This window comes from Nocardia sp. NPDC056000 (assembly GCF_042269265.1).
GTDB lineage: Bacteria > Actinomycetota > Actinomycetes > Mycobacteriales > Mycobacteriaceae > Nocardia.
On sequence record NZ_JBHJXS010000012.1, the window covers coordinates 57,506 to 112,877 of the forward strand.

The 55,372-nt window shown below is 65.6% G+C and carries 56 protein-coding genes and 6 tRNA genes (2 of these 62 cut by a window edge); 27 read left to right on the forward strand and 35 right to left on the reverse strand.

The features are described 5' to 3' along the window. The 4 genes in view from ACFC4D_RS31970 to ACFC4D_RS31985 are tightly spaced (at most 22 nt apart) and all read right to left on the reverse strand, a layout consistent with a single transcriptional unit that may run on beyond the window. Positions 1-465: the 5' portion of a hypothetical protein gene (locus ACFC4D_RS31970; protein ID WP_376068752.1), read on the reverse strand. Its footprint begins 165 nt before the window's first position; the window shows 465 of its 630 coding nt (coding positions 1-465); it begins with the start codon at positions 463-465; the stop codon falls past the left edge of the window. Further along, complete coding sequence (locus ACFC4D_RS31975) at positions 462-1,319, reverse strand: hypothetical protein (RefSeq protein WP_364631805.1); 858 nt, start codon at positions 1,317-1,319, stop codon at positions 462-464. The genes ACFC4D_RS31970 and ACFC4D_RS31975 overlap by 4 nt, the downstream gene beginning before the upstream one ends. A 4-nt stretch (positions 1,320-1,323) precedes the next feature. Next, positions 1,324-2,109 (reverse strand): hypothetical protein, encoded by a 786-nt coding sequence (locus tag ACFC4D_RS31980; protein ID WP_376068754.1) that lies wholly within the window; start codon positions 2,107-2,109, stop codon positions 1,324-1,326. A gap of 22 nt (positions 2,110-2,131) precedes the next feature. After that, positions 2,132-3,256: a hypothetical protein gene (locus ACFC4D_RS31985; RefSeq protein WP_376068755.1), complete on the reverse strand. Its 1,125-nt coding sequence runs from the start codon at positions 3,254-3,256 to the stop codon at positions 2,132-2,134. 310 nt (positions 3,257-3,566) lie between these two features. Here ACFC4D_RS31985 and ACFC4D_RS31990 point away from each other — a divergent pair, with 310 nt between their 5' ends. Beyond that, a complete protein-coding gene (locus ACFC4D_RS31990; protein WP_376068757.1) occupies positions 3,567-4,196 on the forward strand; it encodes a hypothetical protein in 630 nt (209 codons plus the stop codon). A gap of 23 nt (positions 4,197-4,219) precedes the next feature. Here the strand turns inward: ACFC4D_RS31990 and ACFC4D_RS31995 are convergent, their stop codons facing one another. Together ACFC4D_RS31995 and ACFC4D_RS32000 are read right to left on the reverse strand one after the other, a co-directional pair. Further along, a complete protein-coding gene (locus ACFC4D_RS31995) occupies positions 4,220-4,414 on the reverse strand; it encodes a DUF397 domain-containing protein (RefSeq protein ID WP_376068759.1) in 195 nt (64 codons plus the stop codon). After that, on the reverse strand, positions 4,411-5,310 hold the full coding sequence (locus ACFC4D_RS32000) for a helix-turn-helix domain-containing protein (protein ID WP_376068760.1): 900 nt from the start codon (positions 5,308-5,310) through the stop codon (positions 4,411-4,413). Before ACFC4D_RS32000 ends, ACFC4D_RS31995 begins: the two co-directional genes overlap by 4 nt. Positions 5,311-5,471: 161 nt before the next feature. On the opposite strand from ACFC4D_RS32000, the gene ACFC4D_RS32005 reads away from it, so the two are divergent. The 5 genes from ACFC4D_RS32005 (at position 5,472) to ACFC4D_RS32025 (ending at position 10,079) form a co-directional block, all read left to right on the forward strand. Continuing rightward, positions 5,472-5,675 carry a hypothetical protein gene (locus tag ACFC4D_RS32005; protein ID WP_375953947.1) on the forward strand — a complete coding sequence of 68 codons (204 nt, stop codon included), beginning with the start codon at positions 5,472-5,474 and terminating at the stop codon, positions 5,673-5,675. Positions 5,676-6,146: 471 nt separating this feature from the next. Continuing rightward, positions 6,147-7,547 carry a DUF222 domain-containing protein gene (locus tag ACFC4D_RS32010; RefSeq protein ID WP_376069116.1) on the forward strand — a complete coding sequence of 467 codons (1,401 nt, stop codon included), beginning with the start codon at positions 6,147-6,149 and terminating at the stop codon, positions 7,545-7,547. Between the two features lie 286 nt (positions 7,548-7,833). Next, a complete protein-coding gene (locus tag ACFC4D_RS32015; protein WP_376068762.1) occupies positions 7,834-8,715 on the forward strand; it encodes an RNA polymerase sigma-70 factor in 882 nt (293 codons plus the stop codon). A 40-nt stretch (positions 8,716-8,755) separates the two neighbouring features. Continuing rightward, complete coding sequence (locus ACFC4D_RS32020; protein ID WP_375953941.1) at positions 8,756-9,235, forward strand: SRPBCC family protein; 480 nt, start codon at positions 8,756-8,758, stop codon at positions 9,233-9,235. After that, positions 9,228-10,079: an alpha/beta fold hydrolase gene (locus ACFC4D_RS32025; protein WP_376068763.1), complete on the forward strand. Its 852-nt coding sequence runs from the start codon at positions 9,228-9,230 to the stop codon at positions 10,077-10,079. The genes ACFC4D_RS32020 and ACFC4D_RS32025 overlap by 8 nt, the downstream gene beginning before the upstream one ends. A gap of 4 nt (positions 10,080-10,083) precedes the next feature. Here ACFC4D_RS32025 and ACFC4D_RS32030 read toward each other — a convergent pair whose 3' ends face one another. Then, the gene (locus ACFC4D_RS32030) at positions 10,084-10,524 is read right to left on the reverse strand and encodes an SRPBCC domain-containing protein (protein WP_364631834.1); all 441 of its coding nucleotides are present in this window, start codon (positions 10,522-10,524) and stop codon (positions 10,084-10,086) included. A 230-nt stretch (positions 10,525-10,754) separates the two neighbouring features. Between ACFC4D_RS32030 and ACFC4D_RS32035 the strand changes: the two genes are divergently transcribed. After that, complete coding sequence (locus ACFC4D_RS32035) at positions 10,755-12,119, forward strand: alpha/beta hydrolase domain-containing protein (protein ID WP_376068765.1); 1,365 nt, start codon at positions 10,755-10,757, stop codon at positions 12,117-12,119. A gap of 119 nt (positions 12,120-12,238) precedes the next feature. Here the strand turns inward: ACFC4D_RS32035 and ACFC4D_RS32040 are convergent. From ACFC4D_RS32040 to ACFC4D_RS32050, 3 genes are all read right to left on the reverse strand, one after another. After that, positions 12,239-12,313, reverse strand: a tRNA-Val gene (locus ACFC4D_RS32040). 14 nt (positions 12,314-12,327) lie between these two features. After that, positions 12,328-12,400, reverse strand: a tRNA-Gly gene (locus ACFC4D_RS32045). Positions 12,401-12,527: 127 nt separating this feature from the next. After that, a complete protein-coding gene (locus ACFC4D_RS32050) occupies positions 12,528-12,887 on the reverse strand; it encodes a hypothetical protein (protein ID WP_376068767.1) in 360 nt (119 codons plus the stop codon). A gap of 131 nt (positions 12,888-13,018) precedes the next feature. On the opposite strand from ACFC4D_RS32050, the gene ACFC4D_RS32055 reads away from it, so the two are divergent. Continuing rightward, positions 13,019-14,233: a sensor histidine kinase gene (locus ACFC4D_RS32055; protein WP_376068769.1), complete on the forward strand. Its 1,215-nt coding sequence runs from the start codon at positions 13,019-13,021 to the stop codon at positions 14,231-14,233. Between the two features lie 59 nt (positions 14,234-14,292). Here the strand turns inward: ACFC4D_RS32055 and ACFC4D_RS32060 are convergent, their stop codons facing one another. The 4 genes from ACFC4D_RS32060 to ACFC4D_RS32075 are packed head-to-tail and all read right to left on the reverse strand — an operon-like array spanning position 14,293 to position 17,901. After that, a complete protein-coding gene (locus tag ACFC4D_RS32060; RefSeq protein ID WP_364631845.1) occupies positions 14,293-14,703 on the reverse strand; it encodes a VOC family protein in 411 nt (136 codons plus the stop codon). 10 nt (positions 14,704-14,713) lie between these two features. Then, positions 14,714-17,131: an ATP-binding cassette domain-containing protein gene (locus tag ACFC4D_RS32065; protein WP_376068770.1), complete on the reverse strand. Its 2,418-nt coding sequence runs from the start codon at positions 17,129-17,131 to the stop codon at positions 14,714-14,716. A 28-nt stretch (positions 17,132-17,159) separates the two neighbouring features. Continuing rightward, on the reverse strand, positions 17,160-17,585 hold the full coding sequence (locus ACFC4D_RS32070; protein WP_364631850.1) for an AraC family transcriptional regulator: 426 nt from the start codon (positions 17,583-17,585) through the stop codon (positions 17,160-17,162). Between the two features lie 22 nt (positions 17,586-17,607). Further along, on the reverse strand, positions 17,608-17,901 hold the full coding sequence (locus ACFC4D_RS32075) for a hypothetical protein (RefSeq protein ID WP_375953925.1): 294 nt from the start codon (positions 17,899-17,901) through the stop codon (positions 17,608-17,610). A gap of 164 nt (positions 17,902-18,065) precedes the next feature. On the opposite strand from ACFC4D_RS32075, the gene ACFC4D_RS32080 reads away from it, so the two are divergent. Further along, a complete protein-coding gene (locus ACFC4D_RS32080) occupies positions 18,066-18,311 on the forward strand; it encodes a hypothetical protein (protein ID WP_364631856.1) in 246 nt (81 codons plus the stop codon). 49 nt (positions 18,312-18,360) lie between these two features. Here ACFC4D_RS32080 and ACFC4D_RS32085 read toward each other — a convergent pair. From ACFC4D_RS32085 to ACFC4D_RS32095, 3 genes are all read right to left on the reverse strand, one after another. After that, positions 18,361-18,435, reverse strand: a tRNA-Val gene (locus ACFC4D_RS32085). Between the two features lie 27 nt (positions 18,436-18,462). Continuing rightward, positions 18,463-18,533: transfer RNA gene (locus ACFC4D_RS32090), tRNA-Cys, on the reverse strand. Between the two features lie 23 nt (positions 18,534-18,556). Continuing rightward, positions 18,557-18,629 (reverse strand) — tRNA-Gly (locus ACFC4D_RS32095). A gap of 349 nt (positions 18,630-18,978) precedes the next feature. Between ACFC4D_RS32095 and ACFC4D_RS32100 the strand changes: the two genes are divergently transcribed. Then, positions 18,979-19,050, forward strand: a tRNA-Val gene (locus ACFC4D_RS32100). Positions 19,051-19,090: 40 nt separating this feature from the next. On the opposite strand, the gene ACFC4D_RS32105 is transcribed toward ACFC4D_RS32100, so the two are convergent. Beyond that, positions 19,091-19,519: a MarR family transcriptional regulator gene (locus ACFC4D_RS32105; protein WP_376068772.1), complete on the reverse strand. Its 429-nt coding sequence runs from the start codon at positions 19,517-19,519 to the stop codon at positions 19,091-19,093. Positions 19,520-19,621: 102 nt separating this feature from the next. Between ACFC4D_RS32105 and ACFC4D_RS32110 the strand changes: the two genes are divergently transcribed. From ACFC4D_RS32110 to ACFC4D_RS32135, 6 genes are all read left to right on the forward strand, one after another. Further along, positions 19,622-20,458, forward strand: coding sequence for an SDR family oxidoreductase (locus tag ACFC4D_RS32110; protein ID WP_376068774.1), 837 nt, complete (start codon positions 19,622-19,624; stop codon positions 20,456-20,458). A 65-nt stretch (positions 20,459-20,523) separates the two neighbouring features. Then, positions 20,524-20,976: an anthrone oxygenase family protein gene (locus ACFC4D_RS32115; RefSeq protein ID WP_376069119.1), complete on the forward strand. Its 453-nt coding sequence runs from the start codon at positions 20,524-20,526 to the stop codon at positions 20,974-20,976. After that, complete coding sequence (locus tag ACFC4D_RS32120) at positions 20,915-21,307, forward strand: nitroreductase/quinone reductase family protein (protein ID WP_376068775.1); 393 nt, start codon at positions 20,915-20,917, stop codon at positions 21,305-21,307. The genes ACFC4D_RS32115 and ACFC4D_RS32120 overlap by 62 nt, the downstream gene beginning before the upstream one ends. 153 nt (positions 21,308-21,460) lie before the next feature. Further along, positions 21,461-22,210 (forward strand): ferritin-like domain-containing protein, encoded by a 750-nt coding sequence (locus tag ACFC4D_RS32125; RefSeq protein WP_376068777.1) that lies wholly within the window; start codon positions 21,461-21,463, stop codon positions 22,208-22,210. Positions 22,211-23,038: 828 nt separating this feature from the next. Then, positions 23,039-23,320, forward strand: coding sequence for a hypothetical protein (locus tag ACFC4D_RS32130; protein WP_376068778.1), 282 nt, complete (start codon positions 23,039-23,041; stop codon positions 23,318-23,320). Continuing rightward, positions 23,317-24,096, forward strand: coding sequence for a hypothetical protein (locus ACFC4D_RS32135; RefSeq protein WP_376068780.1), 780 nt, complete (start codon positions 23,317-23,319; stop codon positions 24,094-24,096). The genes ACFC4D_RS32130 and ACFC4D_RS32135 overlap by 4 nt, the downstream gene beginning before the upstream one ends. 611 nt (positions 24,097-24,707) lie before the next feature. Here the strand turns inward: ACFC4D_RS32135 and ACFC4D_RS32140 are convergent. Further along, positions 24,708-25,547, reverse strand: a complete 840-nt coding sequence (locus ACFC4D_RS32140; protein WP_376068782.1) for an Eco29kI family restriction endonuclease — start codon at positions 25,545-25,547, stop codon at positions 24,708-24,710. A 1,405-nt stretch (positions 25,548-26,952) separates the two neighbouring features. Between ACFC4D_RS32140 and ACFC4D_RS32145 the strand changes: the two genes are divergently transcribed. After that, positions 26,953-27,501 (forward strand): hypothetical protein, encoded by a 549-nt coding sequence (locus ACFC4D_RS32145; protein WP_376068784.1) that lies wholly within the window; start codon positions 26,953-26,955, stop codon positions 27,499-27,501. A 168-nt stretch (positions 27,502-27,669) separates the two neighbouring features. On the opposite strand, the gene ACFC4D_RS32150 is transcribed toward ACFC4D_RS32145, so the two are convergent. Further along, complete coding sequence (locus tag ACFC4D_RS32150) at positions 27,670-28,113, reverse strand: hypothetical protein (RefSeq protein ID WP_376068786.1); 444 nt, start codon at positions 28,111-28,113, stop codon at positions 27,670-27,672. Between the two features lie 321 nt (positions 28,114-28,434). On the opposite strand from ACFC4D_RS32150, the gene ACFC4D_RS32155 reads away from it, so the two are divergent. Continuing rightward, positions 28,435-29,721, forward strand: a complete 1,287-nt coding sequence (locus ACFC4D_RS32155; RefSeq protein WP_376068788.1) for a VWA domain-containing protein — start codon at positions 28,435-28,437, stop codon at positions 29,719-29,721. A 27-nt stretch (positions 29,722-29,748) separates the two neighbouring features. On the opposite strand, the gene ACFC4D_RS32160 is transcribed toward ACFC4D_RS32155, so the two are convergent. The 6 genes from ACFC4D_RS32160 to lanKC form a co-directional block, all read right to left on the reverse strand. After that, on the reverse strand, positions 29,749-30,192 hold the full coding sequence (locus ACFC4D_RS32160) for a hypothetical protein (RefSeq protein ID WP_375953906.1): 444 nt from the start codon (positions 30,190-30,192) through the stop codon (positions 29,749-29,751). A gap of 37 nt (positions 30,193-30,229) precedes the next feature. Further along, positions 30,230-33,385 carry an MMPL family transporter gene (locus ACFC4D_RS32165; protein ID WP_376068790.1) on the reverse strand — a complete coding sequence of 1,052 codons (3,156 nt, stop codon included), beginning with the start codon at positions 33,383-33,385 and terminating at the stop codon, positions 30,230-30,232. Positions 33,386-33,622: 237 nt separating this feature from the next. Continuing rightward, positions 33,623-34,453 (reverse strand): hypothetical protein, encoded by an 831-nt coding sequence (locus ACFC4D_RS32170; RefSeq protein ID WP_376068791.1) that lies wholly within the window; start codon positions 34,451-34,453, stop codon positions 33,623-33,625. Between the two features lie 56 nt (positions 34,454-34,509). After that, positions 34,510-36,606 carry a prolyl oligopeptidase family serine peptidase gene (locus ACFC4D_RS32175; RefSeq protein ID WP_376068793.1) on the reverse strand — a complete coding sequence of 699 codons (2,097 nt, stop codon included), beginning with the start codon at positions 36,604-36,606 and terminating at the stop codon, positions 34,510-34,512. Further along, positions 36,603-37,859, reverse strand: coding sequence for an MFS transporter (locus tag ACFC4D_RS32180; protein WP_376068795.1), 1,257 nt, complete (start codon positions 37,857-37,859; stop codon positions 36,603-36,605). Before ACFC4D_RS32180 ends, ACFC4D_RS32175 begins: the two co-directional genes overlap by 4 nt. 346 nt (positions 37,860-38,205) lie before the next feature. Continuing rightward, entirely contained in the window at positions 38,206-40,833 is a 2,628-nt protein-coding gene (gene lanKC / locus ACFC4D_RS32185) for a class III lanthionine synthetase LanKC (protein ID WP_376068797.1), read from the reverse strand. A gap of 169 nt (positions 40,834-41,002) precedes the next feature. Here lanKC and ACFC4D_RS32190 point away from each other — a divergent pair, with 169 nt between their 5' ends. From ACFC4D_RS32190 to ACFC4D_RS32200, 3 genes are all read left to right on the forward strand, one after another. Next, positions 41,003-41,470, forward strand: coding sequence for a hypothetical protein (locus ACFC4D_RS32190; protein WP_376068799.1), 468 nt, complete (start codon positions 41,003-41,005; stop codon positions 41,468-41,470). 108 nt (positions 41,471-41,578) lie between these two features. Continuing rightward, positions 41,579-42,751, forward strand: a complete 1,173-nt coding sequence (locus ACFC4D_RS32195; protein ID WP_376068801.1) for a sensor histidine kinase — start codon at positions 41,579-41,581, stop codon at positions 42,749-42,751. Next, complete coding sequence (locus ACFC4D_RS32200; RefSeq protein ID WP_375953894.1) at positions 42,748-43,398, forward strand: response regulator; 651 nt, start codon at positions 42,748-42,750, stop codon at positions 43,396-43,398. Before ACFC4D_RS32195 ends, ACFC4D_RS32200 begins: the two co-directional genes overlap by 4 nt. Here the strand turns inward: ACFC4D_RS32200 and ACFC4D_RS32205 are convergent. Further along, positions 43,388-43,603 (reverse strand): hypothetical protein, encoded by a 216-nt coding sequence (locus ACFC4D_RS32205; RefSeq protein ID WP_376068803.1) that lies wholly within the window; start codon positions 43,601-43,603, stop codon positions 43,388-43,390. The two genes, ACFC4D_RS32200 and ACFC4D_RS32205, sit on opposite strands and share 11 nt — an antisense overlap. 68 nt (positions 43,604-43,671) lie before the next feature. Here ACFC4D_RS32205 and ACFC4D_RS32210 point away from each other — a divergent pair, with 68 nt between their 5' ends. Continuing rightward, a complete protein-coding gene (locus ACFC4D_RS32210; RefSeq protein WP_364631908.1) occupies positions 43,672-44,100 on the forward strand; it encodes a pyridoxamine 5'-phosphate oxidase family protein in 429 nt (142 codons plus the stop codon). 36 nt (positions 44,101-44,136) lie between these two features. Here the strand turns inward: ACFC4D_RS32210 and ACFC4D_RS32215 are convergent, their stop codons facing one another. After that, positions 44,137-44,727 carry a dihydrofolate reductase family protein gene (locus ACFC4D_RS32215; RefSeq protein ID WP_376068806.1) on the reverse strand — a complete coding sequence of 197 codons (591 nt, stop codon included), beginning with the start codon at positions 44,725-44,727 and terminating at the stop codon, positions 44,137-44,139. Positions 44,728-44,888: 161 nt separating this feature from the next. Here ACFC4D_RS32215 and ACFC4D_RS32220 point away from each other — a divergent pair, with 161 nt between their 5' ends. Next, entirely contained in the window at positions 44,889-45,872 is a 984-nt protein-coding gene (locus ACFC4D_RS32220) for a sigma-70 family RNA polymerase sigma factor (RefSeq protein WP_376069121.1), read from the forward strand. 45 nt (positions 45,873-45,917) lie between these two features. Beyond that, positions 45,918-46,298, forward strand: a complete 381-nt coding sequence (locus ACFC4D_RS32225) for a hypothetical protein (RefSeq protein WP_364631916.1) — start codon at positions 45,918-45,920, stop codon at positions 46,296-46,298. Positions 46,299-46,307: 9 nt separating this feature from the next. Here the strand turns inward: ACFC4D_RS32225 and ACFC4D_RS32230 are convergent, their stop codons facing one another. Together ACFC4D_RS32230 and ACFC4D_RS32235 are read right to left on the reverse strand one after the other, a co-directional pair. Continuing rightward, complete coding sequence (locus ACFC4D_RS32230; protein WP_376068808.1) at positions 46,308-47,111, reverse strand: HEAT repeat domain-containing protein; 804 nt, start codon at positions 47,109-47,111, stop codon at positions 46,308-46,310. A gap of 30 nt (positions 47,112-47,141) precedes the next feature. Beyond that, positions 47,142-47,432, reverse strand: coding sequence for a hypothetical protein (locus ACFC4D_RS32235; RefSeq protein ID WP_376068810.1), 291 nt, complete (start codon positions 47,430-47,432; stop codon positions 47,142-47,144). A gap of 165 nt (positions 47,433-47,597) precedes the next feature. Between ACFC4D_RS32235 and ACFC4D_RS32240 the strand changes: the two genes are divergently transcribed. From ACFC4D_RS32240 to ACFC4D_RS32250, 3 genes are all read left to right on the forward strand, one after another. After that, entirely contained in the window at positions 47,598-49,493 is a 1,896-nt protein-coding gene (locus ACFC4D_RS32240) for a serine/threonine-protein kinase (RefSeq protein ID WP_376068812.1), read from the forward strand. A gap of 120 nt (positions 49,494-49,613) precedes the next feature. Beyond that, positions 49,614-49,985, forward strand: a complete 372-nt coding sequence (locus ACFC4D_RS32245) for a hypothetical protein (protein WP_375953873.1) — start codon at positions 49,614-49,616, stop codon at positions 49,983-49,985. A gap of 28 nt (positions 49,986-50,013) precedes the next feature. Then, entirely contained in the window at positions 50,014-50,334 is a 321-nt protein-coding gene (locus tag ACFC4D_RS32250) for a metalloregulator ArsR/SmtB family transcription factor (RefSeq protein ID WP_364631925.1), read from the forward strand. Between the two features lie 25 nt (positions 50,335-50,359). Here the strand turns inward: ACFC4D_RS32250 and ACFC4D_RS32255 are convergent, their stop codons facing one another. From ACFC4D_RS32255 to ACFC4D_RS32275, 5 genes are all read right to left on the reverse strand, one after another. Beyond that, positions 50,360-51,727, reverse strand: coding sequence for an NtaA/DmoA family FMN-dependent monooxygenase (locus tag ACFC4D_RS32255; RefSeq protein WP_376068814.1), 1,368 nt, complete (start codon positions 51,725-51,727; stop codon positions 50,360-50,362). Between the two features lie 12 nt (positions 51,728-51,739). Continuing rightward, positions 51,740-52,936, reverse strand: coding sequence for an LLM class flavin-dependent oxidoreductase (locus ACFC4D_RS32260; protein WP_376068816.1), 1,197 nt, complete (start codon positions 52,934-52,936; stop codon positions 51,740-51,742). A gap of 122 nt (positions 52,937-53,058) precedes the next feature. Further along, positions 53,059-53,904, reverse strand: coding sequence for an ABC transporter permease (locus tag ACFC4D_RS32265; protein ID WP_376068818.1), 846 nt, complete (start codon positions 53,902-53,904; stop codon positions 53,059-53,061). Continuing rightward, on the reverse strand, positions 53,891-54,628 hold the full coding sequence (locus ACFC4D_RS32270) for an ABC transporter ATP-binding protein (RefSeq protein WP_376069123.1): 738 nt from the start codon (positions 54,626-54,628) through the stop codon (positions 53,891-53,893). The genes ACFC4D_RS32265 and ACFC4D_RS32270 overlap by 14 nt, the downstream gene beginning before the upstream one ends. A gap of 29 nt (positions 54,629-54,657) precedes the next feature. Next, on the reverse strand, positions 54,658-55,372 hold the final stretch of the coding sequence (locus ACFC4D_RS32275) for a hypothetical protein (protein WP_376068820.1). It continues 1,583 nt past the right edge of the window; only the last 715 of its 2,298 coding nucleotides appear in the window; the start codon falls outside the window, past its right edge; its stop codon occupies positions 54,658-54,660.

A 55,372-nucleotide genomic window follows, 5' to 3' on the forward strand; every position in this document is an offset into this window, starting at 1 on the left:
CGCCGCCATCTCATGGGGTTCCAGGGCGCGCCACTGTTCCAGCCAGCCCAGTCGCCAGACCTGCGCGCCGAGCTCATAGGCCAGGTCCTCGACGTCGCGGCGGCGTTCCTCGACCGGATTGGGCAGTGGGCGTGCGGAATCGGCGACGGTGATCATGCCGACGACTTCGCTGCCCGCCGGGGTGGCGTGCTGTTCATGCGCGACCAGCGCGCGATGCAGCATGTTCATCCCGCGCATATGGGTGCGCGCGACCAGCACCACCAGCGGTGAATCCATATCCGCGGCAAGGCCGATGCGCGCGGGCCAGCGCTGGCCGGCGTCCCCGGCCCAGCTCATGCTGGCGGCCAGGCTGCTCACGCCCGCGCCGCCGTGCACGCCGACCAGCCACAGCAGCGGCGGCCGGGCGGGCCGATTCGGGACCGCGCGCTGCCACATGGGCACCGGGGGCATGCTGAGCGCGGTCATCGCAGCGCTCCCAGCAGTGCCAGGTACGCGTCGCGGGTTTCGGCGGCCATCCGATGCCAGGAGATGAGGCTGCCGCTGGCGAGGTGAATATCGAAGGGCACCAACTGCACCGCGCGCACCCATTCGCCCAGGTGTGCGCGCACATGCGCGAGAATGCCTACCCCGGTGCCGGGTGTCTGTTCGGTCAGCACGATCACCGCGTCGCCGACGACGAATTCGCTGAAGTTCTCGTCCAGCCAGCTCAGTGCGGGCTGTAGCCGGTTGATGGCATCGGGCCGCGCGGCCACGGTGATGACCAGCCCGACCCGGGGATCGGCGAGCAGGGGAGCGGCCAGGCGACTGGTCACCGGTGCGCCCGCGTCGAAAACGGCCAGCAGTCCGGCGGTTTCGAGATGCCGGGCCACCGAGACGAGCGATTCCCGGCGCGGCAGCGCGTCCGGACTGCGGGTGAGCACCCGTACCCCGGTGCTGGTCTGTCCCGCGCACGCGCCGACGCTGGACGGCAATTCGGGATGCGCGGACACCAGCCAGGTCTGCAACGTGCTCACCGGCTGTGCGGTATCGCAGCCGCGCAGGCCGATATCGCCGCCGCCGAGCGTGGCATCCACGGCCACCGGCCAGATCTCGCCCTCGGAGTCGACGGCGGCCGCGGCGGCCAATCCCAGTGCGGTGGTCGATGATCCGGACGATCCGGAGCCGCCCAGCACCAGCACCGAGGGCACGGCGGCCCGCATCAGGCGGCCCTGTCCGCCGCGCAGCGGCACCGGGTCGGTGGGGGAACCGACCGGGGTGCGCGGCGCGGGCTCGTCCTCGGCTTCGGTGGCGCGGCGGATCAGATCGTGGACATCGACCATATCGTCACCCGCCGGAGGACCGGATCGAGCTGATCAGTACGTGGCCCTCCCGGTTGACGGTGGTGAAGACCTGCTGCCAGGACGATTGCGTGCCGTCCGGGCGGAGTTCGTTGACGGTGACATCCCAGTTGTCGGCGGTGAGCCGGGCGATGGCGACGCAGTGCTGGGTTCCGGCCGGGACGGCCGAAATGGCATCGCGGGTGGCCTGTTCCGGTGCGGCCATCGCGTCCGGGGTGAGCATGCTGCGCACCACGGCGGCATCGCGCAGCACGTACCAGGCGTATTCCAGGTGCAGGATGACGCCCGGGCCGGTATCGAGATCGCCTGTGCTGGAACCGCTCACCCGATCGGCGGTACTGCTGGTCTGGCACCACGGAGCCGGGGTGGGCGGATTGGCCGGGGCGGCGGCGGGTTTCGAGGTGGGTGCGGCGGTGGGGGTGCCGCTCGGGGTGAGCGTCACCCACGCGCCCACCGCGACCAGCAGCAGCACGACGGCTCCGGCTCCCGCCGCGATCAGCCGATTGCGCAACTGACGGCGGCGGCGGGTCTGGAGCGCGCGTTCGCGCGCGGCCTCCATGAGCGGGGCCATCGGATCGTCGTCGTACAGCTCACCGTCTTCGGCGAGCGGTACGCGCACATGGGTATTCGAATCGCCGGGCGCGGTGGCGGAGTCATCGAGCCACTGCGCCCAGGCGGGAGCCCCCGACTGCGCGGAGCGCGGAGTCGGGGCCGTCGGCGGTAACGCGGGTATCGGTGGTCGCGGCGCCGTGCGGTCGTCCTGTTCGATCACGGCGTCACCCAGGCTTTCTCGTTCAGGCACCCGGCGCGGGCGCTAGTCCCGCCAGGAAGGATTCGGGAGTCAGCGGCGGCATCTGGGCGACGGCGGAACGCAGGGAATCGACCGTGGTTTCCACGGTTTGGGTCACCTGGTCGACGGTTTGCGCGACCTGGGTGCCGACCTGATTCACCACGGTCTCGACCTGCTGTGCCACGGGGGCCACGGCGTCGTAGACGGGCTGAGCCGCGGGGATCGGGGCCACGGCGGGGACGATCGGCGCGACCGGTGCCACAGGGGCGGAAACCGGTGCTACGAAAGGCTGATCGATCAGGGCTGGGGGATCAGCGGGCTTTGTGTCGGGCGTGCCACCGGTGAGCCCTCCGAGGACTCCACCGCCCACCGCACCAAGCACAGCTCCGACAACCATCCCCGGAAGGCCAGCGCCCAGCGCTCCGACCAAACACCCGACCGAACCACCGATTCCGGCACCGATAGGAGCGCCGACACCTCCGGTGGGAACGCCACCGATTACAGCACCCGCGATGCCACCGATCACGCCACCGACACCGCACCCGCCGACAACGAAGAGGCCGGTGCTGACCATCCCGATGCCGGCACCAACAACGCTTCCGGAGATGCTGCCTGCGGCCATTCGGTCCGACTGATCGCGAGGGAAACCCAAGCCGTCATACACTGCGGCGACTTGCCACTCGGCCATGTCCAGGTACGCCTGAGCTTTGTCACGCGACTTGGTATCGATGTAGTCCGGCAGTTGGACCGTGCTTGTCCCAACCCGCAGCTTGTGCGGATCGGTCGGCATGACTTCCTGATTCGGAGTCTGCGGCTGCACCGCCTCCGGCTCCACCGTATCCGGCTGTGTGGCCTGGGGTTTCGGATTGACCAGCGTATTCACATCCGGCTGCGTCTGCTGTTGTGGCCGTGGCCGGTTGGGCGGCGCGATGGGCGGATCCGGAATCCAGTCCGCGGGACTGGGTGCGGTGGCCGCGGGCGGTGACTGGGGCGTGGTGCTCAGCCCCGGCTGTCCTTCACCCGGTACCGCGAGCCCCGGTTGTCCCGGCGCGGCCGCGGCGACCCCCTGCCCGGCGACCAGCATTATCGGCAAAACCGATAATGCGAGTGAAGTTCGTTTGGAATTCATTACCCATTCCCCTTACCCGAACGGCCGACGGCGGTTGAACCCGCCTGAAACCCCCTGCCGACCAGCACTATTCGCGCCTCCGGCTCAATCCACCGCAGTTGACCCATGACTGAACCCCACCGGTGTGCGATGATCATGTTTCCGGGTCGATCTTACCCGTAACCGTTCCCCTCACAACCTGATACGGATTAGTCGGAACGAATACTTCTGCCCCATCCGATTCCACATCGTAAGATCACTCGCGTTCATCGCAAGAACCGTGCGCCACAATATTTCTCATCGCGCCCGCCGGTTCCCGGAAGGAATTTCCATGCGCGCACGCCCAGCACACTTCGCGCTACCCCTCGCCGCAGCGTGTGTCCTCACCGCCTGCGGCGGCCTCGGCGGCGGCGGTGTGACGACCACCAATATCGCCCCGCCCGATCCGGCCCGCGCCCCCGCCGACGTCCACTGGGAAGCCTTCCAGGGCATCCAACTCCCCATCGGCGCGCACGACGGCCCCACCAAACTCTCCACCACCGCCGCGGGCTATTCGCACACCCCCCAGGGCGCGGCCCTTGCCGCGGTCAACCTGTCGGTCCGCCTATCCCTGGCCCCCGACGCCGCCTGGCCCGAAATCGCCTCCCAATCCCTGATGCCCGGCCCCGCCAAAGACTCCTGGGTCCTCTCCCGAGCCCAGATCTCCATCACCGCCCCCGCCAACCCGGCCGTGGCCCCCCGCATCTCCGGCTACAAGATCCCCGCCTACGACCCCCTCCGCACCGAGGTAACCATCTACACCACCTATCCGGACGCCAGCATCGCCGCCACCCGCCAGACGGTCCAGTGGTCAGCCGAGGACTGGCGCTTGACCCTCCCCGACCCCACCTCCAAAACCCCTACGGTGCAATCGATCCCGTCGATCCCGACGGACGCGGTGAAACTGGAGCCAGCCAAGTAGCACCGCGCCAATCGCCTCGCGCGTCAGCCCCGCCACACCCCACTGCTCAAGAACCGATCCCACTGCTCACCCGGGAACACCAATGCCGCACCGCCCGGATCCTTCGAATCACGCACGCCCACATAGTCGTTGACGAACGCGACCTCGACGCACTCATTCGCATCGGGGGATAGGGAGGATTTGAACCAATGAGCGTTGTGAAATAGTTCGTTGATCACGCCTCGTACTCCTTCGCGATGGACGACACCAAGTCCAGGGTGTCCGTCTCACTCAACGCTACCCGCTCAATGTCGGTGACGGCCTGTCTGATTCGCTGGACAGTGTCGTAATGCTCCAAGTACAGCGCTCCCTCGTAGCCGTCCACATAGACCACCGGTGGTTCCGTCAATCGAACTGCAAGGGGCGGAAATTCGAGAAGGGTGAACGACTGCACGACCAGGCCTATGTAGGCTCCTACGCTGACCGGCACGACGCGAATGGACACATTTTCTTGTCTGCCGACCACTCCTAGGTGCGTCAATTGCTCATGCATGACCCGGGGTCCGCCAGGTTGATGTCGGAGCACTGCCTCCGACAGCAGCGCATTGACACGGAAGTCACTGTTGGCGAGTCGTTCCTGGCGGCGTGCAGCCAGTTCCAGCCTCCGCTCCACATTGACTGCGGACAAATCGGGGCGACTCGTACGCGTCAGCGCACGGCGGTACTCGGGTGTCTGTAGCAGCCCGGGAACCAGAACAAGTTGGTGTGTGGTCATCCGATCAGCGCCTGCTTCGAGTCGCAGGTAGTGATCGAAATGTGGTGCGAACTGGCCCGCATACGCTTGCCACCAACCTCGGTAAGTTCCCTGAATCTTGGCGACCTTGTCCTGTTGCCTGACAGCACCCCACAACTCGAGTGCCTCCGCCCGGATCTCGGGTGCGACCTTGTAGAGGTCGAGTAGCGACTTCAGTTGCGGTGTAGACACTTTCGTCGGCTGACCGTCTTCCATCCGAAGAACGGTTTGCTTGGAAGTATCTATATTCAATCCGGCAGTTAGCAGTGTGACGCCTGCCTGTTCTCGGAGGCCGCGAAGAAACCGACCGAGTGCTCTGCGCGGGATAGTTGTTCCGGCCATTTCGTTAGCCTCGCTATCTGGGGAAACGCGCTGCGGACCAGTCCGTGCTGGAACTCCAGAATATTGCGCGGAATCACTCGCGGGGGCGTTTTCGTGGAGTCATTGTGATGTCAGCGGCGAATTAACCCGAGTCGCAATCAAACCCAACGATGGAGGTCGTAATGTCTTGGGACGCATGGGCTCTCCTGTCGATCCTCGCCCTGTGCGGCACCGTCATCGCCTGGTCCTGCTGGGGCTTCCACCGTGATCGCGACCCACAGGAGCCCCACTCATACCGCCTGGCGCTGTCCGGCGGCGGTCACCTCTACATCCCCCGCCCCATCGATCACCCGATAGCCCGCCACCGAATGGCGCGGAGTGTCTGAAGAAAGGCGCAGCCGCCATGGAACTCGGCCATAAACCCCCGGACTACCCGATCATGAACCTGGAGGTCGCCCAACGCGGTCAACAGGCTCACCAATCCTGCGATATCGAAACATGTGCCGCCAGAGCCTATTTCGATAAGGTCGCACTGCGTCTCGCTCGTCGGTCCGAGGCCCCTGAAGGCTCCGGGTCGCCGAACCGTTGGTTGGACATGTGATCACCCGCGGTCCCACTCAGTGCATCGGTGATTGGAGATTCAAAAGACACGCGAATGTGAATACGGGATGGTCTGAATAGCGTTGTATCACAACCGAATTAGACTCTCCATCTCTGTTTCGGGGGAGTAGAATAGAAGCATGAACTCAGGGGAGGAAGTCGCAATCACGGAGAGTGCAACCGCACTCTCCGCTGCGATCGACACCCTCGTTTCCCAGCCGCTTATTCCGGTGTCGGACAACGACATTGTCGAATTGATGCAGCAGGTCGAGACCGCTACCCGCAAACTCGACGCGCTCAAGCTCGACCTGGTGGTGCAGACCTGCTCCCGGTCGCTGCCCAAGCGCGCCGGAGCAGGCTCGGTGGCGCTGTTCCTGCAAGACACCCTGCGGATTTCGCACGGGGACGCGTTGAACCGCTGGCATTGCGCCGAGCAGGCTGCGATCTGGCCGCGTGTAGGAGACAACGCCGAAGTATCGACCCCTGCGCCGGTGCTGCCCAATACTGCTCTGGCGCAAGAGGAAGGCGCGATCGGACTTGACCATGTGCGCGTGATTCGGCAGGTCATGGACCGGCTGCCCAACCAAGTCACCGCCGAAGACCGCGCCCTGGCCGAAGAACACCTGGCCCGGCACGCACGCGCGTTGAACCCGAACCAGCTCCCCAAGATCGGTGACCGGATCCTGGGGCACCTCGATCCCGATGGCACCCTCACCGACGACGCGGACCGTGCCCGTATGCGCAGCATGCGGTTGAGCCCACAGGGTTTCGATCTTATGTCCACCATGACCGTGGTGTTGACCCCCGAAGCACGCGCCGCGATGGACGCGGTTTTGGCGAAGCTCGCCCGGCCTGGCCTGTGCAACCCGGCTGATCCCGAAAGCCTGTTCGTGGTCGATGAGAACCTCGACCCGGAGGTCGTGAAGGCGGCAGCCGCACGCGATACCCGCACCACGGTGCAGCGTCAGCATGATGCGTTGTTCGCGCTCCTGCACCCGGACTTCAACCCCGCGCATCTGGGCTCTCACCGTGGGCTGCCGGTGACCACGATCGTGACGATGTCCATCGCCGATGTGGAGCGCGCCGCCGGTGTGGCCACCACCGCCACCGGCGGTACTGTGCCGGTCGCGTTCGCGTTGGAAATGGCTGCGCGCAAGAGCAAGACGTTTTCGGTCGTGACTGACGCCAACTCCATGCCTCTCCACATCGGTGAGGCACGGTTGGCGAACCCGGCTCAACGGATGGCGTTGATCGCTACCGAACGGGGTTGCACTCGCCCGGGCTGCACCGCACCCGCGAGCATGGCCGCCGTGCACCACGTGACTGACTACGTCAAGGGCGGCCCGACCGACATCGAGAACCTCACGCTGGCTTGCGATCACTGCCACGCCCTGGTCAACGACACCCCGACCGGGTGGACCACGATCAAGCTCGGCAAGGATTCAGCCTTCGCAGGCCGCACCGCATGGATCGCACCCGCCCACATCGACCCAACTCGCACACCGAAGGTGAACCACCTTCACCACCCAGACGAGTTGATGGCCACCGCCCCGGCGGCACCGCCGTTGCCCGCTCGCCCCTCTCGGGCGTGTGTGCCGACGCGGATGCGTCAGCGACCCTGGGTATTGCCTCGCCCGGCTTGCCCAGCCCGGCAATAGCTTCCAGCACCTGTATCCAACCGTCGGGAACCCTCCCGCCGGTGCTACAGGCATGTCCTCACCCACCCGACGGGGTGACACAGGCGGCGGTCACCTCCCAGACCCAAGAACCAAGCCGCCCAAGTGTTTTGGTTCTTGTTGTTGGTCTTTGTCTGTGGCTCTGTTCTTGATCTTTGTTCTTGTTCTCTTCTTGTCCAGGCGTCTTTGTCTCTTGTTCTTCGGTCTCTTGTCCTCCAGAGCCATGTCTCACGTCGCTGTCCGCCGTAACTGGCGTTAGGTTGGAGCGGTGGGCGAATTGGGGGTATTCGACGAATTGCGGCCGCTGCTGTTCACGATCGCGTACGAGATCCTGGGCAGTGCGGCCGATGCCGAGGATGTGGTGCAGGACAGCTACATTCGCTGGCGCGACGCCGATGCGGTGGAGCATCCGCGCGCGTATCTCACGCAGGTGGTGACGCGGCAGGCGCTGAATCGATTGCGTTCGCTGCGGCGGCGGCGCGAGGAGTACGTGGGCAATTGGCTGCCCGAGCCGATTCGCACCGAGCAGGACGCCAGCCACGACATCCTCCTCGCGGAATCGGTGTCGATGGCCATGCTGCTGGTGCTGGAAACCCTCGGCCCCACCGAGCGCGCGGTCTTCGTACTGTCCGAGGTGTTCGGGCATTCCCTGGTCGAAATCGCGGGCATGATAGGCAAATCCGATGCCACCGTCCGCCAGATCGCGCATCGCGCCCGCGCGCATGTGCGGGCGCGGCGTAAGCGCTTCGAACCCGATTCGGATACCAGCCGCGCGGTGATCGCCCGTTTCGCGCTGGCCGCGCGCACCGGTGAAGTGCAGACGCTGATGGATGTACTCGCCCCGGATGTGGTGTCGATTTCCGACGGCGGCGGCAAGGTCACCGTGGCGGGCCGCCCGATCCTGGGTCCCGAACCGGTCGCCAAGTACCTCATCGCTTTGGCGCGAGGTCCCATGGCGGACATGACTTTCGAGCTCGGCCGGTTCAATGCGCTGCCCGCACTGCTGTGCCGCGCCGCCGATGGATCGCTCGATTCCATCCTCATGATCGAGGTGTCCGGTGACCTGATCACCGGCCTGTACGCCGTGCGCAATCCCGACAAACTGCGCGAGGTCGAGGTGGTTCGCCCACTGCTGCGAAAAATTTCGTGATCACATGTCACGGTCTCGGACCCGGAGGTGTCCCAGAGGTATGGAAACCATCACCGTAGAACGCACCATCCCCGCGCCCATCGATCAGGTATTCGATTGGTGCGCAACCACGACCAACTACGAGCGCACCCGCTGGGTGCTGCGCTGCAAGCTCACCGAACCCGGTCGCGACGCCCCCTACGGCGTCGGCGCGATCCGCGTGCACACCTGGCTGATCGGCTATTTCGTCGAACGCGTCACCCGCTACGACGCCCCGCGCTCCTTCGACTACGTGGTCGACCGCAGCATCCCGCCCTCGCGTCACGAGGGCGGCACCATGACCTTCACCGAGGTCCCCGGCGGCACCCATGTGGTGTGGTCGACCACCACCGAAATGGCCGTCCCCTTCGCCGCGGCCGCCGCCACCCGCCGCATCGCGCGGCCCATCGTGACCCATGTCTTCGGCCGCATCCTGCGCGCCTGCGCCGACGACCTCTCCTCCCGAACCCCTCCGAATCCCGTGGAAGCTCCGCATGACTGACACCACCCCGGCCCTGGCGGTCACCGAACACATCGTGGATGGCGTCCGCTGCGCCGTCCACGACAGCGATCCGGCGGGCGCGGGGGAGGCCGTGGTCTTCGTCCACGGCAACCCCGGCCCCATGGACGACTGGACGGACCTGGTCCCGCCCATCGCGGGCTTCGCTCGCGTAATCGCCATGGACATGCCGGGTTTCGGGCGATCCGAGCGCCCGAAGTCCTTCGACCACAGCGTCACCGGCCACGCCCGCTTCCTCGGCCTGCTCCTGGATCAACTCGGCATCACCCGGGTTCACCTGGTGCTGCACGACTTCGGCGGAGCCTGGGGCCTGCGCTGGGCCCTGGACCATCAGGACGCCCTGGCCAGCCTCACCCTGATCAACACCGGCGCACTCCAGGGCTACCGCTGGCATCGCTACGCCCGAATCTGGCAAACCCCACTCCTGGGCGAGCTCTTCCAACTGGCAAGCAACCCCCGAGCCATGCACATCGCCCTCAACCGCGACAATCCAAAACCCTTGCCGCGCAACTACGTCGACCGCGTCGCCAGCTTCGCCGACTGGCCGCACAAACGCGCCGTTCTCACCCTCTACCGCAACACCCGCGACCCCGCCAGCGCCTTCCCCGAACAAAACCTCGGCCTATCCGCCGATTCCCTTCCGGTATGCGTGATCTGGGGCGCGGGCGACAGCTACATCCCGGTCCGCTTCGCCGACCAACAACGAAAGTTCTTCCCCGCCGCCGAGATTCACATCATCGAAGACGCGGGCCACTGGCCTTTCATCGACGACCCCCAAGCGGTCCTGACACCCCTGGAAGCATTCCTTCGCCGACAAATTCACTGACTTCTCAGCGGGCGAGTACGGCCTCGAGTTTGGGCATCAGATTCCGCCATCCGCGCTCCATGGCATTGCGCGCCATCTTCTGCCGTCGATCCTCGATATCGAATCCGGTCTGCGTCAGTAGCAGCCGCGTTCCCCGCCCCTGCTGTTCAATCGTCCAATCCACCACCCACTTCGGCGGATTCTCACCCTTCGTGTAAACCCAGGTATACGTCAACTGCTCTCCGGGCCGCGCCACCAGCACCTCGGACACGATTTCCGAGGGCGGCTCGGTGGGCATGACGAACATGAAATGCGTCCCCACCTCGGGCGTGAACCCCACGGACCGCAACAGCCACTGCTCCAGCAGGTCCGGATCCGTCAACGCCCGCCACACCTCCTCCGGCGGCTGCGGAAAGAACCTCCCCACCTCCACCGCCGCCGGATTCAATTCAGCATCCTCCGCCATCCCCCCACCATGCCACGCCACCCGTGCTCATGTGAGGTAGCGACCCGCACCCGAAACCTCACGGCGGTCCCGGCCTGTGATCGGTCCCGGCTGGTCGTGCCGAGATTCTGTGAAGCGTCGGTAGCCTCGAATGCGCTCTGCTGCACGAGGGTTCATGATCGCCGCGGTCGCGGTCCATGTGGAGCCGCAACCTGATTGTCCAAAAACCAAGCGGTTGTTAGGGTTTCGGGATGAAGCTCTCCGGTCCGGTATCGGGTCCGATCAATCTGATCTCGACCTTCTTCTCGCTGTCCGATATCGGCTATATCGCCGAAGAGTACTTCCTGTCCGGCACAGCCCGTTCCTACCGCCTGACCGGTCCGGCCGGTGACGACGGGGAGTGGGCGACGGAGCCCGACGGTCTCGCGCCGTTCACGACCAGACTCGTGATCTACCGGCCGGTGGAGGGCTATTCGGGAACCGCTGTCGTGGAGTGGCTCAACGCTTCCTCGGGTGCGGACGCGCCGCCGATCTGGCTGCTGGCGCACCGGCATCTCATTCGGGCTCGGATGGCCTGGGTCGGGGTTACGGCGCAGTACGCGCCCATTCACGGCGGCAGCGTCATGGCCGCCGCAGCCGAGGGGGATGACACCTGGAACACCATCCTGCTGCCGCCGCTGAAACAGACGGATCCCGTGCGGTACGCGGAGCTGTCGCATCCGGGGGACGCCTACTGCTACGACATCTATCGGCAGGCGGGAGAACTGGTCCGAACTCTCGTGCCGGAGACCCGGCAGCTGCTCGCGGCCGGGCAGTCCCAGTCCGCGGCCACGCTCGTCACCTACGTGAATGCCATTGCGCCGCACGGCTCGCCGTACGACGCGTACCTCATCGACGGCCGCCCGGGCCGCCCCGCCACGCTGACCGGCTGGGGCGAACCCGAGACGCTCGACGGTGGTACGCGAGTGCGCGCGGATTCGCACGCGCCGGTGCTGGTACTCCAAACCGAAACCGACGTGGTCGGTCTCATGCGCTCGATCGGCTCCCGCCAACCCGACTCCGATCGATTCCGCCTCTGGGAGCTGGCCGGCGCCGCACACGCGGACTCCTACGTCGTCGGCGCGGCCTTCACCGATTCGGGCTCCCTGACCGCAGCGGAGCTGGCCGAACGAATGGCAGCGCGCCGCAATCCCCTCGGTGTCGATTTCCCCGAACCGATCAATTCCGGACCGCAACATCACTACGTCGTCCAGCAAGCCATTGCGGCGCTGTCCGTTTGGGCCGAGGGCGGACCCTCTCCGGCGCAGGCCGATCGGCTCGAGATATCCGCCGCCGGGCAACTCGTACTGGACGCCCACGGCAACGCGCAGGGCGGCCTTCGCACCCCGTGGCTGGACGTCCCGCTGGCGGTCCTCTCCGGCCTCGGCCAAGAGGGCGGCGGCCCCGCGGTCATCTTCGGCTGCACCCGCCCCCTCCCGGGCCCGCCTCCGCAGGACTACCTCCCGGCATTCCAGGCGGCAACCGACAAGACGGTCACCGCGGGTTTCCTTCTGGCCGAAGACGTTCCGGAGATTCTCGCCCTGGCAGCGGTGAATCAACCGGACACCCAGCGATAGAACGCTTACACGGAGCGCGGTACGAGCAGATTCGGCGTCACACAACCGGAATCCGTTCCATGGCCTGTCCGGGCGATAGACAGTGAAAAGGCCCGGAGAACCCGGGCCCTATCGAAATATGGTGCGCGATACTGGGATTGAACCAGTGACCTCTTCCGTGTCAGGGAAGCGCTCTCCCGCTGAGCTAATCGCGCGAGATCGTACTTTGAGCGGATGACGAGATTCGAACTCGCGACCCTCACCTTGGCAAGGTGATGCGCTACCAGCTGCGCTACATCCGCTTGCTTGCCGGGGCCCTGGAGCCGATCGGCTTGCGGGACAGAACTTTAGGGACAAACCGGGGTGGAAAGCAAATCGGCACCATATCGGGTGTTTCGCGGCGTAGCGGGAAGCATGTCGGGGGTCCGCTCAGCCGCCGTATGAGTACCGCAGATCCGCGAAGAGCAACACGTTGAGTCGCCGTCGCAGATGCCCGGCCTTGCTCGCATCGGGAGCCGCGCCGGGCGTCAGCAGTGTGAATCGCACCAACGTCTCCCGGCTCGGCGTCGCCGACAATTCGAACAGGATCTCGTCATCCGGCCGACTCGGCCACAGCGATGACCACACCACCGTCCGTGGTTCCTCGGCTCGCAGGATCCGCGGCTCGACCTCATCGCCCAGCAGATTCAGCCACGGCCGCGCCCCGGCCCGCCGCGGCTGGGTGAGCGATTCCCACACCGCTGTCGGCGACGCCGGTAGTTTCCTTGCCCGCGAACCGAACTCGATCACGGTCCCAGCGTAGTAGCGGCGGCCCCCGATGACGCAGGTCACCGGGCCGGGAAAAGGTCATCCTTCAGTCGCTTCGATTCCAGACCACAGGCTGATGCGCTCCACCGGGATCCGAAGGGAATCTTGGTGGGGTGACCGAGATCAGCATGCCCCTACGCCCGGGCCCCGCGCCGCTGCGCTGGTGGCAGCAGGGCTGGCGACTGCTGGTCGTGGTGCTCTTCGCCGCGCTGTCCTGGATCATCGCCAAGCAGAGCCTGCCTGACGATGTTTCCCGGATGCTGGTGATGTGGCTGTGTGTGGCCGATCCGATCATCGGTGTCGCAATGCTGGCGCTGCTGGGTTTCCGTCGCCGCTGGCCGGTCGCTGTCGCCGCGATCACCACGGCCGCCTCGGCGGTGTCGACGACCGCCAGCGGTCCCTCCCTACTCGCCCTGTGTTCGGTGGCGACCCGGCGGCGGTCGCGGGAGATCGTCCCCATCGCGGTCGGCGGTGTCATCTCGGGCATGGCCATGACGGTCCTCTACCCGGACCTGAACGTCGACAACGGCCTGCCCGGCGCATTCTGGTACACCGTGGCATTCCTGGCCCTGGCCATCAGCGCCGTGGTCGCGATCGGCGTCGCCGTCGGCTCCCGTCGCGAGGTGATCTGGTCCCTGCAACAGCGCACCGAGATCGCCGAACGAGCCCAGGTCGCCCGCGCCGCCGAGGCCCGCATCCTGGAACGCCACCGCATCGCCCGCGAAATGCATGACGTTCTCGCACACCGGATCTCACTGGTCGCCATGCAGGCGGGCGTACTCACCTACCGCCCCGATCTGGACTCCGAACAGGTCGGCGCGATCGCCAAAACCATCGCCGACAATTCCCGTCAGGCGCTGGAGGAACTCCGCGATGTGCTCGGCGTGCTGCGCGCCGACGAATTGCACACCAGCGATCCGGAACCCCCGCAACCGTCACTGGCCGCCCTGCCCACCCTGGTGGCCGATGCCCGCGATTCCGGCCTCGCCGTGACACTCACCGACCGCACGGTCGGCGAACCGCCCGTGACGAGCGCCCGCACCGCGTACCGCATCGTCCAGGAGGGCCTGACCAATGTCGGCAAACACGCCCCGGGCGCGCGCGTCTGGATCGGCGTGGAGGGCACGGCGGGGGAGGGCCTGGCGGTCACCGTCCGCGACTCCGGCGGAGACGATGCGACCCGACCCGCCCCACTGTCCGGTTACGGCCTGCTCGGCCTCACCGAACGCGCCGAATTGGTGGGCGGCACACTCGCTTTCGGCCCCCGCCCGTTCGGCGGTTTCCAACTCCGCGCCACCCTGCCCTGGCCGGTGGCGGTCGAGGACTGACGGCCGCGCCGACTCGGGCACTGCGGCAGCGTGCCCGGTCGCGCGGTATGCGTCGAACCTCAGAGCGCCTGATTGATCCGCACGTGATTGCCCGCCGGATCCCGGAACGCGCAATCCCGCACCCCGTACGGCTGATCCATCGGCTCCTGCACGACCTCCGCGCCGGTGGCCTGGATCTTGTCGAACACCCCGTTGATATCGGAGGTGGTCAGCACGATGGTCGCGTACGTCCCCTTCGCCATCATCTCGGTGATCACGCGCCGCTCATCCTCGGTGATGCCCGGATCCGCGCCCGGCGGATGCAGCACGATGGACACCCCGGGCTGTCCGGCCGGACCGACGGTGATCCACCGCATCGGCCCGTATTCGACGTCATTGCGCACCTCGAATCCGAGCGCGTCACGGTAGAACGCCAGCGATTCCTCCGGATCGGTGTGCGGGAGGAAAGTGTTGAGAATCGATAGGTCCATGTCCTAGACGCTATCCGCGCGCCCGCGCCGCGCGCTTCTTGATTCCTGACCGACCCACGTATTCGGCGAGATGTTCGCCGGTCAGCGTGGCGCGAGATGCGACCAGATTCTCGGGCGTGCCCTCGAACACGATCTGCCCGCCGTCATGCCCGGCCCCCGGCCCGAGGTCGATGATCCAGTCGGCGTGCGCCATCACGGCCTGATGATGCTCGACCACGATCACCGACTTGCCGGAGTCCACCAGCCGGTCCAGCAATCCGAGCAACTGCTCCACATCGGCCAGATGCAGACCGGCGGTCGGCTCGTCGAGCACGTACACCCCGCCCTTCTCGCCCATATGCGTGGCCAGCTTCAGCCGCTGTCGCTCACCGCCGGACAGCGTGGTCAGCGGCTGCCCGATGGTCAGATACCCCAGCCCGACATCCGCCAGCTGCTGCAGAATCTTGTGCGCCGCAGGCAGTTTCGCCTCACCGTCGGCGAAGAATTCGACAGCCTCGGACACCGGCATGGCCAGCACCTGACTGATATCGCGTCCACCCAGGTGGTAGTCCAGCACGGCGGCCTGGAACCGCTTACCCCCGCACTCCTCGCAGACGGTGGCGACCCCGGCCATCACGGCCAGATCGGTGTAGATGACCCCGTTGCCGTTGCACGCCGGGCACGCACCCTCGGAATTGGCGCTGAACAGCGCGGGTTTGACCCCGTTGGCCTTGGCGAACGCCTTGCGAATCGGCTCCAGCAGCCCGGTGTAGGTCGCCGGATTGCTGCGCCGCGACCCCTTGATCGGAGCCTGATCGATCGACACCACATCCTCCCCGGCGGGGATGGACCCGTGCACCAGGGAACTCTTGCCCGACCCCGCGACACCGGTGACCACCACCAGCACCCCGAGCGGCACATCGACATTCACATTCCGCAGGTTGTGCAGCTTCGCCCCGCGAATCTTCAACGCGCCCTTGGATTTCCGCACCGCGTCCTTGACCGCGGCGCGATCGTCGAAATGCCGTCCGGTAATGGTGTCGCTCTTGCGCAATCCGTCGACGGTGCCCTCGAAACACACCGTGCCGCCGCCCGCGCCCGCACCCGGTCCGAGATCCACGATGTGATCCGCGATCGAGATGGTCTCCGGCTTGTGCTCGACCACGAGCACCGTATTCCCCTTGTCCCGCAGGCGAATCAGCAGCTCGTTCATGCGCTGGATGTCATGCGGGTGCAGCCCGACCGTCGGCTCGTCGAACACATAGGTGACATCGGTCAACGCCGATCCGAGATGCCGAATCATCTTGACGCGCTGCGCTTCTCCGCCCGACAGCGTGCCCGAGGCGCGATCCAGGCTCAAATATCCGAGCCCGATCTCCACGAATGAATCCAGGGTCTGGCCGAGCGATTCCAGCAGCGGCCCCACCGAAGGCTCATCGAGCCCCTTCACCCATTCGGCGAGATCGCTGATCTGCATGGCGCAGGCGTCCGCGATGCTGATCTTCTTGATCTTCGACGACCGCGCCTGCTCGCTGAGCCGGGTGCCGTGGCATTCCGGGCAGACGGTGAACGTCACCGCGCGCTCCACGAACGCCCGGATATGCGACTGCAACGCATCGACATCCTTGGACAGCATCGACTTCTGAATGCGCGGGATCAAACCCTCGTACGTCAGATTGATGCCGTCGACCTTGATCTTGGTCGGCTCCTTGTACAGCAGATCGTTCAATTCGCGCTTGTTGTACTTCTTGATCGGCTTATCCGGATCGAAATACCCACAGCCGGTGAAGATTCGGCCGAACCAGCCGTCCATGCTGTACCCGGGAATGGTCAGCGCGCCCTCGTTCAGCGATTTGTTCTCGTCGTACAGCTGCGTCAGATCGATGTCATTCACCGATCCCCGGCCCTCACACCGCGGGCACATACCGCCGGTAATGCTGAACGTGCGCTTCTCGCGAATCTGCCGCCCGGCCTTCTCCACCGTCACCGCACCCGCGCCGCTGATCGAGGCCACATTGAACGAATACGCCTTCGGCGATCCGATATGCGGTTTCCCCAAGCGGCTGAACAGGATTCGCAGCATGGCATTGGCATCGGTGGCCGTGCCGACAGTCGACCGCGGATCCGATCCCATCCGCTGCTGATCGACCAGGATCGCCGTGGTGAGCCCCTCCAGCACATCCACCTCGGGCCGCGCCTGACTCGGCATGAACCCCTGCACGAAACTGCTGTAGGTCTCATTGATCAATCGCTGCGATTCCGCGGCGATCGTCCCGAACACCAGCGAACTCTTCCCCGACCCGGAAACCCCCGTGAACACCGTCAGCCGCCGCTTGGGAATCGCGATGCTGACATCCTTGAGATTGTTCACCCGCGCGCCGTACACGCGGATCACCTCGTGACTGTCCGCCGCGTGCGCCGCGGGCTGCTTCTTCGTCGGTGTGGTCATGGGATCAGCCTATTTGCTGATCCGATGCCTAGGCTTCTCGATTCCTGATCGGTCTGGTGACCTGCTTGGCCACGCACGCCGGAATCCCGACGGTGGCGTCGGCCTCCTGCTTGCGATAGGTGCTCGGCGGTACGCCGACCAACTCGGTGAACCGCGTGCTGAACGTCCCCAGCGAGGAGCACCCCACCGCGAAACACACCTCGGTGACGCTCATATCCGCACGTCGCAGCAATGTCATGGCCCGCTCGATACGCCGCGTCATGAGATAGCTGTACGGCGATTCGCCGTAGGCGAGCTTGAACTGCCTGCTCAAATGCCCGGCCGACATATGCGCGTCCTGCGCCAGCGCCACCACGTCCAGCGGCTGCGCGTACTCGCGATCGATGCGATCGCGGACCTTGCGCAGGCGCGCCAGGTCACGCAGATGCTGTTCGGCGGAGGGTGTACCGGTCATGGGTATGAGCCTAAGCGCCGACTCACCGAGGCGTGCAGTCCAATTGGAAGGGATAGCAGGTCTGCGCGCTCGTGATGGGCGCGGGGGCGGTGACCGCGACCCCGTTCGAGGGCGCGGCGGGCGCGACCGGTTCGTGCCGGGGCTGCAGGAAGATCAGCGCGGCGAGCAGTATCAGCGGAAAGAAGATCAGCACCACGAGGAAGACGAGCAGCGGAACGATCCCGAACCGGGTGAGCTTTCCCCACAGCGACCGTTTCGCCCGTGGCGGCTGTACATATCGGCCATTCTGCTGTTGCCCGGGGTTGCGAACCGTCATACCGCCAGTCTGGCAGGTGCGTCCGGCGGTCGTCGCGATCTGGCTTGCGGCACTGCGTGATCCGCCTGAAACCCTCATCTGAATTGGAAATGTTTCATATGCTCTGCCCCGGCGGAGCGGGATAGCACCGCGCCCGCCAGAGATCCGGATTAGGGGACAACTTCATGAAACGCACCATTCTCGTCGGCGCGACCGCTCTCGCCTTCCTCGGCGGTGTCGCCGGCACGGCCGCCGCGGAAGGCCTTCCGCTCAACGCCCAGGAGGTGGACATCACCCCCGGCTCGGCTTCGGACCTGGGCAATGTGATCGGCGCCGGCTCCGTGAACACCGGCAGCACCGCCGCCAACCTCGGCAGCGCCTTCAGCGGCGGCTACCTGGACGGGGTACTCAGCAGCCTGTCGGCCCACTGACCTGGATAAACACGAAAGGCCCGGCCGAAGCCGGGCCTTTCGTGAACTCTGGTGCGCGATACTGGGATTGAACCAGTGACCTCTTCCGTGTCAGGGAAGCGCTCTCCCGCTGAGCTAATCGCGCGGGTCTTTATGTCTCTTCATAAAGAAGAGGCGGCGACGGGAATCGAACCCGTGTGCACGGCTTTGCAGGCCGTTGCCTCACCACTCGGCCACACCGCCAAGCAGGCCGTGTTGGCCCCTCGAGCGGATGACGGGATTCGAACCCGCGACCCTCACCTTGGCAAGGTGATGCGCTACCAGCTGCGCTACATCCGCATTTCTGTCTCCCGGGGACCTTGCGGCCGTCCGGCTGACGAGGTAGAACACTAGCCGACCCGCGGCGCAGGTAACAAATCGCCTGGTAAACAGGGGTAAATATGAACTACACCCGTGTAGTCCCGCCGCTCCGGGACCGAAACCGCGCCCGTCCACCCAACCTCGTCGACACGACACCCCCGTATCGCCCCGGCAACACCCAGATGAAACCTCACCCGTCACACCTCCCCGTAGAACCCCGTTTTTACGCCGTTGTGCACGCGATTTGGCGTCCTGCCACCCCTATGTGTAATCTTCATTCTCGTTCGAGCAGCACAGAAACAGCCGCCCGAACACCGCAACATCTCCCGGTTCTATAGCTCAGTGGGAGAGCACTCGCCTCACACGCGAGGGGTCGCTGGTTCGAACCCAGCTAGAACCACAGCAAAGCCGCAGATCATCGATCTGCGGCTTTTTCGTATTCAGGTCAGGTTCTCGGTCGCGTCGCGCCCCGCGGCGACGGCGCGGCGCAGGAACCCGGTGATGAGTTCGAGTTCGGCCGCGCTGTGGTCGGCGCAGATCTCGTCCAGGGACGAGTTCATCCCGGAAAACAGGCTCAGCAGTTCGGCATTGCGTTCCCGCAGCCCTTGGATCAGCGTGGCCCGGCGGTCGGACGGGTCGCGTTCGCGGGCGATCCAGCCACCCTTCTCGAGCCGATCGAGGATTCCGGTGAGGGTCGCCGGATGCAGCCCGGCCTCATGGGCCAGCGCTTTCGGGCTGAGTGGACCCATCCGATTGATCAGGTCGAGGCAGTCGAGGTCGACATCCTTCATCTCGACCTTGCTCCCGACCCGCCGGTTGAGCAGGGACAGCTGATTGCTCAGCTCTCGCAGCGACCCCTTGAGTGCCACGGTCGCTTTCCGATGAGCAGATGATACGGAACTCATATAGTACGACTCCCAAAGTAATATGCTACGGTTCTCGTACTATACGACAACCGAATGGATCACCTCATGTACCTCGTGACCGGAGCGACCGGCATCATCGGACGCCCACTCATCGAAGCCCTGCTTTCCCAAGGTGCCGAGGTCCGCGCCGTAACCCGCGACCCGGCGACGGCCGCTTTCCCCGCAGGAGTGGAAGCTGTTGCGCCAGAGTCGATCCGCTCCGCACTGCGGGGCGTTCACGGGCTCTTCGTCCACCCCCGCGCGGCCAAGGACGACACCGACAAGCTCGTGCGGCTCGCCGCCGAAGCAGGCGTCCGGAAACTGGTCGTCATGTCGGCGATCAATGTGGACGACCCCCTCGACCATCAGCCGTCCCGCCGCAACGGCGACCGCAATGCCGAGGTGGAGCGCGCCGTCATCGACAGCGGTCTGCCATGGATTGCGGTGCGCCCCAGCTCATTCGCGATGAACACCCTCGCAATGTGGCGCGGCCAACTCGCATTCGGCGATACCGTCCGAGGCCCGTACGGCGGCTTCACCGAGGCGGTGATCCACGAGCGCGACGTCGCCGACATGATCGCCCGTGCGCTCCTGGACGATTCGCTGCTCGGCAGAAAGATCGCCATCACCGGCCCCGAGGCGCTCAGCCTCGAAGCGATGGTCCCGATCATCGGCGAAGCGATCGGCAGGCCACTGCGTTTCCAAGAGGTCCCCGCGGAGCTGGCAGCCCAGGGCATGATCCGCAACGGTCTCGACGAAGGTTTCGTCCAAGCGCTGATGGCGCGCTACCGCCGCGAACTGGATCAACCCGCGACGGTCACCACCGAGATCGAAACGATCCTGGGCCGCCCCGCCCGCCCCTTCGCAACCTGGGCCGCCGACCACGCGGGAGCATGGGCATGACGAGATACACGCGCGTCGCCAGCCTCGTATTCACCGGCCTGTTCGCCGGATTCCTCACCGGCGTAATGGTTTTGGAGCTCTCCCTACGCCACTTCAACGGTGCGGTCTACACCCAGGTCAGACAGGTCGAACTCGACTCCCTGGACAAACTAGCCGTCGCCACCCTGCTGCCCGCACTACTCACCACGGCATTCCTCGCCTACCGCACGTTCCAAACGAATACCCGCTGGTTGCCCCTGACCGCCCTAGCGCTACTCCTATTCGTCTTCGGCCTCACGCTCGTGGTCAACCTCCCAATCAACGCCGACCAACTCGATTGGACCATCCAATCCCCACCCGACGACTGGTCGAACATCCGCAACCGCTGGCAGCTAGCCCATTTCGCCCGAACAACAGCCGCCGTCCTAGCTTTCGGCCTCCTATCCCTGGCATCTTCCCTTCCCGTACGTTGGGTTCGTGACCAAGCTGCGAGACCTGCAACACCGAGTGGTGACAACCGGCCAGCGATACATCGGTAACCCGATCCTGGCCCGACTGCCGATCCAAACCCTGCTCGAAACAACAGGCCGCAAGACCGGTCAGCCCCGAACCACCCCCATCGGCGGCCGCCGCCAAGGCAACTCCTTCTGGCTCGTCTCCGAGTTCGGTGAGAAGCCGCAATACATCCGAAACATCCAGTCGGACAACCGGGTTCGACTCCGCATCCGTGGCCGTTGGTACTCCGGCACCGCGCACCTGGTGCCAGAGGACGATGTACGAGCCCGACTCCGCAGGCTGCCGCGCGCCAACAGCACCGTGGTACGCGCGGTCGGCACCGACTTGTTGACAGTTCGCATCGACTTGGCCTGACCCTGCTGCTCGGTGGTGTGTCGCGATCACCTCTCCGCCCCTCTGCGTAATGCCGCATACAGAATCTCCACAAACAGCTCGCCCGATCCACACATCTGGTTTCTAGGCTCGATGATCGATCCCCTATCGCTGGGGCAGAGCGGAAGAGGTGTCATGGGGCATGCTGACGATTTCACCCGTTGGACAATCGAATTCGAGGCAAAGGCGGTAGCACGCTCGACTGCTGGAGATCCGGAATGGTGCGGAGGGGCACGACTTGATCCGGTCATCGCACGCAGCGTGCAACGATTTCAAGTCGGCGAGAGCGGCGACGGCGCCAACCTCATCCGCAAAGCCGAAGCAGCCGGCGATCCGGAATACGCGGCAGCGACCCGACTGTTCGTCGCCGAGGAAATCAACCACGCCCGGCTGCTACGCGAACTGCTGAATTCCGCAGGCTACGAGACGATCTCGGCCCACTGGACCGATGCGATCTTCGTCCGCCTCCGCCGTGCCCTGGGTCTGCGTCTGGAACTGATGGTCCTGTCCATCGCCGAAGTCGTTGCACTCCGCTACTACCGCGCATTGCGCGACGGCACCACCGACCCACTCACCACCACGGTGGCCAGCCTGATTCTCGAGGACGAACGCCGCCACGTACCCTTCCACTGTCAACGGCTGCGCGCCGCTTTCGCTCCGAATCAACGCCCAGTCCGGTCCCTATTCCTGCTGACTTGGTGGTTCGTCCTTATCGGCGCAACCCTCGTCGTAGTCCTCGATCACGGTGCCGCCCTGAGTCGATTGGGTGTCACCCGAACAGCTTTCATCCGAGACGTCATAGCCCTCTTCAGGGGCGTGGCAGCCGCCACCGTCAGTGCTGCGGTCGAACCCGCAGCCGCGGTCCTCGACTCCGACGTCGGGTAACGCCGCCGACCCTGCCAGCGGTGGCGCAGGAGGAAGCCGCGCTGGTTCAATCCCAGCTGGGACCACAACGAAAGAGCAGGTCAGAGCCCTAAAAGGTTCTGGTCTGCTCTTTTCGTGCCAGATAGCCGCCCTGAAAGCGGGGTCGCTCCGTGGGCTGCTGGTGCCGCTTAGGGGAGCAAATCTCAGCGGATTGGTCGCATCGTGGCTTGGAAGCTTCGATGGCGATCCAGATCTGACCGTGGAAGCGGTATGCCTTGAGCTGTTCGCTTGAGATAGTGCGCAGCATGATGTCGGCGCTGACACCTGCTCACTCCGAAACCGGCGGTGGTAGTTGCCGGGCGACGGTTAGTGCCGAGAACCGGGGACTTGGAGGTAGCCCGCGCACTGCCACGGAACACGCGCAGGGCCGAGTATGGTTGCCGCCCATGGTGATCAAGGATGCGGCCGAGACAGTCCGGGTCGGGCGGGCATTGGATTCCGCGATATGGGGCGCCACCTTGTCGGGGTGGAGCGTGATACAGGAAACGTTGGACGCGATCGAGAGGGCGGTTGTGGCTGGGGGCAGTTTTCGCCCTGTGCCACACGCCGGGGCAAACCCAGCATCGTCGAATTGACTCCCACACCCCCTGAACAAGCGAATCGGAGATCACTCAGCGCCCAGTACGGCACCGGATCATTCCCCTTGCACACCGATGGTGCTTCGATGCGGTGCACGCCGGAGTTCGTTCTCCTGGAACTCGGCGGTGGCTCCGGGTCAATCGTGGCCACACCTGTTGCCCAGTTGGACCAGCTCCGGACGGTGGCCAGCAACCGGATCTGACCCTGGGTATGTTCAGATTGCTCGATCCTCGCGCAGGAATCGACTACACCGCCGCGGTCAGTGAAAAGCGCCTTCGATACGACCCGGGGTGTATGGCCCCCGTTGATCCCCGATCCAAACGCGTCGCCGCTGCGGTCGCCAATCTGCAACCTGCCTACCAGCACGACTGGTCAAATCCGGGCACCCTTGTCATTCACAATCACGCATGCCTACATGGCCGTGGTGCCGCCGACGGCGAACCGAAGCGAATCCTGCGGCGGCTCATGCTCGATCGTGTGGTGAACGAGTGACGATCCCCTTCGAATACTCGGCGCTCTGGGCCAAAGCCGTCGTCTTCGTCAACCGCGCACTCGATGACACCGACGACTTCGAAGAACGCGCCTTCTGGGCCGCAGCAGCTCTTGAGCTTCTGGGCAAAGCCGCGCTCGTGAAGGTACATCCGGTGTTGATCGCCGATACCCCGGCCAGCGGCACGGTCAACGCCAAATCATTGATGCTGGCCGCAGGTGTGGGGGAGGACTACGACAAGTTTGTCTCCATTGCGGCCAAGACCGTGTTCATGCGTTGCAAAGTGATTGCCCCAAACTTCAACGAAGTCACCGCGATCCAGATCGCGGGAAACCGCAATGCTTACTTGCATGCCGGCGGGCCGTTCTGCCCGAGAGTCGCTCCGGAGTCTTGGTGGCAACGCTACTGGCCACTGGCCAGCATTCTCCTTGCCGCCCAAGACAAGTCACTCGAAGAGCTGGTTGGCAGCGACAATATCGTGAGTGTGCAAGCAACCATAGTCAGGTTCGACGAGCACATCGCTGAAATGGTCACTGCACGAATTGATCGTGCCCGCTACGTTGCCACCCGGTTGGCGCAGGGAAACCTGCCACCGGCGGAAATGGCTCTACTTACCCGCAGAATCAACACGATCCAGCCCCCGTACATGGAACACTGCCTTTGCTTGGCATGCGGGACAACCGGGGAGCTCGGGGGTGAAACCGAGATCGACGAGGAGCGCACTGAGGCGGCTGGGATGACGAGATTAACGGGTACATCGACGCAGAAATCATATTGACGATCCGCAGCGAATCCTTCGCCTGCGCGCACTGTGGTCTCATTCTGAGCGGACCCGAGCAGATCAGCGCCGCTCACCTGCCCGAATCATTTGAGGTTGTGATGCACGAGCCCGACGACTTCGAACCCGAATACGGCAACGACTAGTCAACCACAGGCTTTCGCGCCGTTGGACGGACCTCATGCTCCGCGGTGCGAAAGCCCAACCGGGGTTCTGGCCATGGGCCCTGGTCCGGACGGAGCTCTCTTGCAACCAACTGCACACCGAAGTCCGCTTCCCGAATTGGGGTCCTGCGGGGTCGGTCTTGCCGCACGCGCATTCTCATCCCGCATGAAATCCAGACCCGCGCCGGTCGGGTTCCGTCGACCTCGCCTCAATTTACGGTTCGCCGAGCGTATTTGGCGACCCGGGTTCGAGCGGGTGAGCTCGTCTACGAGCGGCTGGCAATTCTGGACGCGCGTCTTTGTACATTCTGCCGAGAGCACTAATGATGGCGGGCCGGTCTTTGGGGTGTGTTCCACGTAATGCATAGAAGAACATGCCACCGCGTACCATGGCCGCGAGTGTGGCCGGTATTCCGACTACGCCGACTACGCTCACCCAGTCAACCATCACGGTTCTATCCCCGATTCGAACTCACGCGCAAAGTGCTCCTTTACGCGAGCTTCAAGAATGTCGATTGTGTGCCCGGACTCTTGCGCAACGGACCTCGCGCGGCCAGGATGCAACTCGTCCCAAGGAGCTCTTCTGGCGGATCGGCCACGGGGGCCAGGATCGTGGCTCCCCAGGCCGGGAACAACAGAATTCCAGATCGGAGCCGAGCGCTTCAGGATCCATTCCTCAGCCGGTCGGGCCCACATCTCGTCCACAATGAGGCATCTGAACGAGAAGTCGTGCAGGAAGAGTCGGTGCCTATTGTCGACTGCATCGTGTAGCTGCACAGTTTCGATGCTCTTTGCGTGAACGCTAAGGCGCCGGGTCAATGCCTGCGAGCTGGACGCCGATACCATTCCGCTGCCAGCACGTGCATGTGCAAGTGCAGTACCAACATAAATTGGCCGGGAGGAGTCACCCGCAGCGATCGGTGCGTACAGCTCATCGTCCCCTGAGTAGTACAAACAGTAGACACCAGATCCGTTGAACGGCTCGAACTGCGCGAGCGGTAACGCGGGTCCAGCGAACAATGTGCTGACGACACTGCCAATCAGATTGACCTTGTCGAGCGGGTCGAACTCTGTTGGGGTGTAGCGCTCACTTGAATATGACGTGACTGCGGTCGGAGGGATCGGTGCGAAACCTGGTTCGAAGTAGGATCTAATCTCACTTTCCAGGAAGACAGGGCCGCTTTTCAATTCTGCCGCAGGAGCAGGAAAGGAGTCGTCGCGACTTCGCATGTTGGAAATGCCCTGCCGACTCATGCCCGCGTACTCGGCGATCTCGGCGATGCCCATCAGCTGGGGCGCGCGCGACTTGTCACTGGTAACGATTCAGCACCCCTTCGGTCTGTGTACGCGTGCCTATATTTGCGTGTACAGGTGACAATACGGGGGTTGTGAACGTTCGTCAACTATGTTGGGTCCTTCGTACACGGTCTGCCCTTGTGTCCCTAGTTCGATCTTCGGCGGATCAGGCGTATTTGCCCGGTGTTGAGCTCGAACTGGCCGCCGCGGGCGGGTTGCCGGGCGCGCGGCTCGTATGCGAGCCGACGGGCATCGCTAGCAAGTAGAGACGATGTTTCTGAGACTGCATCCAGCTGGTTCAATCCCAGCTGGGACCATGTCTTGCTGAACTTCGCGTAGATCTTGATCTCGACCGAGTTAGGGGCGGTACTCGAGCGGGCGGTCGCATTTTGGGCACCGACCCCCGATCTTCAAGAGCTCTTCATCGTGCTCCGTGCCGGGAATGATTGCTACCAACGATTCTCGGTAGATCGCACCGTGCTGGCTGGCCCGGCGCTCGGGCGGTTGTTGGCGCGTCCATCCGACGTAATGCATTACCGCACTGTGAGTGTCGGCATCACGGAGCATTGTGGGTTCGTCGAAGCACGCGATGTAAACGTGTTCGGCGTGGTCTCGGCATTCGGTCCGGCATCGGATGCGGGTGAGCGGTGGGTTGGCGCCGAAACTGGGCGCGATCGGTGCACTCTTCCGCATCGGAGGCTGCGGGAGCTCGGAAAGTGGGGAACCGCTCCAGATCCGTTGTGGATCAGTGCCTTTGGCTCGCAGATCGCTGATCAGGAATTCGACCCATTGCTGGTTCGCAGGGTAGGACTCTATTGCTGCTGTCCGAGAGAGATAGTGTGCCGTGGCTGCGGTGATTCGCGGGCCCCATTCAAGGGTGTCCGCCACGCGACATCTGCATAGTGAATAGAAGCGCTCATGTTCGCTGTATGCTCCTTCGAAGACTGCTACTCGTGTTTTGCAGAATCGGCAAAGTAGGCCGCGCGGTCTGCGCTGTGCCGCCCGGGTAGTCGTATCGACAACCATTGCGTGGCAACGCAGGCAGACCATGCACCGCCCCTCGAGCAACCCCAATAGTCGGTCTAGCTGACCCCGTCCCAGTGCGTATTTGGACTCACGTGCTGCCAATGCGGACTTCGAAGATTGCAACATGCATTTCCCGGCACAGCGCTCATGACTACCAGCATCATTCTTCACAGCACGGTCCTGTCGTTTCGGCCGGCCCTCTTCGATTCATCGTATGCCCAGGAATCGCTGCAATCGTCCCGGATGCGTGAATCGGGCCCGCCGAGGTTCCGCTCGCGATCTTGATGCCCACGAGGCCATCCCATGCGTGGGGGATTCGCCTACACGTCGGCATTCGGTCGCCAGCACCGAACCCTCTATCATCGTTCCTATGGTCACGGTGGGGATGACCGTCGGATTGGCGTTCGTGGGCTATATGGCTACGTACTTGAATGGCCTTCGCCTGGGCCAGCGTCAGGCCCGGCTGGTGCGAATCAATCAGCAGCTGAGCGAGTTCTACGGACCGCTACTCGCGCTGATGGAAGCGAATCAACGCACGTTCGATGCCTTTCACGCGGACTTCGCCCTGGCTGATGGGCGCTGTCCTATCTGCGATGTTCCGGTTCCGGCTGAGCGGGACCTCGCCGAGTGGCAGTGCTGGGCCACAACGGTTTTCATTCCGAATATCAGGGCGATGCGCGATGTCGTCGTCACCAAAGCTGATCTTCTCATCGAGTCCGAGATGCCAGCTGTCCTGCTCGAGCTGTGCGCCCATGTATCTGGATACGAGGTCACTCTCGCCCGTTGGTCGGAGGGTAACCGTGGGCAGCACGTCTCGATCATCAAGTTTCCGGCGCCGGAATTACATGACTACACCCGTGACCGGTTCGCCCGCCTGAAGCTCGAGCAATCGAGACTCCTCGGCAGGCAACGGCTTTAGGTCGGATTCGACTGCGCGCGAGCTGGAATCGATTGGGTCATAAGGTAACTCGCGCAGGGGCCGCGAGATTTAGAAACCGCGGAGAGACGGCCGGGCATCGTCTGTATCGCGATGACCGGCCGCTTTCGTGCGCCATCGCGGCCGGGACTTAATGTGCCGCCGAGCCCCTCAGAGTTGCGTGTGCCCGGATCCGCTGAGGATGATCAGCGGCATCAGGAGCACGCCGAGGATGCTGTTTCCGGTGCACTGCGCCGAGGCCGTGGAGCTGCCTGTCGGCTGGTTGACGCAGTTCTGCATCGTCATCGACTTGGATGACGAGCCCTGGGTTGCCGTGAGGTTGTAGATGCCCTCGGGAAGCTTTGAGCGGTAGACGTATTGGATGCTTCCCGTGCCGGGGGTGGATCCGGCCTGCGGGGTGAATGTGCCGACGTTCTGGCCGGCCAGGGTGATGGTGACCGGTGTCAGGGCGTCCGCGCCGCTGGTGGACACCAGGATCGTGCAGGTGTTGCCCGCGCCTTCGCACCAGCCGGCGCCGGTGAGGACCTGCATCATGTTCACGCTGTCGACCGCGGCCGACGCCGATGCCGCCGCGGCGACCGGAATCGTCAGCATGGCCACAGTGGCTGCGGCCCAACTTATTTGCCTCATCTGTACTTCCCGTTGGAGTGATCGGCACCCGAAGTGCCGCTCCGACGGTAACCGCGCGGCGAGGCTCCGCGTGGAGAAATTGAAATGTCAATACTTCAAAACCTGGAGTGCGCACTACCGCCGCCAATTCGCTGGATTCCGGCACGGCCCCACCGACGAGACGCTTATGAGCTCCTGCGTGTCCTGATGGCGTGTGCTGCTCGGTTACGGCGATCGCCGGTTCGCCGTGCGAGTGGGCTCGTAGGGTTGGTTGGATACCTTCTTTTCGATCCGATTAGGGCACCTATGACCATTGCCGAGTCTCAGTTGTCGAAGGGCCAGAACGCGCCGATAGCCGTCACCGAGGTGACGATCACGCTACGGACCACTGCCGCCGCGGATCTATCGGCGTTGCTTGTCACCGCGAACGGCAGGGTGCGCTCGGACGCTGATTTCATATTCTTCAATCAGCCCGTGGGTCCGGGTGTGCAACTGGCCTCGGGAACTCCTGGCGCGCTGCATATCTCGCTCGGGCACATTCCGCAGGATATCGATCAGCTCCGCGCGGTTCTGACCCTCGAGGATCCGCAGGCGACCTTCGGCGGATATCAAGCACCCGTCGTGACACTCAGTGACCGCGCGGGGAAACTGTTGTGCGAGTACCGAATCGACGGACTCGGCCCCGAATCGGTAGTGATCGCACTCGAACTGTATCGGCGGGGCGCCGGTTGGAAGGTGCGCGCGGTCGGGCAGGGGTATGCCGGCGGATTCGCCGCACTGGTCACCGATCACGGCGTGACGGTCGATGACGCTCCCGCCCCCTCTCCGCGCCCGACACCGGTTGCGGTCGCGGTTGAGCGCGGGGGAGTGCGCACCGTTGCGGGCGAGCAGAAGCTCTCCCTCGAGAAGCGTCAGAAGCTGGACCTTCGCAAACGCGAGGTGGCGAAGGTCTTGCTCGCCAAAGGCGCGGACGGGGTACGTGCGCGAGTGCTGTTGGTCATCGATAAGACCGGGAGCATGTCCGAACTGTATAAGAAAAAGGTCGTTCATCGAGTCGTCGAGCGGATGATCCCGGTCGCGATCCAACTCGATGACGATGGTGAGTTAGAGCCCTACCTGTATGGGTCAGGATTCGCGAAGCTGCCCAACGTCCGAGTCGACACCGCGGAATCCTGGTGCGCGGAGTTCATCCATATCGGTGGAGTGCACGGCGGGATCAACTACCGCTCGATCGGCGGATACAACGACGAAATACCCGTCATGACAGAGATTTTGAATGTACTGCGTCCCGATGGTGACCCCACGCTCGTCCTGTTCTTCACCGATGGCGGCTTCCACAAACGTGGACCCATTACCGCGTTGATGCGCACCGCGGCCGAGTACCCGGCGTTCTGGCAGTTCATCGGGTTGGGGCGCAATGACTTCGGTGTCCTCCGCAAGCTCGACACGCTCCGCGGTCGCAAGGTCGACAATGCGGGATTCTTCGAGATCGCCGATATCGATCGTATGAGTGACGCGGATCTTTACTCGAAACTGTTGAGCGAGTTCCCCGATTGGCTGCGAGCCGCGCGTGCCGCGCATGTCTTGCGCTGACATGCATCGCGCGGTTCCGCCGACCGCTTAGGCGGCAGCCACCGCCCGGTTGCGCCGCCACACCCCGATCGCGTCGGTAGCCAGCAGTGCCCACGCCACGAGCGCCGGTTGAAACACAAGCCGCGCAGCGCGTTTGGCATCGGAGTCGAGTCCGAACGCGTCGCGATGCTCGACCAGCTGCGCGATATTTCCCGGAAAGATCACGACGAAGAACGCGGCCACGATCGCTCCGACGAGCGCGCGGCGCGGCTGCTTCCATGCCCCGAGCAGCGCCGCGCCGAGCGTGATCTCGACGACCCCGGACGCCAGCACGACGAAGTCGGTGTCGAGCGGGAACCAGGACGGCACCTGGGCGCGGAAATCGTTGCGGGCGAAGGTCAAGTGGCTTGTGCCTGCGGATATGAGCATCACGCCTAGGAAGGCCTGCGCTGCCAGCCGGACTCGGGACGAACGTTCACCGTGGATCACCATGGGGAAAGCATCGCACACGATGTATCGGGGAGCGGCCTCACCGAACCTGCGCGTATTCGTCGAAGCCGAGCCGGGGGTGGTGATCGGCGAAGCCGGTGACGGTGACCTGATCGGTCACCATCGAATATCCGCGGACCATGACGGTGTATTCGCCGTCGGGCAGGCCGCTCACCGCGTAGCGGCCGTTTTCATCGGTACGCGCGGTGCCGACGATGTCGCCGGATAAATCGAGCACGGTCACCCTGGCATCGCGCACCGTGCGACCACCGCCGCGCACCGTGCCGGACAACACCGCCATCGGTGTCAGTGTGACGTCGAAACAGAGTCGCCCACTGTCGGGGACCGTCAATGTTGTTGCCGTGGGCCGCATTCGGGCGGCGACCGCCACCAGTGTGTAGGTTCCGGCGGGCACACCATGGCAGGTGTACGTGCCGTCCGCCGCCGTGACGGCGGTACCCGCTACATCACCGAGCAGGTCGGTCACGCTGACGGTGGCATCCGGCACCGGTTCGTGCTCGATCGTGCGCACCACGCCGGATACTTCGCCGGATCCCGACAGCGTGACGTCGAGTTGATGCGCGCCGTCATTGCGCACCGTGACGTTCACCGCGGTCGGTTGATATCCGTCTGCCGAGACGATCAGGACATAGCTGCCGGGTGCGGGCGGCTCGATGGTATAGCCGCCGCTGAAGTCCGTGGTCGCCCGCGAAACCTGTTGTCCGCGTTGACTGATCAACGTCACCGTGGCCGCAGATACCGGATGCCGGTCATCCCGGCGAATGTGGCCGCCGATCATCCGCCCATCGACCGGTGCAAGCGGTTCGGAGGCCGCCTCGGGGCTGCGCGTAGCGACCCGATCCTGTTCGGCTGCCTCGGAATACACGGCATCGACAGGCACAGGCAGGTCGACCTGCACCGGCCGCCGCAGCTCGCGCAGCCTTGCCCCTTCCACATCGATATCGGGCAGTACGCGGTTGAGCCACCGCGGAATCCACCACGATCGGTGTCCCATGATCACCAGCAGCGCCGGAACCACCACCATGCGCACCACGAAGGCATCGATAGCGACACCGCAGGCCAGCGCGAACCCCATGGATTTGGCGGTGACATCGGATTCCAGCAGGAACGACCCGAACACCGAGATCATGATGATCGCCGCCGAGGTGACCACGCGGGCACCGTGGTGATACCCGGAGATCATCGCGTCCCGCGGCGACTTACCGTGCACATATTCCTCGCGCATGCGGGTCACCAGGAACACCTGGTAATCCATGGCGAGCCCGAATACCAACCCGATCAACATGATCGGCAGGAAACTGATGATCGGTTGCGGATCGGCGATCAGGCCGAAGGTGCCTTCCTGGAAAATCAGCACGGTCGCGCCGAAGGTGGCGGCCATCGACAGCAGGAATCCGAGCGCCGCCGTGAACGGCACCAGGATCGACCGGAAAACCAGGATCAACAGCACGAAGGCCGCCCCGGCCACGATCGCCAGATACGGCACGATTTTGCCGAGCAGGACATGATCCATATCGGCGTAAATGGCTGTGGTGCCGGTGATTCCGTACTCGATGCCGTACCGCTCGGTCAGTGCGCCTTCGGCCTCGCGAGCCGTGCGCACCAAATCCTTGGTCGCCTGGTTGTTGGGCCCCGATTTCGGTACGCCGCTGAGCATTACGCCGAGCCCGTTCGCACTCAGCTGCGGTGCGGTGACGTAATCCATCTCCGCGAACCCGGCCAGCCGATCGCGCAGCGCCGCGACCGCGGCCTCGCGCTCGCCGGCGGGCACCTTCTCCAGATCGGCGACGACGGTCAGCACACCGTTGCTGCCCTCGCCGAACCCCGCCGTCCTGATGTCGTAGGCCTGCCGCACCGTGGAATCGGTCGGGAAGCTGTTCTCACCCGGCAGCCCCAGCTGCAATCCGAGTGCCGGAGCGGCCAGCGCGCCCAGGGCCGCCACCGCGATGGTCAACGCGACCCATGGTCGTCGGCCGATCAGCCGAGCCACCCGGGTGCCGATGGTGACCGAGGTGTCGTCCTCCGGGTCGTGCCGCGCGACCATCGGCAGCTTCGGCGTGAACAGAAAGCGGCCGAAAGCCCCGAGCAGAGCGGGCATCAGGGTGATGGCGGTCAGCACCGCGAAGAACGCCGCGACGGCCCCACCGAGGCCCATGAACGTCAGGAAGTTCACCCCGACGATGCTCAGCGCACCCAGGGCGACAATGACGGTGAGCCCGGCGAACACCACCGCGGAACCGGCGGTCCCGACCGAAATGCCCGCTGCCTCTTCGGAACTCTCCGCGACACGCAGTTCATGCTTGTAGCGGGAGACGATGAACAGCGCGTAGTCGATGGACAGTGCGATACCGATCATCGACGCGAGAAACGTTGTGAAACTGGGTATCTCGATGATCGAAGTGCTCAGCGAGATCACCAGCATGGCCGCGCCGAGCCCGGCGATGGCGGTCACGATCGGCACGAACGCCGCCACGATGGCCCCGAAGGCGATCACCATGACGACCAGCGCCACCCCCATACCGATCATCTCGGCCTGACCGCTCGGCTGCCCCTGCTTCTGCTCGATCGCGCCGCCGATCTCGACGGTCAACCCGTGCGCGCGAGCGGGTGCGGCCACCTCGTACGCGGCCCGTCGCTGCGCGTCGGTGATATCCGCGGCCGAGGCGATATCGAATGGCACCGAGAGCACCGCGACGGTGGCGGGCGCATCATGATTCAGCACATTCAACGGCGCACCTGCGCACACCGCCGGATTGGCGTCGGCCAGACAACCCATCGCCTTGGTCACCGCGATCGGATTCTTCAGTGCCGCGGCGTCTTTCTCGGCGACGAGTGGCCGACCCTCGTACGAAAGGTGCTGGAGATCGCTGATCAGCGCATCGATGGCGGCGGCATTGTCCTTATCGGTCAGCTTCGTCCCCGCGGGCGCCTTGATGACGTACGTACCGCCGACGGCATCGATGCCGAATTGTCCTGACATGCCCGGGAACTGCTTGTCCAGAATGTCGGTGGCGCGTTCCGAAGGCAGCGACGGCATGCTGAACTTATCGCTCATCGGCTTGCTCAACATGCTGCCGCCGACGCCGAGCGTCACCAGCAGCAGGAGCCACACCGGCAGCACGATCCACTTGCGTCTGAACGCGAATTTGCCCCAGCGATAAAGGTATACGGACACGAAGGGTGCTCCTAGGTGGTATCCGGGTGTGCCTGATTCGGGGCCCGAGTACAACGCTTTCGCGGCCCGCAACGCATGCGAACAGTCCCCCCGGCCCGCTCTGCCGATCCACCGCACCGTACGACTGGTTGATCGCCCGAAAGCCGAAAATGGAGGAGTAACCTCAAGTTTCGCGAGCTTACCGCACGCGAAATAGGCACCGTGGTCTGCGGTGCCTTCTCGCCGTTGATATCCGAGCTACTGCGTCGCGGCGATGACTTTGTCGACGGCGTTGTCGACCGCGTCGGCGATGATGGTCTGCGCCTCGGTTTGCGCAGCTGCCGCCGAGTCCAGCCCTGCGGCGAACGCCTGTTCGGGATCGCCGGTAGCCGCGAGTTCCCGCGCCGCGGCATCGGGCACTTGGAACGCCGCGGACAAGACGGTATTGAAAGCCGGGAAGACGACCGCCGCGCCCGCATCGATCACCCCGACCACCGCGGCCTGCACGGCATCATGCGGAGCGACGGTGCGCGGGGGATTGGGCATGATCGGCGCGTTCATCGCGGTGTAGGTGTCCTGCCGAGCGGTCTGGATTGCCGCGTCGATCGCGGGAACTCCACCTTCGGCGGCAGCCGGGCCGATATCGAGCAGCCCGACCACACCCACCTCGAACGCGTTCAGCGCCCGCGGTGCCACGATCGTCCCGTCCGCGACAATGGTCTGCTGCGCCGCGACACTCACGGGTCCGGTGATCGAAGCCGCAGCGATGCCGAGCGCCGTCACCGGATCATCAACCTGCGAAGCGGCCGCAAATACACCCGGTGCCTGCCCAATCGCGGTCCCGGCCGTAGTGGCGGTCTGAACGGCGAGCGGGCAGATGATCGAACAATAGGTCACCTGGTTCTGCACGAACCGAGTGATCAGGCCACCGGGTGGAACCGCCTCGGAGATCGCTCCACCATCACGCAGCGCAGTCGGCGATGCCTGGAGTTCGCTGCCCGGGGCAGCCAAGGCCGTGGCAGGCAGGGCACCGACAGCGAGCCCGGTGGCTGCGACGCCGACAAATAGCAGACGGGACGGTATCCGCATGGTGATCCTCGAATCGTCGGTTATTGACACCACTACGGTGTACGGACGTTCCGGGTTCAGTCTCCATTGCCATGGCCTTCGATGCGGGGAGGCGGCTGGCGATCACCACCTGCGGCTTCCGGGGTTTCCAGCCGCAGTCCCGTGTGGTGGGCGATGAAGGCGAGCAGGGAGATCAGGGCTTCGGCCGCGTCGTGGCCGCCTCCGGCGTGGCCTTTGCCCGCGATCACATCCAGGAGAACCGGTGCGGCGCAGTCTCGTTGGAGGGCGGCGACCATCTTGTAGGAGTGCAGCGGCGGGACTCGGGTGTCATGGTCCCCGGTGCTGAACAGGGCGGCTGGAAAGGGTTGCGCCTGTTCGCCGCTGCGAGCGGTGACGGTGTAATACGGCGAATACTGGAGTAGTACGTGCAAGGCCGCAGGGTCGCAGGCCGAGCCGTATTCTTCGCGCCAGGCTCGGCCCAGGCCCCAGCGTTCATAGCGGACCATATCCAGTGGGGCGGCCGCGCTGACGACCGCGGCGTAATCGCCGGGGCGCTGCACCATGGCACCGACCGCCATGAGGCCGCCGTTGCTGCCGCCGAGTAGCGCCAGCTCACCGCGACGGGTCAACCCCGTGTCAACCAGCCAGTCACCGGCCGCGTGCAGATCGGCGAAGGCGTTGAGCTTGTGCGGACCCGCACCGTCTCGATGCCAGCGGCGACCACGCTCGCCACCGCCGCGAACGCCCGCGATCACCATGATTCCGCCCGCCAGCACCCAGGCCAGTCCATCGGGTTGGTAGTCCGGGCGGATGGTGATTCCGAAGCCGCCGTAGCAGGTCAGGATGGCGGGCCGGGGGAGTTGCGGTCCGGCGGGTGCCAGCACGGTTACCGGTACCTCGGTGGCGTCGCCGGAACGGTAAGTCGTTCTGGTGACGGTGATTCCGGACAGCGCCCGCGGTGCGGGATCGGTTGGTTCGACCTGTCCGGTCAGCAGATTCAGCCGCCATTTTCCGAGCGGCCGGACCCAGTCGGTGTAGCTCAGGGCGAGTACACCGGGTTCGTCCGTGGGTTCTATCGCGGCGATCGTGCCCGCACCGGGTAGATCGGCATCGAGTAGCCAAGTGCCGCAACGTGGTTCGTGGACGGATAGTTCGGAATAGCCGTCGCGCGTGCGAAGGAGCACCAGCCGGTCGCCATCGTCGGTCGCGGCCAGGGCGAAGGCGGCCAGTACCGTGGGCTCCCTGCCTTCGACAAGCGTCCGCCAGGAACCCCACCCGCCGCCGGGCAGCGGATCGGCGACGAGTAATTGGCCGAATTCGCATGTGGCCGTGGATATCGCGAGTATTCGACCCGAGTCGTCCACCACCACTCCCGCCGAGGAGAGTCCGCCGAGGTCGAGTGGCTGTGGTGAATCACCGGCCGCCACATCCGCAATGGATACCCGGGTTGCCCGGCTGGTGCCGGTGCGGGCCGTGATGACCAGCCATCGGTCCTGCCAGAGGGCGAGATGGAACCGACCCATCGGGTCGTCGTCACCGGCGAGCAGTTCATCGCAAGCGGTCGGCGTACCCACCCTATGCCGGTATACCCCACTGCCGCAACGGTTATCGTGACCACGCACATAGAAGTATCCGGTTTCGTCGGCCAGCCACGCCACCGGCGAATATCGGGTCGACGCACATGTCTGCGAGACGTCGCCGGTCGAGGTATCGATCAGCGAGAGCGGAGTCGTATCCTCGGCCCCGCCGGAAGTCACCTGCACGACCACGTATCTGCCGTTCGGTGACGGCACCCAGCGGCGCAGGATCGCATTGGCTCCCAATGCCGCCGCGTCGATCAGCGTCCGCCAGCCATCCTGCGACCCTTGGTCGATCTGCAGTTCCCAGGGCGACCCCGGGCGTGGCCGAGCGACCCGGAATCGGTGCGCACCAGCGATTTTCACCGATGATGCGACCGGTCCCTGCACGATGATCTCCCGCAGCACCTCCCGCAATCGCGCCCGCCCCGGCAGCCCGGCAAGATACTCCCCGGCCAACTGCCGCTGTGCCGCCGTCCAGGCCAGCACCTCCGGATCGCTCGGATCCTCGAGCCGGCGATATGGATCCGGAATCGATATGCCGTGCAGGACATCTCGCGACTCGGAGCAGGGAGCGGGTGGATATTCGGCGTTCATCGCGCCACCTCCGGTATCGGCTCGACATCGTTGTCACTGCCCGTTGTCGTGCGGCCCACGGTCGCGAGGAAAATGACGGCCGCGACCAGATCGGCGGCCACGAAGACCCAGATTCCGGTACGGGCGCCGAATCTTTCGCCGACTTCGCCGCCGAGGAGCGCGCCGACCAGACCCGCCGCCGTGGTCCCGGTCGCCAGCAGAGCGCCGATGCGGGCGAAGTAGCCGTCGCCGACACCGTCGCACAGCACCGTCACCAGCGCGATATTGAGCACCGCGCCGAAGAACATGGGCACCGCCGCACCGAGAGCGGCGGCGAACAGTACGGCCACCGCCGGTCCCGTCGCGATCGGCAGTGCGATGGCACCCAGCGCCGCGCCGAATACCGCGACCGAGAGCACCCGCCGCGGCGGCACCCCGCGAGTGTGCAGCCGCGGTGCCAGCAGCGATCCGCCGGCCGAGCTCAGCGTCGCCACCACGGCCGGAATCCCGTACACCGCAACGGGTAACGCGACCTCGTGCAGCAGGAACACCGCTCGCAGGGCGGAGACCCCGCCCGCGGCCATCCCGCCCACGAGCAGATACATCGTCAATGCCGCGAGCAGTGGATGACCTCGCAAAACCCGCAGGGCGTCGAGGAATTCGCGATCGAACCGGTCGCGCTGCTCGACCGCGCGCCGGTCCGGCGCTTCGAGCCGGATCAGGCAGTAGGCGCTGAAAAGATAGCTCACCGCATCACAGGCGAACATCGCCGCCGCGCCGACCGAGGCCACCAGCGGTCCGGCGACCGAGGTGGCCACCGAACGCGACAGCATCGTGGTGGATTGCAGATCAGCTCGCGCCCGCCCCAGATCGGCGACCATCAGGGTATTCAGATGGGCGAAGTAGACGCCCTCGAACACCACCCGGGTCATGCCCAGGATCAGCGACAGCGTCGCCAGACCCGCCACGGTCAGCGCGCCCGCGAACATGGCGGCCGCGACCGCGAGCACCGCCGTCGCGGCCACCAGATCGGTTGCCAGCAACATCCGCCGCGGTCGGCTGACCCGGTCCAGGAAGACTCCGGCGAACGGTCCGAAGACCAGGGTCGGAAGCATCGCGCTGAGCACGATGAGCGAGACCGCGTGCGGTCCGGCTCCGAGCCCCACCACCGCGACGACCGATGCCGCGGTGCCGGTGAGGGTGCTACCGAAGGTCGATGCCGCCTGCGCTATGCGGTAGCGCCGCAGGTCGGCCTCGGGCGCGGCTGATTCCATCAGGTCACCCGAAATACGCGTCGTCGCAGTAGGTGACCGACAGCACGCTGAGCGGCGCGTCGTCGAACACATCCTCGCCGGGGGACATGATCAATAGTGGGAGTGGGTTTTTCATGGTTGTTCCTCGAATTGTCCTATGTGTGAGATGTATTCGCCGAGCTCGGTGAACCGAGCTCGGCGAAGGCATGAATTGCGTTGTGTGTGAGTTGTTTCCGCCGGTTGGCGAATTACTGAGCGACCTCCCCGCCGTCGATGCAGAGCAGGATGCTCTTGGTGCTGTCGGGGGCGTCGTCGCCGATTTCCGGATCGGACTTCAGCTGGAGCTTGAGCACGTTGATCATGTTGTTCACCTCCTTTCGAGACTTGTCGTGGTCGGTGCTGCCGTGCGACTCGGTTCCGAGTCGAGGCAGTGGTCGAGGGTGAACAGCGGGTCGGTGACGCCGGTCGTGGCGTGCTGCAGGGCCAGCAGAATGCCCGCGGAGCCGGTGGCCAGGTCGGCGCTGAGCCGCTGCCCGTGCTCACCCAGCCAGCGGACGCCGCTTTCGTGCGGTATCGCGTGCATGAACAGCGCTGTCGGCCGGGCGATCGGATCGGGCAGCAGCTTCTCCCCGGGGAACCTGGCGGCCATATCGGCGTGCACGAGTGCCAGCCCCGCTTGGCCGAGGAGCAGTCCGGGTCCCGCGGTGAGCCGGATGCCCGCCGCCCGCGCGCAGCTGCGCAGCAGTCCGGTCAGTTCCGGATCGGCGGCACGCTCGAGATAGCGCGCCAGCACGTGCAGATAGCCCGCGCTGCCGCATCCGAGGTACGGCATATTGCGCCGGTCTCGCGTCGAGACTCGAAACCCGGTGGCGCCCACCGGAAGCGGTTCGGCGTGCACGAGTTCCGCGCGCAGTAGTCGCACTCCGCGCTCGAACGGCTCGTCCGCCCCGGTGAACCTGGACAGGTAATACAGCGCGAGCGCGATACCGGGCCTGCCGTGCACCAGCCCGGAGGCGTGGTCGCGGCCGAGCGCGGGAATCAGCGCATCGCCCTCGGGTATCGCGTCCAGCAGCCGTTGCGCCCGGTCGAGATGTTCCGGATCGCCGGTGCGGTGGAAGAACGAAAGGTGTGTCATGGCAACGCCCGCCGCACCGCCGCCCCATCCGGCCGCCTCGGTCGTGAGCCGGTGGCTGTCGGCCTCTGCCAGCAATGTCAGCGCCGCGTCCCGTTCGCCGAGATCATCGAGGACCCAGGCGATTCCAGCGTTGCCGAACAGCAGACCAGGTCCGGTCCCGCGCCGCTCGCGCAGCGCATCGGTGCGCAGTCGTTCGACCACCGCCGGGTCGATTTCCCGACCTGCCGAGCGCAGTGCGTGCAAGACGCCCGCGGTGCCGTAGGCGACACACCTGGTATTGGTCCGATGTCCCTGCGGCGCTGTGGGATACACCCACCGCGGATGGCCAGGATCGGCCATGGCCTGTAGGGCGTCGGCCGTGCGATCACGCAGCCATCGGGTCGCGTCCGCAGGCTCCGAGCGCACTCGGTCGGGCGTCAGCAGCAGCGGTGCGTCGAGTTCGCGTCGCGAACGCAGCACGGCCGTCCACAGCCGCCGCGGCGGCGGGCAGATCTCGGCCAGCTCCGCGTGCAGATGATCCAGCGTCTGCGGGCTGCGCCGCGCCGCCTCGTGCATCGGGAAGACCAGCAGTTGCGCGAGCGCCGACAGACCGTAGTCATCCACCCGCGCCGGATCGAGCTTGGCGCGTTCACCCGGCGAACGTGATTCCGGCGGTTCATATCCCGGCGTGCCGAGCAGGCCGAGGGGATGGTCGATGGGCTGGGTGGCCTCGAAATCGATCAGGCGCACCGTATCGTCGTCGTCGACCAGGATATTGCCGGGCGAGAGGTCGACGAAGGCGTATCCGAGCTCGTGCAGGGCGGCCAGTTGCGCGGTGAGCTGATCGAGAATGTGCTCGCACCGCCGGTAGTAGGCGGGGAATACGGTCGCATCCGGAACGGCGTGCGTCGCAGGCGAATTCGCGACAACCCATTTGTTGAGCGTGCGGCCGGGAACGAATTCGGTGACGAGATAGGTGTGCTCCCATTCGGTGAACAACTCCAGCGGGCGCGGGGCGAGACCGGGCGCGAGGGTGTGCAGGGTACGCAATGTCAGGTACTCGCGTTCGAGCCGTTCCCGGGCGGCCTCGTCACCGGCGTAACCGTTGTGCGCACGCGCCTCTTTCACGAATACCGTTGTGCCGTCGGCACAGTGAGCGCGGTACGCGCCACCGGCATTGCTGGGCCGCAGCATGGTTTCGAAGGTGTAGCCGTGGAAGCTGACCTCGTCACCCACATCGCCCTCATCGTCCGGGGTCGGAGCGGGGTCGAACGGATCGGCGATTCCGGTGGGCAGCAGGAAACCTGGGCCGCGCTCATCCGGAATCTCGGTGCCGTCCAGGGCCAGCATGGTCGGCACCCGGGTGCCGTCGGATTGCAGTCGATACCGCGGCCGGAACGACCCGTACCGGTAGGACACGCATTGCGACGATCCGAAGCGCCGGTCGGTGAGCACGTACGGCCCTGCGACACCGGCCAATTCGCGTTCGAGTCGGTTCAGCAGCGTGTACGCCAGCTGCGGCGTCGGGGGATAGAGCGCGCAGAACTTGCCGCTCTGTACGCGGCTGCCGTGTTTGCCGTGCAGCCACAGGAAGTAGTTGCGGCCGGTGAGGTGCTTGAACGGGACACCCAGTTCGGCGCAGGTGGCGCTGACCACGTCGAGCACCTGCTGCGCGGAGCCGAGCGTGCTCGACACGTGCACTTTCCAGCCCTGTGCGGGCAGTTCGGCCCGCGGCGGCGTCCAATGCGTCCAGATCTCGAACTGCTGCCGGGTCCAGCCGTGCGGCGGCCTGGTCGGGTTGTACCGCCGGCCCGGATCGACGCAGTCGACCGGTTGGTAGTAGTCGGGGTGTGCAAAAGTGAAGGCCGCGTCGGGAAGCATTGTGCTGCTGCCTTTCTCGTGCTCTGGGGCCGGTGGATCGAACGAGTCAAGAATCTCCCGCCGACGCCCTCGCGCGAATCCGCCTGTCGCGGTGTTCTTCGCCTACCGTGCCGCGATGAGAGGTCTCATCTCCACGCGGTAGCACCGCGATTCGTGCGACACTGCCGATATGACAAGGCAGGCCACGGTGACGGTGTACGCGGTGGGTGATACCGGGGCCACGGGCGAATTCCTCGGCGCGGCCACTCTGATCGAGCCGGAATTCGCACTCGCCGATCCACCGCTGAACCGGACACTCGCGGACAATCCGCAGGCGGTGCGGGTCGGCATCTTCGCCGCCGCGGGCGATATCGCGGAAGTCATCGATGTCGCGCGCGTCCGGGTGCTTCCCGACGCCCCGGACGTGGTGCTGCTCCAGCTCGCTGTCGTCTCGGCGGCTCCCGCGGTGGGAGTTCCGGTCGAGCTGCATGCGGACCCCACGGGTGTGGAGCTGTTTCCACAGCCGACCCGGGCGGAAATCATTGCCGCCGTACGCCGGGTGCTGGCAGCGGCCCCGCCTCCGCCGACGCCTGATTCGACCCCGCACGTCGCCGACGATCCGATTCGCTGGCTACTGCACCTCTTCGGCAACGACTGAACTCGCGGGTTCGCCTGCCCGGGCCGGAGTGCGCGGGACGAGCACCTCCCCGCGTCACCTGATCTGTGGGAAAATGCAGCGCATGAGGCGGCGGACTTCGGTGCGGCAGTGACCGATTCAAGGCGTTCGCCCGCCCTGCTGCGTCACCGGCTCGCGGATCTGGCACTCGTCGTCCTGGCGGGTGGCGTGGATATGGCCTTCTGGGGAGGAGATCATCGCGATCTGACCGGTAGTGGGCGTTTGCCGTCGTGGCTGGTGCCCGTGGTCGCAATCGGCCTGTGCGTGGCGCTGCTGTTCCGCCATCGGTTCCCGGTGCAGGTGTGGTTGCTGGCGTGGCTGCATACCAGCGCCAATCTTGTTGTCCCGGACTACTATCCGTTCACCTACCTGCTGATCGCGAACTATGCGGTGGCACGCCGCGCGCCCGCTCTAACCGCCCGCATCGTGCTCATCGCATCCGCCCTGCCGCTCGGACTGTTCAGCTACCGCTCGGCGCAATCGGCCGCACCCGAGCCGCACATCCGCGATTTCCTGGCGGCGGTCGTGATCTGGTCCATCATCCTTTCCGTCGCCTGGGGGTCGGGCCGGGTGGTGCACGCTCGTGAGCAACACGCGATCGCCGAGCGGGAACGCTTGACCGCGGAGGCCGAAAAGGAGCTCATCGCACAGCGATTGCGACTCGCGCACGAATTGCACGACAGCGTCACCGGTGCCGTGGCGGGCATGATCCTGCACGCCGGGGCCGCTCGCGCGCTCTGCACCGGCAGCGATCCCCGCGTGGAACAGGCGCTGGAGGTCATCGAACACGCGGGCGCACAGGCCATGACCGAACTGCATTCCATGCTGGGATTGCTGCGCTCGACCGAGCCGCCCGGCGCAGCTCCGGCGCGTTTCGCCGATGCCGAACGGCTGCTCGAATCCGCCCGGCACGCGGGCCTGCGGGTGCGCAGCGAGATCACCGGTACGCCACGGCCTTTGGATCCCGGTGCGGACCTGGCCGCCTACCGCACCGTCCAGGAATCGCTCACCAATGCGACCAAACACGCGGGCCGTGGCGCAGAGGTCACGCTCAGCGTCGCCTGGACTCCCGCCACCCTCGACCTGACGGTACGCAGTTCCGGTGGCAGCGCACCGTCATCCGCCGCCGCCCTCTCCGCCGGTACCGGCCTGCACGGCCTCCGCGAACGCCTCGACGCCTTGGGCGGCGAACTGACCTGCGGCCCGGAAGGCGACGGCTGGTGCGTGCACGCCAGCCTGCCCGCCGTGACGGGAATCCCATGACGATCACCGTGCTCGTCGCCGAAGACGAGGCACTCGTGCGCGCGGGCTGCGTCATGCTGCTCGGCACGGCCTCCGACATCGAGGTGACAGGTGAGGCCGGTGACGGCGAGGCCGCGGTAGCCGCCGTGAAAACCCTTGCACCCCAAGTGGTCCTGATGGACCTGCGTATGCCGATCCTGGACGGTGTCGCGGCCACCCGCGCGATCACCGCCCTCCCCGCCGCCCCCGCGGTCCTCGTCCTCACCACCTTCCGGGACGAAACCATGGTCCAGGAGGCGCTCGCCGCCGGCGCCAGCGGCTTCCTGCTCAAACAAGCCGCCCCCGCCGACCTCATCCAAGCCGTCCGCCGCTGCGCCGCCGGCGACGGCTGGCTCGACCCCAGCATCGTCGGCGGCGTCCTCGGTGCCCTCCGTCGCACCGGCCCCCGCGCCGCCACCGCCCCCACCACCCTCGCAACCCTCACCACCCGAGAACGAGAAGTCCTGGTACTCATGGCATTAGGCCGCTCCAACACCGAAATCAGCACCGAACTCTTCATCAGCGAAGCCACCACCCGCACCCACGTAGCCCACGTAATAGCCAAAACAGCCTCCCGCGACCGCACCCAAGCCGTAGTCCTGGCCTACCAGAGCGGCCTCATGAGCTGAGGTATGCGGGGCGTCGCGGATTCGTCCGCCACACCGAACGCCAAGCGGCGACCGCTGCCAGCGCGTAGGCGATGGTGATGGCGACCAGCACCGGCGGAGCTGTCCATCCCTGTTCGGGGCCCTCGATCACCGCGAAACGGATGGCGGCAAGCGCGGTGATAGCGATGCGCCAGGCCGATCTGGACGCCGTCGGCCCCGGCCTCATCGAAGCGATTCTCGCCGTGCCCGAGACCGCACGCCGCTGAACCTGCCCGGGGCGGCTACCGTCGTCCCATGCCAACTACCTTGCCCGAGAAGGCCGCCGCGGCGATCAACGGCGGATTGCTCGCCCATCTGGTCACCATCAATGAGGATGGGTCGCCGTATGTGCGGTGTGTGTGGACGCATGCCGAGGCCGATGCGCTGAGCATCGGGTCGATGAGCTTGGACAAGCGGTATGTGCGCAATCTGCAACGGGATTCGCGGGTGTCGATCTCCTATCAGTCGGGTGTGATCGATGCCCACGGGCTGGCCGAATACCTTGTCGCCGAAGGACATGCGGAAGTGGTCGAGGGCGGGGACGGGCGGGCTCTGCTGAATCGGCTGGGGAAGGCGTACATCGGTCCCGACGCGGATTTCCTCGCCGATCCGGCGGTGGGACCGGGACACCTGATCCGGGTACGACTGACCAAGGTCACCGGTGTCGGAGCCTGGCTGAACTGAGATCGCCGCCGGATATCCGGCGGCGATCAAAAGCCCTCAGCCGTGCAGGAATTCGTAGGTGCAGAACACCAGGCCGTCGCCGATCTTGCGGGTGTCGGCCAGACGCAGCGGTGTGGTGTCGCCGATTTCGTCGAAGAGGCGCTGGCCGGTTCCCAGCACGACCGGGAAGACGGTCAGGCGCAGTTCGTCGGCCAGGTGTTCGGCCAGCAGTGTGCGTACGAGCTGATAGCTGCCGTAGACCAGGATGTCGCCGTCCACCCGCCGCTTGAGCTCCGAAATCTCCTTTGCCGCATCACCGTTGAGGACGGTGGTGTTATTCCACTCCGGGTTCTCGAGGGTCGAGGACACCGCGTATTTGGGGAGTCCGTTCATTGTGTCCGCCCACTCGGGGCTCACCCGGACATCCGCGCCGTGCATCCGGGTTGCGAACCATTCGTAGCTGCGCCTGCCCAGCAGCAGTGCCTCGGCGTGCAGTACTTCCCCGGTCTCGTTGGTGGTCCACGCTTGCAGGTCCTCGACCGCGACGAACCGGTGGAACCAGCCGCCCGGCCCGAACCCTTCCTGGCCGTCCGGGTCCTGGACCACGCCGTCGAGGGTGGCATTCGCGCTGATGACGATCTTTCCCATTTCCGTACTCCTTTGAAATGCTGTCGGCTGTCACCGGTTCTGACGCCGACGCATCGGAAAAGGGGGCGCGGGGCCGACCGCCCCGTTCCCGCCTCGGCCGACGTCCATACCGCATGGAGCTGTACACAGGGAATGAGGCGGGAGTGCCGAGAACAGATCTGATGTCGAGGGCGCGGGCCGGTGACGGTGAGGCGTTTCGCGCGCTGACCGAGCCGCACCGTCGCGAACTACAGGTGCACTGCTATCGGATGCTCGGATCGTTCCAGGATGCCGAGGACGCGCTCCAGGACACCATGCTCGCCGCATGGCGCGGTCTCGAACGATTCGACGGACGCGCGTCGTTGCGCACCTGGCTCTACCGCATCGCCACCAACCGGTGCCTGGACGCACTGCGCTCAGCTCGCCGCCGCCCGGCGAAGCAGTGGGACATCCCGGGGATCGAACCGCCCGAACCCTCCGGACTCGGTGAAATCCATTGGCTGGAGCCATATCCCGATGCCCTGCTGGACGGCGCGGTCAGCGTGCCGCTCGGTCCCGAGGCGCGGTACGAGCAGACCGAGTCGATCTCCCTGGCCTTCGTGACCGCGTTGCAGATCCTGCCGCCGCGCCAGCTGGCGGTCCTGATCCTGCGCGATGTGCTCGGATTCCGTGCGAGTGAAGTAGCCGAAATGCTGGACACCACAGTCGAATCGGTGAAGAGCGCCCTCAAACGCGCACGTGCGAGCATGCGGGACACCACCCTCCCGGAGCGCCCGCCCGCCGAGGACGCGATCGTGGCGAAGTTCGTCAGCGCCTACGAATCCGCCGATATCGACGCCGTTGTCGCCCTGCTGACCGACGACGTCTTCATCTCGATGCCACCGCTCCCGCTGGAATACCAGGGTCGAGACAGCGCGGCGCGCTTCCTGACGTTCTTGTTCGGCCCGGCGAAGAGATTCGACCTACTGCCGACGCGAGCCAACGGTCAGCGGGCATTCGGGATCTACCGGCACACACCCGACGGCATCCACGCCGCCGGACTGCTCGTAATAGCCTTCGCCGACAACGGAATTCGAGCCATGACCGCCTTCGAGAACTCCGTCTTCGCCAATTTCGGCCTGCCGCAATCCCTCCCGAGCGCCCAACCGCCCGGTTTCCGTCATTAGTCCGCGCTTGGGATCTGATTGGTCGCGCCGCCCACCATCGGTGCCATGACAAAGAAATTCCTCGCCACCGCCGTCCTCGCCGCCGCGTCCGCCGCCACCATCCTGGGTAGCGGCACCGCCGGTGCCGACGACGTGCGTCAGATCTACTTCGCCTACGGCACCGACAACGGTTATGTCAGTGGCCGTCTCACCGGTTTCAGCCACGACAGCTATCGGGTCGACGCCCGCGGCGGTCAGGTCATGATCGTCGACGCGAACCCCAACTGGTCCGATGTCGTCGTCACGGTCACCGGCCCGACCGGCACCCTGTCCTACCAGAACCAGTGGACCCGAGTTGTCCTGCCCGTCAACGGTTCCTACCAGCTCACCGTGACGTCCCCGCATCACAACACCATCGACTACGGCATGAGCGTCAAGATCGACTGAATCCGTTCTTCAGCCTTCGCGGGCTGCGATCGCGGCTTGGATTCGCCGCAGTGTGCGCAGCCCCTTCTTCGCGGCGACGCTGACCATGCCGTCGAAGACCGTCGAACCCCGATCATCGGCCATCAGCCGTTCCAGCGTCGGCACGGCACGGTCATCGCCCGTCGAACCGAGCGCGACTGCCGCCCAATAGCGCTGGTTCGGATCGGTGCTCTCGGCCGCCTCGCACAGTCGCGGGATGATGTCCGGGGCGAAGGTGGACAGCGCGCTGGCGATATACCCGATGCGGTAGTATCGGCGATTCTCGAACTCATCCCAGAGCGCGGCGAGGGCCTCCTCGCCGCCGATCATCCCGAGCGATTCCGCGGCCCGTTCGCGCATCCCCGCGATCTGATCCCGCAGTACGGGCGTGAGCGCCGGGACCACCGACTCGTCCCCGAGGACCCCCAGCGCGATCACCGCCTGCTCCCGCGCTATCTCCTGCGGATGGTCCAGCAGTGCGATCAATCCGGGAACAGCATCGTGGAACCCGAGCGCCGCACACCCCATCGCCGCCCACGCCTGGCAGTTGTACCGCGTGTCGCCGAGCGCGGCGAGCAGCGGTTCGCGCAAGGTCTCGTCCCCGAAGACCTCCGCCCGGTTCAAGGCCAGGCTGTACAGCGTGCGATGGGAGCCCGAATAATCGCGCACTAGCGCCCGCAGCGTCTCCCGAGCCGACGCGTCACCCTCAGCGGCCCGATCGAGCAAAGCTCGTAGGTTGTCCTTGCGGGTCTCTAGATCACCGTCTTTGAGGCGGCGCGTATCTGCTGGGTTCACTGCCCAACGGTACCCGCCGGTACACCGAGGTCAGATGGGCAGGCAGGGGTTGTCATTGCCCGGGACCTGCTTCACGCTGCCGGTATTCAGCCCGATCAAGCAGGCGATCACCGCCGTGATGGCGAACGGGGCCGCCGCAGAAGCGGTGATCATCCCCGAGTCCCAGTCGATGCCGAACGCGCTCGACCCCGAATTCGGCGCGGCGACAGGGGTTTCGGCCGACGGCGCGGCTTGCGCGGTGGCGGCGGTGGTGACGGTTCCGGCGATCGCGAGCGCGGCGACGATGGCGCGGATTCGAGTGCGGCCGAGCGATGCTGACATTGGTGAAACCTCCGGAAAGTGATGACTACGGCCGGAGCCTATTCGAAATAACTCCATTTCAGATGACTTCCCGCGCCCCGAGAAGCTGGGGCATGACCACTGTCGATTCGACGTGTCGCGCGTAACATCGTGAGCCGCAGGCGCAATCGCGGGAAGGACATGCCGGTGGGCAGCACACTCGGTGCCGGCGAGTCCTTCGCGGGATACCGCATCGAACGACCCCTTGGCGCGGGCGGGATGGGCGAGGTATACCTGGCCCGCGACCGTGACCTACCGCGATTCGTGGCATTGAAGATCCTCAAGGGGAACGGGGATGCGGAGCTGGCGCGCCGCTTCCTGCGCGAGGCGGAGGCGATGGCCCGCCTCGATCATCCGAATATCGTCACCGTGCACGCGCGCGGGGAGACGGCCGGGCGGTTGTGGATCGCCATGACCTTCGTCGAGGGCGGTGATCTGGCCGGTGTGCTCGCCCGCGGGCCGATTCCACTGCCCACCGCCGTGCGCATCCTCGCCGAAGTCGCCGACGCACTGGACTATGCGCACGGCCGGGGCATCGTGCACCGCGACATCAAGCCCGCGAACATCCTGCTGACCGAAACCCGCGTGCTGATAACCGATTTCGGCATCGCGAAGACGCTCGACGAGAGCATGCAACTTACGAGCGTGAGCCAGGTACCCGCGAGCTTCCAGTACGTCGCCCCCGAGCGGTTACTGCTGGACGCGACGGTCGACGGCCGCGCGGACGTGTATTCGCTGGGCTGCACCTTCTTTCAGATGGTGACCGGCTCCGTCCCGTACCGCGGCGCCGACCTGCACCAGCTGATCGCGGCACACCTGCAAGCCCCGATCCCTGCCGTGAGCCGCCGAAACCCGCTGCTCCCAACAGCATTGGACGCGGTGCTCACCCGGGCACTGGCCAAGAATCCCGCTGACCGATACGCCACCTGCGAAGAGTTCGCCCGTGCCGCCGGACGGTGCCTCCGCACCTCGCCACCCAACTCGGTCCCGATTACCGTCCGTCCTCCCCGTACCGCGGGTCCCTCGCTCCGCGGCTACCTCCGAAGGCACCGGCGTCGGACGATAGCGGGAGCCGTTGTGGCCGTGGCGATTCTGGGAACCACGGCGGCCGTTCGCGGCTGGGATGACTCGTCAACCGGCGGTGCACCCGCAGTCGTGACCATCGCCGTCGGGCAGAGCCCCAACGCGATCGCCGTCGACCCCGCCGCGCACACCGCCTACGTCACCAACGGCGCGGCGAACACCGTCTCGGTGCTCGACCTCGTCACTCGCACCGTCACCGCGACGATTCCCGTCGGGAAGTATCCGAACGGTGTGGCCGTAGATTCCGCGGCGCACACCGTCTATGTCACCGACGGCCGCGATAACGCCGTCTCGGTCATAGACACCGTCTCGCGCGCGGTCACCGCCAGCATCCCGGTGGGGCGGAACCCGACCGGCGTGGCCGTGGATCCCGATATCCACACCGCCTACGTCACCGGCGGCAGCATCATGGGAAGCCCTGGCGACAACAGTGTTTCGATGATCGACACGGTCGCGCATACGGTCACCGCCACGATTCCGGTCGGGAAGAACCCGAACGGCGTGGCCGTGGATACCGGTGCCCACACCGCCTACGTCGCCAATGGCGACAGCACCGTGTCGGTGATCAATCCCGAGGCCCAGGCCGTGTTCGCGATCGTTCCGGTGAGCGGTGGGGCGCTGGCCATCGCCGTCGACTCCGGATCGCACGCGGCCTATGTCGTGGGCGGTGCGCACGAAAACTATGTCGTCTCGGTGCTCGAGCTCGCTTCCCGCAAGGTCACCGCCACCATTCCCGCCGGGGACCTGCCGATCGCGGTGGCCCTGGACCCCGGCACCGGCAGCGCCTACGTCGCCAACAATGCCGCACTCACCGTGTCGGTGATCGACACCGGCAGGCGCACGATCACCAGCACTCTTCGCGTCGGCCAGGGCCCACAGGGTGTGGCGGTCGATCCCGCCACGCACACCGTCTACGTCGCCAACCTGGGCGACAGTACGGTGTCGGTGCTAACTCGCTGATTGCAGAAATAGTGAATTGCATACCTTGCGGAATTCTTCAGCAATCAACTGTGATTCATCCGCGCCGCAGGTAGCGTCTCGGCACGCCAAGGCTTTTGGCGATGCGGGAAAGGAATGATCATGGCCAATATGGAAGTTGCGCTCAAAGACATGATGCTGCTGGATGGTGCGCTCGGTGCCGCCGTCGTCGACTACGGCAGCGGTATGGCGCTCGGCACCCTCGGCGGTTCGAAGAATTTGGACCTGGAAGTCGCCGCGGCGGGCAATACCGAACTGGTGCGTGCGAAGCTTCGCACGATTGACCAACTCGGGCTGAATGAAGAGATCGAAGACGTCCTCATCACGCTCGGCAGCCAGTACCATCTCATCCGGCCGACGCGTGGTCGCAGGGCCGGCGGTCTGTTTCTCTATGTCGCCCTCGACCGCCAGCGCGGCAACCTGGCACTGGCCAGGCATCGGCTGAAGGACATCGAGGAAGAGCTCGAAATCTGATTCACCTGGCGGAAAGGGTGGCCACGTAATGCCATCGATGCAGCGGCCGCTCTATCAAATGAAGGCTGAGTTCTTCAAAACACTGGGCCATCCCGTGCGCATTCGCGTTCTCGAATTGCTCAGTGTGCGTGCGCACGCGGTCTCGGAGCTGCTGGAGGAGATCGACGTGGAAGCGGCGAATCTCTCCCAGCAGCTGTCGATTCTGCGGCGCGCCGGTTTGGTGCGGGCTTGCCGGACCGGGCTCTCGGTTACCTACGAGCTCACCTCGCCCAAGGTGGCGGAGCTACTCGCGGTGGCGCGCGCGATCCTCACCGGTGTGGTCGCCGACCAGGTCGAGGCGCTGGGATAGCGCACGACCACACCCGGGCCGAACGTCAGCTCTCGGCCGCGACGGCGGTGGCCGAACGCACCGGCGGCAGACCGAGGTTGTCGCGCAATGTGTTTCCGGTGTACTCCGTGCGCAGCGCGCCGCGATCCTGTAGCAGCGGCACCACCCGATCGACGAATTCGTCCAGCCCCGACGGCACCAGATTTGAGCCGAGAATGAACCCGTCCGAGCCGTCATTGCTCACGAAATCGTCGATCTGCTGCGCCACCTGCGCCGGGGTGCCGACCAGCGGACCGCGTTCGAACTGATCGATGACGGCCTCGCGCAGCGTCAGCTTCTTCGCCTCGGCGACATCGCGCAGCCGCTGCGCGGTCGCGAAGCGATCCTGGTGCACGAACGCGCGGCCCTGAATGATCGGCGGCGCATCGGGATCCGGATCGATGGCGGGCACCGGACCCTCCGGATCGTAGGCGGACAGATCGCGATTCCAGATCTGCTCCAGCAGGATCAGCGCGGTCTGCCCGGTGACCTGCTCATTGCGAATCGCGTGATACTTCTCGATCGCCTCGGCCTCGGTGTCACCGAGTACGAAGCTCGCCGACGGCAGGATCTTGATGTCGTCGGCCGAGCGCCCGGCCGCCACCGCGCGCGCCTTGATATCGCGATAGAACTCGGCCGCCTCCGGCAGCTTGCCGTAGGGGGAGAAGATGGCGTCGGCGTTCGCGGCGGCGAAGGCCCGGCCCTGCGGTGAGACACCGGCCTGCAGGATCACCGGCCGTCCCTGCGGGCTGCGCGGGACGTCGAAACGTCCGGCGATATCGAATTGACCGCTGTGGAAGGCGAATTCACCGGCCTCGGCGCGAGCCAGGAATCGGCCGGATTCCCTATCCGCCGCCAGATCGTCCTCGCGCCACGAATCCCACAGCGCGCGAACGGCATTGAGCGTCTCCTCGGCGCGGGCGTACCGATCGGCGGGCGCGAGATAGCCACCGCGCCGGAAGTTCTGCCCGGTGAACTCGTCGAAGGAGGTGACGACGTTCCACGCCGCGCGACCACCGGACAGATGATCCAGGCTCGCGAATTGCCGTGCCAATTCATAGGGTTCGTTGAACGTGGTGTTGATGGTGCCCGCCAGCCCCAGGTGCTCGGTGACCGCGGCGAGCGAGGCCAGCACGGTGAGGGTGTCCGGGCGGCCGATAATGTCCTGATCGAAGATCTGCCCCGCGCGCTCGCGCAGGATGAGTCCTTCGGCCAGGAAGAAGAAGTCGAATTTGCCGCGTTCGGCGGTGCGCGCGGTGTGCTCGAAGCTGTCGAAGTCGATCTGGCTGCCGGCCTCGGGATGCCACCACGCGGTGCTGTGGTTCACGCCGCCGAGGTATGCGCCGAGGATGACCTGCTTACGGGATGTGCTCATGGATGGCCTCGCTCAGGCGTTCGCGTATCGATTGGGGACGGTGGTGGGCAGTCCGAGCAGCCCGCGCAGGGTGGTCTCGGCGTAGCCGGTGCGGAACACGCCGCGCTGTTGCAGTACGGGCACGAGTACATCGGCGATGGTGGTGAGATCGTCGACTGCGACACCGGGCCGCAGGCGCACACCGTCGATCCCGGCGTCCTGCCAGGCGGCGAGCAGATCCGCCAGATCCTCGGCGCTTCCGGCGAAAACGGCTGCATCGGAGACGAATTCGCGCCCGGCGAGCTCGTTGAGACGGGCCAGCCGCTCCGCCCCGGTGCCGTCGCCGTTATCGAGGAATACGACCAGATCGGCATACACCCGCAGCGGTTCGCCATCGCGCCCGACCCGCTCGGCGGCCTCGGCGACCTGGTGCACGATCGGTGCGGGACCGTCCTCGCGCGTCGGGGTGACGAACACCAGATCCGCACCGCGAGCGGCGAATTCGTAGATGAGCGGCGCGTGCGCCAGTGCCGTCACCACGGGCTGCCCCTGCGGCGGTCGCGGGGTGATGGACGGGCCCCGCACGCTGAAGTACTTCCCCTGGAAATCGACGTAATGCAATTTGTCGCGATCGATGAAACGCCGGGTGGCGACATCGCGAATCTCGGCATCGTCCTCCCAGCTGTCCCACAGTCGGCGCACCACCTCGACCGCATCGGTCGCCTCATCGAACAGTTCGTGCACCGCATGCGGGAATCGGCCGGTGGCCACGGCCTCGGCAAGTTCGGCGGTGCTGAGGTCGGTCACTGTGCGCCTGCCGAAAAGCGCTGCCTCCGAAGCGGTTCCGGATACCCGTACCTGCCATCCGGCCCGCCCGCGCGAGGTGAAGTCCAGGGTGGCGAGCGCCTTGGATACGTGAAACGGTTCGGTATGCGTGGTCGTCACCACCGGAATCAGCCCCAGGCGGCTGGTCACCGGCGCGAGCCGCGCGGCGATCAATTCGGCGTCGAGCCGGGCGTGCACGCCGTCGTCTCCGGATGCGTGCCGCGCCCCCAGACCATCCTCGATGGTCACGAAATCCAACAGCCCCCGCTCGGCGATGGCGGCGAGATCCGCCCAATACCGGGCATCGAACAGTTCGGCAGGACGTGAGTTCGGTTCCCGCCAGGCCACCGGATGCCAGCCCGCCCCGTCCAGGGCCACGCCCAGGTGCAATGGTGTCGATGCCATAGGTTTCCCGTCCTCGCTCGCAGCCCGCCGATCGGCGTACGTACTCCCCAACCTTGTCGATGCCCCGCATCCGGCCAACAGTTGCGATCAGGTTGATCCTGCGGAAATAGCCGGGCGTGGACTCAGCGGGCAATCAGCCCCCGTCGGGAGCGCAGGGTGTGATCCGCCGCCGAGAACAGGCGATCCACCAGCAGGCCGATGGCCATGATCACGATCATGGTGGCGAGCATTTCCACCGAATCACTGGTCTGCCGTGCGAAATCCAGCCGCACACCCAGTGACGGATGATTGCCGATGATGACCAGCAGCTCACCCGCCATCAGGCCCCGCCACGCGAACGCCCACCCCTGTTTGAGGCCGGTCACGAAGGCCGGGAGCGCGGCGGGCAGCAGCAGGTGCGCGTACCAGGAGACGCCGCGCAGGCCGAGCACCTGCCCGGCACGCAGCAAAGCCGGTGGCGTGTGGTCGATTCCGCTGATCAGACCGTTCGCGATGGATGGCGCGGCACCCAGCACAATGACGAACAGGATCGCGGATTCACTGAGCTTGAACAGCAGGATCGCCAGCGGGAACCAGGCGATCGCGGGCATCGTCTGCAATCCGGTGATGAGTGAGCCGACCGCTATCCGCAATGGCCGGGGCCGAATCGCGATGACGGCCAAGACGATTCCCGTGCCGATGGACAGTGCGAAGCCGACGGCCGCGCGGCGCATGGTCAATCCGAGGCCCGCCCAGAATCCGGGATCGGTCAGATCCCGCCAGAGCCGGGGGAGCACCTCACTGGGTCCGGGCAGCACCCACGGATCCTTCCACCCGCTGAGCACGACCAGTTCCCACAGCCCGACGGCCAGCGCCGCGGCGGCGAGCGCGGGCCAGGTCGCGCTCCAGATCCGACTGAGTAACCCGATTCGCCTGTCGGGCAGGGTTTCCAGCGCGTCGAGCGCCCGCAGTTGACTATCGGCGTCCATATCGCCCCACCTCCGAGCGCAGTCGATCGGTGATATGCGCCGCCAGCACGGCCACCTCCGGTGAATCGATGCGCCGGGGCCGCGTCAACGGCACCTCGTACTCCTCGATCACGCGACCGGGGCGACTGGACAGCAGGATCACGCGGTCACCGAGCCGAACCGCCTCGCGCACATTGTGTGTCACGAACACCATGCTCAATTCCCGCTCACGCCAGATTCTTTCGAGCTCGTCGTGCAGCAGGTCCCTGGTCATGGCGTCCAGCGCCGCGAACGGTTCGTCCAGCAGCAGGATTTCGGAGTTCTGCGCCAGCGCGCGGGCGATGGCGGCGCGCTGCCGCATCCCACCCGAGAGCTGATGCGGTCGTCGATCGCCCGATCCCTCGAGCCGGACTATCCGAAGCAGTTTGGTGATGCGCCGCGCCCGAGCCGCTTTCGGTATTCCGGCGGCCCGCAGCGCCAGTCCGATATTGCCCGCCACGGTCAACCACGGGAACAGCGCCGGATCCTGGAACACCAGTCCGACGCGCGCCGAAGCGGTGTCGATCGTCCCCGAGGTGGGTGCGTCGAGCCCGGCGATCATCGACAGCAGGGTGCTCTTCCCGCATCCGGAAGCCCCGAGCAGGCAGACGAACTCGCCGCGCCGCACGGTCAGCGACACCTGATCCAGCGCCGAAGTCGCCATGCGCCCCGAACCGTATGTCTTGGAGACGTTCTCGACCCGCACGGCCGCATCGAGACGCACCGTCGCGGCGGTCATGAACCGGTGAAGAACAGCGGGCTGGTCCACACATCGTGCCCGTCGCTCTGGCGGGCGTGCAGATACAGTGCGCTGTCCCCGGCCGGGAGCCGGACGGCGAATTCCCCGGTGAGCACGCCGGGCAGGGGATCGGCGGTGATCCGTTCGACGGTGAGATGCAGTCCCGCACCACCGAATTCGCGCCGCACCGGACCGTTCGCGAGGTCATCCCATGCCACGCTGAAGCGTTCGGTGCGCGAATCCTCGTCGATGGTGGCCTCGATATCGAGCACCGCGGCCTCCGCCCGGTCGAGTCGCAGCACCGTCCCGTGGTCACCGCCGAACGTCGCTCCGGCCCAGTCGATTCGGTTGCCCTCGACGGCGAGCACCTCTTCCGGATGCACATTCGCCCACGGCTGCGCGTCCCGCACGCGTGCCCCGTCGACCAGGACCCGTCCCCGCCAGGACGCCCAGCGGTACCGGTCGCGATGGCGCGCGCCACCCCACCGGATTCGGACCAGATCCGGTGCGTACCCGGTCTCGGCGTGCAGATCACGGTGTCGCAGTGGACCTTCGGTATCGAAGATCGTCAGCTGTTCCCACGCGCCTTCGGCGTAGAGGGCATACGACACGGTGATCTCGTCATCCGTGCGTACCCGCTCATCGCCCATCCACTGCTCACCCGAACGCAGCAGTGCCACCGCGCGCGCCCCGGTCGTCGCCCAGGTTCGG

Excerpts from the sequence above, each read along its gene's own strand:
- ACFC4D_RS31975 (WP_364631805.1), bottom strand. The coding sequence starts at position 1,319 with ATGGTCGATGTCCACGATCTGATCCGCCGCGCCACCGAAGCCGAGGAC.
- ACFC4D_RS31985 (WP_376068755.1), bottom strand. The coding sequence starts at position 3,256 with ATGAATTCCAAACGAACTTCACTCGCATTATCGGTTTTGCCGATAATG.
- ACFC4D_RS31990 (WP_376068757.1), top strand. The coding sequence starts at position 3,567 with ATGCGCGCACGCCCAGCACACTTCGCGCTACCCCTCGCCGCAGCGTGT.
- ACFC4D_RS32000 (WP_376068760.1), bottom strand. The coding sequence starts at position 5,310 with ATGGCCGGAACAACTATCCCGCGCAGAGCACTCGGTCGGTTTCTTCGC.
- ACFC4D_RS32005 (WP_375953947.1), top strand. The coding sequence starts at position 5,472 with ATGTCTTGGGACGCATGGGCTCTCCTGTCGATCCTCGCCCTGTGCGGC.
- ACFC4D_RS32010 (WP_376069116.1), top strand. The coding sequence starts at position 6,147 with ATGCAGCAGGTCGAGACCGCTACCCGCAAACTCGACGCGCTCAAGCTC.
- ACFC4D_RS32020 (WP_375953941.1), top strand. The coding sequence starts at position 8,756 with ATGGAAACCATCACCGTAGAACGCACCATCCCCGCGCCCATCGATCAG.
- ACFC4D_RS32025 (WP_376068763.1), top strand. The coding sequence starts at position 9,228 with ATGACTGACACCACCCCGGCCCTGGCGGTCACCGAACACATCGTGGAT.
- ACFC4D_RS32030 (WP_364631834.1), bottom strand. The coding sequence starts at position 10,524 with ATGGCGGAGGATGCTGAATTGAATCCGGCGGCGGTGGAGGTGGGGAGG.
- ACFC4D_RS32035 (WP_376068765.1), top strand. The coding sequence starts at position 10,755 with ATGAAGCTCTCCGGTCCGGTATCGGGTCCGATCAATCTGATCTCGACC.
- ACFC4D_RS32060 (WP_364631845.1), bottom strand. The coding sequence starts at position 14,703 with ATGGACCTATCGATTCTCAACACTTTCCTCCCGCACACCGATCCGGAG.
- ACFC4D_RS32065 (WP_376068770.1), bottom strand. The coding sequence starts at position 17,131 with ATGACCACACCGACGAAGAAGCAGCCCGCGGCGCACGCGGCGGACAGT.
- ACFC4D_RS32070 (WP_364631850.1), bottom strand. The coding sequence starts at position 17,585 with ATGACCGGTACACCCTCCGCCGAACAGCATCTGCGTGACCTGGCGCGC.
- ACFC4D_RS32075 (WP_375953925.1), bottom strand. The coding sequence starts at position 17,901 with ATGACGGTTCGCAACCCCGGGCAACAGCAGAATGGCCGATATGTACAG.
- ACFC4D_RS32080 (WP_364631856.1), top strand. The coding sequence starts at position 18,066 with ATGAAACGCACCATTCTCGTCGGCGCGACCGCTCTCGCCTTCCTCGGC.
- ACFC4D_RS32110 (WP_376068774.1), top strand. The coding sequence starts at position 19,622 with ATGTACCTCGTGACCGGAGCGACCGGCATCATCGGACGCCCACTCATC.
- ACFC4D_RS32115 (WP_376069119.1), top strand. The coding sequence starts at position 20,524 with ATGGTTTTGGAGCTCTCCCTACGCCACTTCAACGGTGCGGTCTACACC.
- ACFC4D_RS32125 (WP_376068777.1), top strand. The coding sequence starts at position 21,461 with ATGGGGCATGCTGACGATTTCACCCGTTGGACAATCGAATTCGAGGCA.
- ACFC4D_RS32130 (WP_376068778.1), top strand. The coding sequence starts at position 23,039 with ATGTTCAGATTGCTCGATCCTCGCGCAGGAATCGACTACACCGCCGCG.
- ACFC4D_RS32140 (WP_376068782.1), bottom strand. The coding sequence starts at position 25,547 with ATGGGCATCGCCGAGATCGCCGAGTACGCGGGCATGAGTCGGCAGGGC.
- ACFC4D_RS32145 (WP_376068784.1), top strand. The coding sequence starts at position 26,953 with ATGGTCACGGTGGGGATGACCGTCGGATTGGCGTTCGTGGGCTATATG.
- ACFC4D_RS32150 (WP_376068786.1), bottom strand. The coding sequence starts at position 28,113 with ATGCTGACGATTCCGGTCGCCGCGGCGGCATCGGCGTCGGCCGCGGTC.
- ACFC4D_RS32155 (WP_376068788.1), top strand. The coding sequence starts at position 28,435 with ATGACCATTGCCGAGTCTCAGTTGTCGAAGGGCCAGAACGCGCCGATA.
- ACFC4D_RS32160 (WP_375953906.1), bottom strand. The coding sequence starts at position 30,192 with ATGGTGATCCACGGTGAACGTTCGTCCCGAGTCCGGCTGGCAGCGCAG.
- ACFC4D_RS32170 (WP_376068791.1), bottom strand. The coding sequence starts at position 34,453 with ATGCGGATACCGTCCCGTCTGCTATTTGTCGGCGTCGCAGCCACCGGG.
- ACFC4D_RS32175 (WP_376068793.1), bottom strand. The coding sequence starts at position 36,606 with ATGAACGCCGAATATCCACCCGCTCCCTGCTCCGAGTCGCGAGATGTC.
- ACFC4D_RS32180 (WP_376068795.1), bottom strand. The coding sequence starts at position 37,859 with ATGGAATCAGCCGCGCCCGAGGCCGACCTGCGGCGCTACCGCATAGCG.
- lanKC (WP_376068797.1), bottom strand. The coding sequence starts at position 40,833 with ATGCTTCCCGACGCGGCCTTCACTTTTGCACACCCCGACTACTACCAA.
- ACFC4D_RS32190 (WP_376068799.1), top strand. The coding sequence starts at position 41,003 with ATGACAAGGCAGGCCACGGTGACGGTGTACGCGGTGGGTGATACCGGG.
- ACFC4D_RS32200 (WP_375953894.1), top strand. The coding sequence starts at position 42,748 with ATGACGATCACCGTGCTCGTCGCCGAAGACGAGGCACTCGTGCGCGCG.
- ACFC4D_RS32205 (WP_376068803.1), bottom strand. The coding sequence starts at position 43,603 with ATGAGGCCGGGGCCGACGGCGTCCAGATCGGCCTGGCGCATCGCTATC.
- ACFC4D_RS32210 (WP_364631908.1), top strand. The coding sequence starts at position 43,672 with ATGCCAACTACCTTGCCCGAGAAGGCCGCCGCGGCGATCAACGGCGGA.
- ACFC4D_RS32215 (WP_376068806.1), bottom strand. The coding sequence starts at position 44,727 with ATGGGAAAGATCGTCATCAGCGCGAATGCCACCCTCGACGGCGTGGTC.
- ACFC4D_RS32220 (WP_376069121.1), top strand. The coding sequence starts at position 44,889 with ATGTCGAGGGCGCGGGCCGGTGACGGTGAGGCGTTTCGCGCGCTGACC.
- ACFC4D_RS32225 (WP_364631916.1), top strand. The coding sequence starts at position 45,918 with ATGACAAAGAAATTCCTCGCCACCGCCGTCCTCGCCGCCGCGTCCGCC.
- ACFC4D_RS32235 (WP_376068810.1), bottom strand. The coding sequence starts at position 47,432 with ATGTCAGCATCGCTCGGCCGCACTCGAATCCGCGCCATCGTCGCCGCG.
- ACFC4D_RS32245 (WP_375953873.1), top strand. The coding sequence starts at position 49,614 with ATGGCCAATATGGAAGTTGCGCTCAAAGACATGATGCTGCTGGATGGT.
- ACFC4D_RS32250 (WP_364631925.1), top strand. The coding sequence starts at position 50,014 with ATGCCATCGATGCAGCGGCCGCTCTATCAAATGAAGGCTGAGTTCTTC.
- ACFC4D_RS32255 (WP_376068814.1), bottom strand. The coding sequence starts at position 51,727 with ATGAGCACATCCCGTAAGCAGGTCATCCTCGGCGCATACCTCGGCGGC.
- ACFC4D_RS32260 (WP_376068816.1), bottom strand. The coding sequence starts at position 52,936 with ATGGCATCGACACCATTGCACCTGGGCGTGGCCCTGGACGGGGCGGGC.
- ACFC4D_RS32265 (WP_376068818.1), bottom strand. The coding sequence starts at position 53,904 with ATGGACGCCGATAGTCAACTGCGGGCGCTCGACGCGCTGGAAACCCTG.